The organism is Paraburkholderia unamae (genome assembly GCF_003096875.1).
GTDB lineage: Bacteria > Pseudomonadota > Gammaproteobacteria > Burkholderiales > Burkholderiaceae > Paraburkholderia > Paraburkholderia unamae.
In genome coordinates this window covers 223,709-279,116 of record NZ_QEOB01000013.1, presented here as the reverse complement: position 1 = coordinate 279,116, position 55,408 = coordinate 223,709, and the positions used below count along the sequence as shown (strand labels likewise).

General features: G+C 66.6%; 55 protein-coding genes (1 of these 55 only partly in view). 31 read left to right on the top strand and 24 right to left on the bottom strand.

Translation table 11 applies throughout. The features are described from left to right. The first annotated feature begins 146 nt into the window (after positions 1–146). Entirely contained in the window at positions 147–701 is a 555-nt protein-coding gene (locus C7402_RS26910; protein WP_112170781.1) for an NADPH-dependent FMN reductase, read from the top strand. Positions 702–759: 58 nt separating this feature from the next. On the opposite strand, the gene C7402_RS26905 is transcribed toward C7402_RS26910, so the two are convergent. From C7402_RS26905 to C7402_RS46415, 3 genes are all read right to left on the bottom strand, one after another. After that, on the bottom strand, positions 760–1,473 hold the full coding sequence (locus tag C7402_RS26905; RefSeq protein WP_112170782.1) for a hypothetical protein: 714 nt from the start codon (positions 1,471–1,473) through the stop codon (positions 760–762). A gap of 222 nt (positions 1,474–1,695) precedes the next feature. Continuing rightward, on the bottom strand, positions 1,696–3,960 hold the full coding sequence (locus tag C7402_RS26900) for a hybrid sensor histidine kinase/response regulator (RefSeq protein WP_112171104.1): 2,265 nt from the start codon (positions 3,958–3,960) through the stop codon (positions 1,696–1,698). Between the two features lie 370 nt (positions 3,961–4,330). Beyond that, positions 4,331–4,597, bottom strand: a complete 267-nt coding sequence (locus C7402_RS46415; protein WP_133254561.1) for a hypothetical protein — start codon at positions 4,595–4,597, stop codon at positions 4,331–4,333. Between C7402_RS46415 and C7402_RS26895 the strand changes: the two genes are divergently transcribed. From C7402_RS26895 to C7402_RS26850, 10 genes are all read left to right on the top strand, one after another. Continuing rightward, positions 4,584–4,952, top strand: coding sequence for a response regulator (locus C7402_RS26895; RefSeq protein ID WP_112170783.1), 369 nt, complete (start codon positions 4,584–4,586; stop codon positions 4,950–4,952). The genes C7402_RS46415 and C7402_RS26895 overlap by 14 nt on opposite strands. Next, a complete protein-coding gene (locus C7402_RS26890; RefSeq protein ID WP_112170784.1) occupies positions 4,945–5,580 on the top strand; it encodes a chemotaxis protein CheC in 636 nt (211 codons plus the stop codon). Before C7402_RS26895 ends, C7402_RS26890 begins: the two co-directional genes overlap by 8 nt. Beyond that, on the top strand, positions 5,577–6,521 hold the full coding sequence (locus C7402_RS26885) for a sensor domain-containing diguanylate cyclase (RefSeq protein WP_112170785.1): 945 nt from the start codon (positions 5,577–5,579) through the stop codon (positions 6,519–6,521). The genes C7402_RS26890 and C7402_RS26885 overlap by 4 nt, the downstream gene beginning before the upstream one ends. A gap of 247 nt (positions 6,522–6,768) precedes the next feature. Further along, the gene (gene hpnD / locus C7402_RS26880; RefSeq protein WP_112170786.1) at positions 6,769–7,620 is read left to right on the top strand and encodes a presqualene diphosphate synthase HpnD; all 852 of its coding nucleotides are present in this window, start codon (positions 6,769–6,771) and stop codon (positions 7,618–7,620) included. After that, entirely contained in the window at positions 7,620–8,885 is a 1,266-nt protein-coding gene (gene hpnE, locus C7402_RS26875; RefSeq protein ID WP_116612797.1) for a hydroxysqualene dehydroxylase HpnE, read from the top strand. The genes hpnD and hpnE overlap by 1 nt, the downstream gene beginning before the upstream one ends. Continuing rightward, positions 8,885–10,951 carry a squalene--hopene cyclase gene (gene shc / locus C7402_RS26870; protein ID WP_165842003.1) on the top strand — a complete coding sequence of 689 codons (2,067 nt, stop codon included), beginning with the start codon at positions 8,885–8,887 and terminating at the stop codon, positions 10,949–10,951. The genes hpnE and shc overlap by 1 nt, the downstream gene beginning before the upstream one ends. A 53-nt stretch (positions 10,952–11,004) precedes the next feature. Next, on the top strand, positions 11,005–11,670 hold the full coding sequence (locus tag C7402_RS26865) for a phosphorylase (protein WP_116612829.1): 666 nt from the start codon (positions 11,005–11,007) through the stop codon (positions 11,668–11,670). 119 nt (positions 11,671–11,789) lie between these two features. After that, positions 11,790–12,275, top strand: a complete 486-nt coding sequence (locus C7402_RS26860) for an acyl-CoA thioesterase (RefSeq protein ID WP_112170788.1) — start codon at positions 11,790–11,792, stop codon at positions 12,273–12,275. A 135-nt stretch (positions 12,276–12,410) separates the two neighbouring features. Continuing rightward, positions 12,411–12,659 (top strand): type II toxin-antitoxin system Phd/YefM family antitoxin, encoded by a 249-nt coding sequence (locus tag C7402_RS26855; protein ID WP_116612796.1) that lies wholly within the window; start codon positions 12,411–12,413, stop codon positions 12,657–12,659. Then, complete coding sequence (locus C7402_RS26850; RefSeq protein ID WP_181565525.1) at positions 12,656–13,042, top strand: type II toxin-antitoxin system VapC family toxin; 387 nt, start codon at positions 12,656–12,658, stop codon at positions 13,040–13,042. The genes C7402_RS26855 and C7402_RS26850 overlap by 4 nt, the downstream gene beginning before the upstream one ends. A gap of 59 nt (positions 13,043–13,101) precedes the next feature. Here the strand turns inward: C7402_RS26850 and C7402_RS26845 are convergent, their stop codons facing one another. Both C7402_RS26845 and hpnN read right to left on the bottom strand, forming a co-directional pair. Next, positions 13,102–14,202 carry an MlaA family lipoprotein gene (locus tag C7402_RS26845; RefSeq protein ID WP_116612795.1) on the bottom strand — a complete coding sequence of 367 codons (1,101 nt, stop codon included), beginning with the start codon at positions 14,200–14,202 and terminating at the stop codon, positions 13,102–13,104. Further along, positions 14,199–16,826, bottom strand: coding sequence for a hopanoid transporter HpnN (gene hpnN / locus C7402_RS26840; protein WP_116612794.1), 2,628 nt, complete (start codon positions 16,824–16,826; stop codon positions 14,199–14,201). Before hpnN ends, C7402_RS26845 begins: the two co-directional genes overlap by 4 nt. Positions 16,827–17,034: 208 nt before the next feature. On the opposite strand from hpnN, the gene C7402_RS26835 reads away from it, so the two are divergent. Beyond that, the gene (locus C7402_RS26835) at positions 17,035–17,643 is read left to right on the top strand and encodes an MlaC/ttg2D family ABC transporter substrate-binding protein (RefSeq protein ID WP_112170792.1); all 609 of its coding nucleotides are present in this window, start codon (positions 17,035–17,037) and stop codon (positions 17,641–17,643) included. 69 nt (positions 17,644–17,712) lie between these two features. Here C7402_RS26835 and C7402_RS26830 read toward each other — a convergent pair whose 3' ends face one another. Further along, positions 17,713–18,375: a response regulator gene (locus tag C7402_RS26830; RefSeq protein ID WP_165842006.1), complete on the bottom strand. Its 663-nt coding sequence runs from the start codon at positions 18,373–18,375 to the stop codon at positions 17,713–17,715. After that, positions 18,375–19,865, bottom strand: coding sequence for a cache domain-containing protein (locus C7402_RS26825; RefSeq protein ID WP_116612826.1), 1,491 nt, complete (start codon positions 19,863–19,865; stop codon positions 18,375–18,377). Before C7402_RS26825 ends, C7402_RS26830 begins: the two co-directional genes overlap by 1 nt. Positions 19,866–19,984: 119 nt before the next feature. Between C7402_RS26825 and C7402_RS26820 the strand changes: the two genes are divergently transcribed. From C7402_RS26820 to C7402_RS26810, 3 genes are all read left to right on the top strand, one after another. Continuing rightward, positions 19,985–20,950, top strand: coding sequence for a glycerophosphodiester phosphodiesterase family protein (locus C7402_RS26820; protein ID WP_208949007.1), 966 nt, complete (start codon positions 19,985–19,987; stop codon positions 20,948–20,950). Positions 20,951–21,140: 190 nt separating this feature from the next. Then, a complete protein-coding gene (locus C7402_RS26815; RefSeq protein ID WP_116612793.1) occupies positions 21,141–23,225 on the top strand; it encodes a carbon starvation CstA family protein in 2,085 nt (694 codons plus the stop codon). A gap of 29 nt (positions 23,226–23,254) precedes the next feature. Beyond that, on the top strand, positions 23,255–23,461 hold the full coding sequence (locus C7402_RS26810; RefSeq protein WP_112170794.1) for a YbdD/YjiX family protein: 207 nt from the start codon (positions 23,255–23,257) through the stop codon (positions 23,459–23,461). Positions 23,462–23,535: 74 nt separating this feature from the next. Here the strand turns inward: C7402_RS26810 and C7402_RS26805 are convergent, their stop codons facing one another. After that, on the bottom strand, positions 23,536–24,456 hold the full coding sequence (locus tag C7402_RS26805; RefSeq protein WP_116612792.1) for a LysR family transcriptional regulator: 921 nt from the start codon (positions 24,454–24,456) through the stop codon (positions 23,536–23,538). A gap of 150 nt (positions 24,457–24,606) precedes the next feature. On the opposite strand from C7402_RS26805, the gene speB reads away from it, so the two are divergent. Together speB and C7402_RS26795 are read left to right on the top strand one after the other, a co-directional pair. After that, on the top strand, positions 24,607–25,560 hold the full coding sequence (gene speB / locus C7402_RS26800) for an agmatinase (protein ID WP_112170799.1): 954 nt from the start codon (positions 24,607–24,609) through the stop codon (positions 25,558–25,560). Positions 25,561–25,618: 58 nt separating this feature from the next. Then, on the top strand, positions 25,619–27,133 hold the full coding sequence (locus C7402_RS26795; RefSeq protein WP_116612791.1) for a purine-cytosine permease family protein: 1,515 nt from the start codon (positions 25,619–25,621) through the stop codon (positions 27,131–27,133). A 110-nt stretch (positions 27,134–27,243) separates the two neighbouring features. Here C7402_RS26795 and hpnH read toward each other — a convergent pair whose 3' ends face one another. Further along, on the bottom strand, positions 27,244–28,395 hold the full coding sequence (gene hpnH, locus C7402_RS26790; protein WP_112170801.1) for an adenosyl-hopene transferase HpnH: 1,152 nt from the start codon (positions 28,393–28,395) through the stop codon (positions 27,244–27,246). A 12-nt stretch (positions 28,396–28,407) separates the two neighbouring features. Then, positions 28,408–29,352, bottom strand: coding sequence for a 4-hydroxy-3-methylbut-2-enyl diphosphate reductase (ispH, locus tag C7402_RS26785; RefSeq protein ID WP_112170802.1), 945 nt, complete (start codon positions 29,350–29,352; stop codon positions 28,408–28,410). A gap of 421 nt (positions 29,353–29,773) precedes the next feature. On the opposite strand from ispH, the gene hpnC reads away from it, so the two are divergent. Next, positions 29,774–30,643, top strand: coding sequence for a squalene synthase HpnC (hpnC, locus tag C7402_RS26780; protein WP_116612790.1), 870 nt, complete (start codon positions 29,774–29,776; stop codon positions 30,641–30,643). After that, entirely contained in the window at positions 30,640–31,818 is a 1,179-nt protein-coding gene (locus tag C7402_RS26775) for a glycosyltransferase (protein ID WP_116612789.1), read from the top strand. The genes hpnC and C7402_RS26775 overlap by 4 nt, the downstream gene beginning before the upstream one ends. 80 nt (positions 31,819–31,898) lie before the next feature. Here C7402_RS26775 and C7402_RS26770 read toward each other — a convergent pair whose 3' ends face one another. Both C7402_RS26770 and hpnA read right to left on the bottom strand, forming a co-directional pair. After that, positions 31,899–32,597 carry a hypothetical protein gene (locus tag C7402_RS26770; protein ID WP_116612788.1) on the bottom strand — a complete coding sequence of 233 codons (699 nt, stop codon included), beginning with the start codon at positions 32,595–32,597 and terminating at the stop codon, positions 31,899–31,901. 112 nt (positions 32,598–32,709) lie between these two features. After that, on the bottom strand, positions 32,710–33,747 hold the full coding sequence (gene hpnA / locus C7402_RS26765; protein ID WP_116612787.1) for a hopanoid-associated sugar epimerase: 1,038 nt from the start codon (positions 33,745–33,747) through the stop codon (positions 32,710–32,712). 188 nt (positions 33,748–33,935) lie between these two features. On the opposite strand from hpnA, the gene C7402_RS26760 reads away from it, so the two are divergent. Further along, positions 33,936–34,232: an acylphosphatase gene (locus C7402_RS26760; RefSeq protein WP_116612786.1), complete on the top strand. Its 297-nt coding sequence runs from the start codon at positions 33,936–33,938 to the stop codon at positions 34,230–34,232. A gap of 81 nt (positions 34,233–34,313) precedes the next feature. Here the strand turns inward: C7402_RS26760 and egtD are convergent, their stop codons facing one another. Beyond that, the gene (gene egtD / locus C7402_RS26755) at positions 34,314–35,315 is read right to left on the bottom strand and encodes an L-histidine N(alpha)-methyltransferase (RefSeq protein ID WP_116612785.1); all 1,002 of its coding nucleotides are present in this window, start codon (positions 35,313–35,315) and stop codon (positions 34,314–34,316) included. A gap of 334 nt (positions 35,316–35,649) precedes the next feature. On the opposite strand from egtD, the gene rarD reads away from it, so the two are divergent. Then, positions 35,650–36,543: an EamA family transporter RarD gene (rarD, locus tag C7402_RS26750; RefSeq protein ID WP_116612784.1), complete on the top strand. Its 894-nt coding sequence runs from the start codon at positions 35,650–35,652 to the stop codon at positions 36,541–36,543. 15 nt (positions 36,544–36,558) lie between these two features. Here rarD and C7402_RS26745 read toward each other — a convergent pair whose 3' ends face one another. Further along, positions 36,559–37,125 (bottom strand): Mpo1 family 2-hydroxy fatty acid dioxygenase, encoded by a 567-nt coding sequence (locus C7402_RS26745; protein WP_116612783.1) that lies wholly within the window; start codon positions 37,123–37,125, stop codon positions 36,559–36,561. A 104-nt stretch (positions 37,126–37,229) separates the two neighbouring features. Between C7402_RS26745 and C7402_RS26740 the strand changes: the two genes are divergently transcribed. From C7402_RS26740 to C7402_RS26730, 3 genes are all read left to right on the top strand, one after another. After that, positions 37,230–37,973, top strand: coding sequence for a Crp/Fnr family transcriptional regulator (locus C7402_RS26740; RefSeq protein WP_116612782.1), 744 nt, complete (start codon positions 37,230–37,232; stop codon positions 37,971–37,973). A 162-nt stretch (positions 37,974–38,135) separates the two neighbouring features. Beyond that, positions 38,136–38,777 (top strand): HAD family hydrolase, encoded by a 642-nt coding sequence (locus tag C7402_RS26735; RefSeq protein WP_112171110.1) that lies wholly within the window; start codon positions 38,136–38,138, stop codon positions 38,775–38,777. Between the two features lie 65 nt (positions 38,778–38,842). Next, positions 38,843–40,084 (top strand): dienelactone hydrolase family protein, encoded by a 1,242-nt coding sequence (locus C7402_RS26730; protein ID WP_112170812.1) that lies wholly within the window; start codon positions 38,843–38,845, stop codon positions 40,082–40,084. Between the two features lie 27 nt (positions 40,085–40,111). On the opposite strand, the gene C7402_RS26725 is transcribed toward C7402_RS26730, so the two are convergent. Next, positions 40,112–40,372 carry a hypothetical protein gene (locus C7402_RS26725; protein WP_112170813.1) on the bottom strand — a complete coding sequence of 87 codons (261 nt, stop codon included), beginning with the start codon at positions 40,370–40,372 and terminating at the stop codon, positions 40,112–40,114. A gap of 272 nt (positions 40,373–40,644) precedes the next feature. Between C7402_RS26725 and C7402_RS26720 the strand changes: the two genes are divergently transcribed. Genes C7402_RS26720 through C7402_RS26710 form a run of 3 tightly spaced genes read left to right on the top strand, consistent with a single transcriptional unit; the run spans position 40,645 to position 42,480 of the window. Beyond that, positions 40,645–40,911 carry a hypothetical protein gene (locus C7402_RS26720; RefSeq protein ID WP_224044945.1) on the top strand — a complete coding sequence of 89 codons (267 nt, stop codon included), beginning with the start codon at positions 40,645–40,647 and terminating at the stop codon, positions 40,909–40,911. 2 nt (positions 40,912–40,913) lie between these two features. Further along, a complete protein-coding gene (locus C7402_RS26715; protein ID WP_116612780.1) occupies positions 40,914–41,864 on the top strand; it encodes a M23 family metallopeptidase in 951 nt (316 codons plus the stop codon). Between the two features lie 22 nt (positions 41,865–41,886). Then, the gene (locus C7402_RS26710; protein WP_116612779.1) at positions 41,887–42,480 is read left to right on the top strand and encodes a BPSL1445 family SYLF domain-containing lipoprotein; all 594 of its coding nucleotides are present in this window, start codon (positions 41,887–41,889) and stop codon (positions 42,478–42,480) included. 67 nt (positions 42,481–42,547) lie between these two features. Here the strand turns inward: C7402_RS26710 and C7402_RS26705 are convergent, their stop codons facing one another. Next, positions 42,548–43,336, bottom strand: a complete 789-nt coding sequence (locus tag C7402_RS26705; RefSeq protein ID WP_112170817.1) for a DNA/RNA non-specific endonuclease — start codon at positions 43,334–43,336, stop codon at positions 42,548–42,550. Between the two features lie 233 nt (positions 43,337–43,569). Then, complete coding sequence (locus tag C7402_RS26700) at positions 43,570–43,929, bottom strand: DUF3564 domain-containing protein (protein ID WP_112170818.1); 360 nt, start codon at positions 43,927–43,929, stop codon at positions 43,570–43,572. Between the two features lie 308 nt (positions 43,930–44,237). Here C7402_RS26700 and C7402_RS26695 point away from each other — a divergent pair, with 308 nt between their 5' ends. From C7402_RS26695 to C7402_RS26685, 3 genes are all read left to right on the top strand, one after another. Continuing rightward, positions 44,238–44,660: a rubrerythrin family protein gene (locus C7402_RS26695; protein WP_112170819.1), complete on the top strand. Its 423-nt coding sequence runs from the start codon at positions 44,238–44,240 to the stop codon at positions 44,658–44,660. 200 nt (positions 44,661–44,860) lie between these two features. Then, positions 44,861–46,198 (top strand): heterodisulfide reductase-related iron-sulfur binding cluster, encoded by a 1,338-nt coding sequence (locus C7402_RS26690; protein WP_116612778.1) that lies wholly within the window; start codon positions 44,861–44,863, stop codon positions 46,196–46,198. Between the two features lie 39 nt (positions 46,199–46,237). Next, a complete protein-coding gene (locus C7402_RS26685; RefSeq protein ID WP_112170821.1) occupies positions 46,238–46,819 on the top strand; it encodes a DUF3501 family protein in 582 nt (193 codons plus the stop codon). Positions 46,820–46,840: 21 nt separating this feature from the next. Here the strand turns inward: C7402_RS26685 and C7402_RS26680 are convergent, their stop codons facing one another. Beyond that, positions 46,841–47,305 carry a GNAT family N-acetyltransferase gene (locus tag C7402_RS26680; RefSeq protein WP_112170822.1) on the bottom strand — a complete coding sequence of 155 codons (465 nt, stop codon included), beginning with the start codon at positions 47,303–47,305 and terminating at the stop codon, positions 46,841–46,843. Positions 47,306–47,413: 108 nt separating this feature from the next. Here C7402_RS26680 and pdxR point away from each other — a divergent pair, with 108 nt between their 5' ends. Further along, a complete protein-coding gene (gene pdxR, locus C7402_RS26675) occupies positions 47,414–48,892 on the top strand; it encodes a MocR-like pyridoxine biosynthesis transcription factor PdxR (RefSeq protein ID WP_116612777.1) in 1,479 nt (492 codons plus the stop codon). Here the strand turns inward: pdxR and C7402_RS26670 are convergent. The 6 genes from C7402_RS26670 to C7402_RS26645 form a co-directional block, all read right to left on the bottom strand. Beyond that, on the bottom strand, positions 48,886–49,860 hold the full coding sequence (locus tag C7402_RS26670; protein ID WP_116612776.1) for an aldo/keto reductase: 975 nt from the start codon (positions 49,858–49,860) through the stop codon (positions 48,886–48,888). The genes pdxR and C7402_RS26670 overlap by 7 nt on opposite strands. A 116-nt stretch (positions 49,861–49,976) precedes the next feature. Further along, a complete protein-coding gene (locus C7402_RS26665; RefSeq protein ID WP_116612775.1) occupies positions 49,977–51,281 on the bottom strand; it encodes an NAD(P)/FAD-dependent oxidoreductase in 1,305 nt (434 codons plus the stop codon). Continuing rightward, positions 51,281–52,573 (bottom strand): NAD(P)/FAD-dependent oxidoreductase, encoded by a 1,293-nt coding sequence (locus C7402_RS26660; protein WP_116612774.1) that lies wholly within the window; start codon positions 52,571–52,573, stop codon positions 51,281–51,283. Before C7402_RS26660 ends, C7402_RS26665 begins: the two co-directional genes overlap by 1 nt. Before the next feature lie 70 nt (positions 52,574–52,643). Further along, positions 52,644–54,239: a DUF3138 family protein gene (locus tag C7402_RS26655; RefSeq protein ID WP_112170827.1), complete on the bottom strand. Its 1,596-nt coding sequence runs from the start codon at positions 54,237–54,239 to the stop codon at positions 52,644–52,646. 95 nt (positions 54,240–54,334) lie between these two features. Continuing rightward, positions 54,335–55,246 carry an ABC transporter permease subunit gene (locus tag C7402_RS26650; RefSeq protein WP_112170828.1) on the bottom strand — a complete coding sequence of 304 codons (912 nt, stop codon included), beginning with the start codon at positions 55,244–55,246 and terminating at the stop codon, positions 54,335–54,337. Then, positions 55,243–55,408 carry the end of an ABC transporter permease subunit gene (locus C7402_RS26645; protein WP_112170829.1) on the bottom strand. Its footprint extends 806 nt past the window's final position, so the window shows 166 of its 972 coding nt (coding positions 807–972); its start codon lies beyond the right edge, outside the window — the gene reads right to left on this strand; its stop codon occupies positions 55,243–55,245. The genes C7402_RS26650 and C7402_RS26645 overlap by 4 nt, the downstream gene beginning before the upstream one ends.

Here is a 55,408-nt window from a genome sequence, read left to right as displayed (position 1 = left end):
AAAATGTGGATAAATTCGCGCAATGCCAGGTTATCCACAGCGCGGTCTCATCACCTTCCGCACGCCTCGCCATCATTGGAATCCGCTCACGCCTATGATGGCGTTTCCTTCTACTGCGCTTCATGCGCGCCTCCAGGGACACAGCAATGGCCTACAAAATCGCGGTTGTGGTCGGCAGTCTGCGCAAGGATTCCTTCAACCGGCAACTCGCGCACGCCGTGACGTCGCTGGCGCCGGCCGATTTCACGTTCGACTATCTCGACATCGGCGTGCTGCCGCTCTACAGCCAGGAGTACGACGCCGACTACCCTGAGGCGGCCCGCCGGTTCAAGCAGCAGATCGAAGCCGCCGACGCATTGCTCTTCGTCACGCCCGAATACAACCGCTCGATTCCGGGCGTGCTGAAGAACGCGATCGACTGGGGTTCGCGGCCGTGGGGTACGAATTCGTGGGGCGGTAAGCCGGGCGCCGTGCTTGGCACCTCGCCCGGCGCGATCGGCACGGCGCTTTCGCAGCAGCATCTGCGCAATGTGCTCGCGTATCTCGATGTTGCCCTGCTCGGCCAGCCCGAGATGTTCATCAAGCACGACGTGAGTCGCATCAACGAGAAGGGTGAGATCGTCAGCGACGACACGCGCAAGTTCCTGCAAACCTTCGTCGATGCCTACGCAGCCTGGGTCAAGCGCCAGCTCGGACGCTGAGGTCCGGGCCGCGCGCGTGACGCCTTGAGGACGCCTTGAGGCGCCTTAAGGCCGGCGCTCAATGTAGCGTGCGCGATTGTCCCGGCATGTCTTTGTGGTGCTCGGGCGTGTCCTCTTCGTATTCGAGGAATTCGTCGGGAATCTGCGGCGCGGCGCCGGCAGCGGGTCGCGTCGCCTCGGGGGCGGCGGGCACGTCCACGTCTACGTGATGAGCGCCCATCACCGCACCCGCGCCCGGCGCGCTTGCCGAGGTGAGCACGGTGGCCTCGGCTTCGTTCGCCGGCCGCATGGGCGCATCGGCTGCACTCCCCTGCGTGCCTTGATGTCCTTCGTCGGCCTGCGCCGTGCGGCGGCGCATGGCGTCGGCGAAGTCGCTCAGGCCCAGCTCGTCGAGCGCCGAGTGCTCGCGTGCAACCGGGCGGTCCGTTGCGGGCCACGCCCACGGCGAGCCGCGCAAGGCGACGTCCGTCGCATGTTCTTCACGTAGTGTCGTGCACGCGAGGTCGGCGTGCGCTTCGTCGCTCACATGTACGCCAATGCGCACGGCTTCTTGCGGTGGCGGCGTCGTGCCGGGCGGCTCGTTCGCGCTGCGGCGCACGTCGCCCGTGCTTGAGAAAAAGCTCGTCACGAGACGCTCGATGCCCGCCAGCACGCCTTCGGTGTGTGCCGGCAGGTCGATGTCGCTCGCCGCGAAGCCGCGTTGTAGCAGCGCGTCCTGCGCGTGCCGCGCTTCGTCGTAGGTCTTGAAAAGGCCGGTCACGGTCTGCTTCATGGCACCCTCCTTCGTCAGGTGTCTACGCCTCATTGCATGATGCGCCGAATGGCGCGCGTTGTGCGCCGCGCTTGACCGCGTGCGTGCGCGGATTATCGTGCGCGCCGCAATCCGCGTGCCTCGTCTGCGTGCCTCGTCTGCGAAACGGGCATCGAACGATCGCACGCGGTTCGCCAAGAGAAGAAGCCGCACAGCAACAGCGCACCACCCACAACGCACTAGCTACAGCGTCGCATCACGCTCGCGCTTCGCGCGCGACTGGCGTTCCTCGCGGATTGCCTCGAGTGTCTTTTCCAGCAGTGCGATATCGAACGGCTTGGAGAGTACCCGCACATCCACATGGCGCGCGCGGTCCAGTTCCTCCGCATAGCCGGTCACGAGGATCACGGGCATCGCCGGTTCCAGTCCCTGCAACGCCTCGGCGAGGTCGATGCCGTTCATCGTTCCGGGCATGTGGATGTCCGACAGCACGAGGTCGAAGCGCGGCGTGCGCTCGCCGTCGGCGTGCGGGGCCTCGACGAGTTCCAGCGCGCTCGCCGCGTCGCTCGCGCAGGTCACGCGGTGCCCCATCATTTGCAGGAGCGCTTCGGTGCCCGCGGCGACTTCGTCGTTGTCTTCGACGAGCAGCACGTTCAGCCCTTGCTGCACCTCGGCGCTTTCCTCGCGCATCTCGCTCGGGCGTGGCGCGGGCGGCTCGGCCAGCGAGCGCGGCAAATACAGATGCGCCGTCGTGCCCGCGCCGATCGCGCTGTCGATCGCGGCGAGGCCGCCCGAGCGCTCGCAGAACGCGAACACCTGCGGCAGCCCGAGGCCGGTGCCCGTGCCCTTGGGCTTGGTCGTGTAGAGCGGCTCGAACGCACGGGCGAGCACGTCAGGCGGCATGCCGGTGCCGGTGTCCTCGAGCGTGATGTGCACGAAGTCGCCGTCGAGCGGGAAGCCTTCGTCGGGCCGGAAGCTGATGTTGCGCGCGCGCACGGTGAAGCGGCCGCCGTTGGGCATCGCGTCGCGCGCGTTGACGGCGAGGTTGATGAGCGCGAGCTCCAGCTCGGCCACATCGACGAGCACCGGCCACACGCCTTCGCCCTCGTCGACGACGAGCGACACCTTCGCGCCGAGCGAGGCGCGCAACAGCTCGCGGCACGCGGGCAGCCAGCGCCCGACGTGAATCGTTTCGTTGCGCAGCGGCTGCTTGCGCGCGACGCCGAGCAACTGGCGCGTGAGCGACTGGCCGCTCTTGAGCGCGCGCTCGACGGCGGAAAGCTCGCGCTCGAAGCCCGCCACGCCGCGCCGCCGCGCGATCTGCACGTTGGCCGAGACGATCATCAGCAGGTTGTTGAAATCGTGCGCGACGCTGCCCACGAGGTTGCCGAGCGCTTCCATCTTGCGCGACTGCCGGTAGGCGGACTCGATCGAGCGTCGCATCGACGCCTCGGCTTGCCAGCGCTCCCAGGCCTCCTCCTCGGCGGCGAGGCGTCGCAGCGAGAGCCAGATCACGCACCAGAGCGCGATCGAGGGCGTGAACATCGAGATGATGAGCACGCTCAGGTGCTTGTACCAGGCGGTCCAGATCGCGGGCGTGCGATACGCGCAGGTCACGTACACGGGGTACGCGCCCACGCGCCGGTACGCGAGGATCACGTTGCTGTTGAGGAGCCCCGAATGCATGCGCACGACGCCGCCCTCGCTGCCGCGCGCGAGCGCGCTGCTGAGCGGCGAGTGCGGTGTGATGGCGGAGGCGAGCGCGCGCGGCGGCGGATCGAAGGCGAGGATCGAGCCGTCGCTGCGCACGAGGCCGAGCGCCATCGGCGAGTCGGGCCCGAGCAGGTCGCGGTAGAACGAGCTGAAATAGCCGGGACGCAGCGCGACCGAGACGATGCCCGCGAACGCGTCGCTCGGGTCGCGCCGTGCCACGCCCATGTTGAAGACGGTTTCGCCGCTCACCTGGCCGTGCATCACGCGCGAGACGTGCTCGATCACGCGGCCGTCGCGAATGCCGGCGAAGTCGTCGCGCGCGACGATCGAAACCGGCGGCGGCGGCGAGAAACGGCTGCTCGCGAGCAGGTCGCCGTCGCGCCCGAAGATCGACACCGCAGCCACCTGCGGATAGCCGCCGCCAATGGCGTCGAGCTGCTGGTGGATCTGCGATTCGTTCGCGCGCACGCCGTCGTCGTCCAGCCCGCGCACGAGCTCGACGACGCGCGCATCGAGCGCCTCGTTCATGTCGAACACCTTGAGCGCGTGCTCCTCGGCCACGCGCACGGTGCGCAGCGTGGTGTCGGTCGCGTCGGACTCGCGCGCGCGCAGGTCGTTGTATGCCATGGCGGCCACGTACACGCACGGCAGCACGATCGCCGCGATGAGCAGCGCCAGCAGCGTGCGCCGGCGCACCGTGAAGTCATGGCCTGGCGCAGCCGGAAACGGCGCGTCGTCGGAAAGGGGCGGCAGGGGCGTGCGTTCGTCTGGCCGCTCGGGCCGGTCAGCAATCATCGTACGGAAAAGCAGGGAAAAGGCGGCGGGGCTTTCGACATCATAAACGACCGCGATGACGCGCCGACGGCGGGCCGGTGACGCGCGCGCGGCAAGATTGTGCGTTCGGGCTTTCCATTCAGGGTTTATCCGCTTGCCGTGCGCCGAATTCGCGAAAATCGGTGAAGCGCAAACGTACCACAAAGGGATAATCGACGTTCTTTATTTAAGGGATGGATCATTTGTTGCGAGAAACTCGCTGGAATGAGTCGAATTTGTTCGTCGAATGATTATGGACGAGTTGCATTTGATTCAATTTGATTCGAGAATCGCGAACACGATAAATAACGCATTCGCATGAAATGCCGCGCCGTCAGAAAATGGGGCACGGTCATGCTACGGGGTGGCTGCGAAGATGCAGACGAGGGCCTTCACGACCGGCGCCCGGGTTGCCGGTATCCATCGCGCGACACCACTGCCGCCCGCCGTGCGTGGGCGCGCCGCAGCGGCGGCCCGTCCATGCGTTGTTATCCATGCGCCATGCATTTTCCGGCTTACGCGTATTTTTCCCTAAAGTAATGGCGCGCGCCGCCGTTAATACGCCAAAACGCACTCCGCCCAACGCACACTCATTCTGCATATCCATGTCCTTGCCCATCGTGATCGCCGATGATTCGCTGTTAGCCCGCAAGGTGCTCACGAAGGCGCTGCCCGAGGACTGGGACGTCGAGATTTCGTACGCGTCGAACGGAAACGAAGCCCTTGCACATTACCGCGCCGGTCGCGCGGCAGTCATGTTTCTCGACCTCACGATGCCCGACCTGACGGGTTTTCAGGTGCTCGAAGCCTTGCAGCACGAGGACCTGAACACGTTCGTGATCGTCGTTTCAGCGGACGTTCAGCCGCGCGCACGCGAGCGCGTGCAGGCGCTGGGCGCGGCGGCGTTCGTCGCAAAGCCGGTAACCCAGGAGGCGCTGCTACCCATCCTGAAGGAGTACGGGTTGTATGCCTGATCGAGTGTTCACGGAACTCCAGCGCGACGCGCTCCAGGAGATCGCCAATCTCGGCATGGGGCAGGCGGCGACGCGACTGTCTGGGTTGCTCAATGCCTTTATCGAGCTTTCGGTGCCGCGCGTGCGCGTGGTCGCCGTGTCCGAGGCCGCGGCGGCGCTGCGGGAGATGACCGGCATCGACGGTCCGGTCGCGGCCGTGCGCCAGGGCTTTCGCTCGGAGATCAAGGGCGAGGCGCTGGTGATCTGCCGCAGCGGCGAGATCGCCGAGCTCGGCAGCCTGGTCGGCGGGCGAGGCGGCGTGATCTACGCGCCGGACGCCGACGACACGCTCACCGAGGAAGAACTGATGTTCGACGTCGCCAACGCGCTCACGGGCGCATGCGTGTCGTCGATGCTCGACCAGCTCGGGCGCATGCCGGTGTTTTCGCAGCCGGGCCTGCTCGGCGAGGCGATCATGCTCGACGAGGTGTTCCAGCCGGGGTTGCTCGCCTGGGACGTCGCGCTCCTCGTCGAGGTCAATTTCGCGCTCGAAGACCAGCGCTTTCGCGCCCACCTTGTCATGCTGATGGCCGAGGAGTCGATCCACGTCGTGAGCCGGGCCATCGACGCGCTCTTGCACAGCCTATGAGCACGCCAACCGGATTGCCGTCGCTGTCTGACCTCGTCGTCGAACGGGTGGGGTTCGGCATTTTCGTGGTCGACCGCGAGATGAACGTGCTGATGTGGAACCGTTTCATGCAGGACCACAGCGGCGTGGCGGCGGACGACGTGATCGGCCGCTCTATCTTTGAACGCTTTCCGGATCTGCCGCGCGCGTGGCTCACGCGCAAGGTGGAAAGCGTGTTCCAGCTCGGCAGCTTCGCGTTCAGCTCGTGGGAGCAGCGGCCCTACCTGTTCCAGTTCGACCATGACCGGCCCATCACGGGCGGCGTGGACTACATGCAGCAGGACTGCACCTTCATGCCGCTCATGCGCGATCGCGACGTGATCGCCGTGTGCGTGACCCTCTCGGACGTCACGCACGTGAGCGTCATGCAGCGCGAGCGCGAGGAGGCCGTGGCCAAGCTGCGCGAATACGCCGACCGCGACGGCCTCACCGGCATCGCCAACCGGCGCTTTTTCGAATCCCGTCTCGCCGACGAGTTCTCGCGCTGGCAGCGCTATGGCGGCGAGCTTTCGATGCTGCTGTTCGACCTCGACCACTTCAAGCGCATCAACGACGAGTTCGGCCACGTGGCCGGCGACACCGTACTGCGCTCGATGGCACAGCGCGTTTCGGACGTGGTGCGCAAGCAGGACGTGTTCGGCCGCTTCGGCGGCGAGGAATTCGCGCTGCTGCTGCCGTGCACGCCGCTCGACGACGCGCTGTACGTGGCGGAGAAAATTCGCCGCACGATCGGCGACGAACCGATCGAAGTGCAGGGCGTAATCGTGCCGGTCACGGCCAGCGTGGGCGCCGCCGCGGCCCGCGCGGGCGCGCCCGATTACGAGGGCATGATCAACGAGGCGGACGCCGCGCTTTACACGGCGAAGCGCCAGGGCCGCAACCGCTCGATCGCGCTCGCCTGAGCGCGGGCGCGGCAAGGCCGGGCCGCATGGCCCGCGCCGTTGCGCCTCGCCCCGGCCGCACGCCCCTGCCGACTGCGGGCCACCCCAAAGGTTGATATACTTTGGCCCGTTTCCGGCCTTGCGCGCCTATTGACAGGCGGTTTTGAGGGCCGGTGCCTCGCGCGTGTCCGCGCGCGCGGGCGACCCGCGGCAATGCGGGCCCGAATAGTCGAAAGCCCCGTTGAGGGCGCCCCCAGCGGAGATCGTCTTGGCTGTTTCCAACCTCGTCGTGGACGATACACAACAAACCGACGCCGCCGCCGCTTCGTCGGGCAGCTCGTTTTATCTGGCGATGCGGATTCTGCCTCCCGCGCAGCGCGACGCCATGTATCAGGTCTACGCTTTTTGCCGCGCTGTCGACGACATCGCGGACAGCGACCTGCCGCGCGCCGAGCGTGCGGCGGGGCTCGACCAATGGCGCGCCGACATCGACGCGTGCTATGCCGGCACGCCGCGCGCCTCGCTCGCGGCGCTCACGCGTCACATCCATACCTTCGGGCTCAAGCGCGAGGACTTCCACGCGATGATCGACGGCATGGCCATGGACGCCGCCGAGGACATCTGCGCCCCCGACGAGGCCACGCTCGACCTGTACTGCGACCGCGTCGCGAGCGCGGCGGGCCGGCTGTCGGTGAGGATATTCGGGATGGAGGAGGAGCCGGGCCGCGCGCTGTCGCACCATCTGGGGCGCGCGCTGCAACTCACCAACATCCTGCGCGACATCGACGAAGACGCGGACATCAACCGCTGCTACCTGCCGCGCGAATTGCTCGCGCGCGACGGGATCGCGCCGGGCAATCCGCACACGATCGCCGCCGACCCGTCGCTGCCGCGCGTGTGCGAGACGCTCGTGCAGCGCGCGCTCGCGCACTTCGCGCAAGCCGACGCGATCATGGACGCCTCGCCGCGCGCGCAGGTGAAGGCGCCGCGCATCATGTCGGGCGTCTACCGCGTGCTGCTCGAGCGCACCGTGGATCGCGGCTTCGACCTGCCGCGCACGAAAGTCAGCAAGCCGCGCGCGCGGCTGATGTGGATCGTCGCGCGTTACGCGCTGTTCTGATGCCTCGGCTAGTCCACGTCATCGGCGCTGGGCTTGCGGGCCTTGCGACGGCCGTGCGGCTTCAGCGGCGCGGCGTGCAGGTGGCGCTGTACGAGGCCGCCGGCCAGGCAGGGGGACGCTGCCGCTCGTACTACGACCACACGCTCTCGGCGACGCTCGACACGGGCAACCATCTGGTGCTGGCCGGGCATGCGCGCACGCTCGAATACGTGCGCACGATCGGCGCCGGCGACGCGCTTGGCGGCCCCATCGAACCGGGTTTCGCGTTCATGGACCTCGCCGCGCGCTCGCGCTGGACCATGCGCTTCTCGCGCTCGCGCATGCCGTTCTGGATCGGCGACGCGCGTGCCCGCGTGCCGGGCACCCGGGCCGCCGACTATCTCGCGCTGCTGCCGCTGCTGTTCGCCAAGCCCGGCCGCACGATGGCGCAGACCATGCGTTGCGACGGTGTGCTGTGGGACCGGCTGCTGCGGCCGTTTTTCCTCTCGGCGCTCAACGTCGAGCCGCGTGAAGGAAGCGCGGAGCTGGCGGGTTCGATGCTGCGCGAGACGCTCGCCTCGGGCGGCGAGGCGTTCCGGCCGCTGGCGGCGCGCGGCGGCCTGTCGAGCGCCTTCGTCGATCCGGCGCTGCGCATGCTTCAGCACGGCGGCGCGGCCATCCGGCTCGACGCGCCGCTCAGGGAGATCGCGTACGACGACGCGGCGCGCCGCGTCGTCGCCCTCGATTTTTCGGACGGGCGTATCGTGCTCGGCCAGGACGACGCCGTCGTGCTGGCCGTGCCCGCCGCCGCCGCCGCGGCGCTCGTGCCGTCGTTGCAGGCGCCGCGGCGCTACACCGCGATCGTCACGGTGCACTACGCGGTGCAGCCGCCGCCCGGCCTCGCCTCGCCGATGGCGCTCGTGAACGGCACGGCCCACTGGCTGAGCGCCGCCGAGGGGCGCCTCAGCGCGACGATTCACGACGCGCACCACGCGCTCGACCTCGACCCCGAGGAGGTCGCGCGCCGGGTCTGGGCCGACGTGGCCGCTGCCGCGTCGCTGCCGCTCGAGCCGCTGCCCGCCTGGCGGGTCGCCGCCGACGCGCACGCGACCTTCGCGGCCGTGCCCGAAGAGGAATGGCGTCGCCCCGCGACGCGCACCCGCTGGAACAATTTGATGCTTGCAGGCGACTGGACGGCTACCGGTCTGCCCGCAACGATCGAAGGGGCGATCCGCTCCGGCCGCAAGGCTGCGGAACTGCTCCTGACAGAAAATCTGGAACGCTGATGAACGATTTATCCCACGCCATGCCGACTGAAGACCTCGGCAGCCGCCCCGCGCGCGCTGACGTCGCCGATGCGACGGGCGTCCTGCTGTCCGCGAGCGCGTTTGCTGACGAAACGAGCCCGCGCCACGCTGGCGTGGCCACGCCGCTCGACGCCGCCGTTGTGCGCGCGACCGACGCGATCCTCGCCGACCAGCGCGCCGACGGCCACTGGGTCTACGAACTCGAAGCGGACGCCACGATTCCGGCCGAATACGTGCTGCTCGTGCATTACCTCGGCGAGGAAGCGAACCTCGAGCTCGAACAGAAGATCGCGCGCTACCTGCGCCGCATCCAGCTGCCGGGCGGCGGCTGGCCGCTCTTCACCGACGGCGCCATGGACGTGAGCGCGAGCGTGAAGGCTTACTTCGCGCTCAAGATGATCGGCGACGCCGAAGACGCCGAGCACATGGTGTGCGCGCGCGAAGCGATTCACGCGGCGGGTGGCGCTGAGCAGGTCAACGTGTTCACGCGCATCCTGCTCGCGCTCTTTGGCGTGGTGACGTGGTACGCCGTTCCGATGATGCCGGTCGAGATCACGCTGCTGCCGCAGTGGTTCCCGTTCCATCTTTCGAAGGTGTCGTACTGGGCGCGCACCGTGATCGTGCCGCTGCTCGTGCTGGGCGCGAAGCGCCCGGTGGCCCGCAACCCGCGCGGCGTGCGCATCGACGAGCTGTTCCTCGGCGCGCCGGTGAGCGTGGGCCTGAACGCCCGCTCGCCGCACCAGAGCAAGGGCTGGTTCGGCTTCTTCCGTGCCGCCGACGGTGTGCTGCGGGTGGCCGATCCGCTGTTCCCCAACTACCTGCGCCAGCGCGCCATCGACGCGGCCGTGGCGTTCGTGGACGAGCGCCTGAACGGCGAAGACGGCCTGGGCGCGATTTTCCCGGCCATGGCCAACGCCGTGATGATGTACGACGTGCTGGGCTATCCCGCCGATCATCCGCACCGCGCCATTGCGCGCCAGTCGCTCGAAAAGCTGGTCACGGTCCATACCGACGAAGCGTACGTCCAGCCTTGCCTTTCGCCGGTGTGGGATACGTCGCTGGCCGCGCACGCGTTGCTGGAAACGGGCGACGCGCGCGCCGAGGATGCCGCGCGCCGCGGCCTGGAATGGCTGCGCCCGCTCCAGATTCTCGATGTGCGCGGCGACTGGATCTCGCGCCGGCCCGAGGTGCGTCCGGGCGGCTGGGCGTTCCAGTACGCGAACCCGCACTACCCCGACGTCGACGATACAGCCGTGGTCGTGGCCGCGATGGATCGCATGGACAAGCTCGACAAGACGAACGCCTACGACGCGCCGATCGCGCGTGCGCGCGAATGGGTGGTCGGCATGCAGAGCAGCAACGGCGGCTGGGGCGCGTTCGAGCCGGAGAACACGCAGTACTACCTCAACAACATCCCGTTCTCGGACCACGGCGCGCTGCTCGATCCGCCGACCGCCGACGTCTCGGGCCGCTGCCTCTCGATGCTCGCGCAGCTTGGCGAGTTGCCGGCGGCGAGCGAACACGCACGCCGCGCATACCACTACCTGCTGGAAGAACAGGAAGCCGACGGTAGCTGGTACGGCCGCTGGGGCATGAACTACATCTACGGCACGTGGACGGCGCTGTGCGCGCTCAACGCGGCCGGCCTCGGGCACGACGACCCCCGCATGCAGCGCGCAGTGCAATGGCTCGTGCAGATCCAGAACGACGACGGCGGCTGGGGCGAAGACGGCACGAGCTACAAGCTCGAATACCGTGGCTACGAGCGCGCCACGAGCACCGCTTCGCAAACGGCCTGGGCATTGCTCGGGCTGATGGCTGCCGGTGCGGTGGATCATCCGGCGGTTGCGCGCGGCATCGAGTATCTGCGCACGACACAGCAGGAACACGGCCTCTGGGACGAAACACGCTTCACGGCGACGGGCTTTCCGCGCGTGTTCTATCTGCGCTACCACGGCTATCGCAAGTTCTTCCCGCTGTGGGCGCTCGCGCGTTATCGCAATCTCAGGCGCACGGGCGAAACGCGCGTCGCGGTCGGTCTGTGAGCGCGGCGTCCGGCGCAAGGGCGCGCGCGCTGCCTGTGATCGCGGTGACGGGCATGGCCTTCGAGGCGAGCATCGCGGCGGGCAAGGGCCATGACGGCGTGCGCGCCGTCTACGCCGCGCGTGCAGACCTGCTGCAAAGCGCGCTCGCGGCGGCGCTCAAGGAGGGCGTGGCGGGCATCGTCAGCTTCGGTACGGCGGGCGGACTCGCGCCCGACCTCGAACCGGGCACCGTGGTGATCGCGGAGGCGATCGACGGGCCGTTCGGGCGCGTCGCCACGCATGCCGCCTGGAGCGCGCGCATGGCCGAAGCACTCATGAACTCGCCGCTGGCCGCGCAAACCCGGCGCGGCGTGGAGGCGGCCGTGGCCGCCCCGCTCACCGGCGCGGCCGACAAGGCGGCGCTGTTCCGCTCGTGCGGCGCGCTCGCCGTGGATATGGAATCGCATCTCGCCGCCGCCGCCGCGGCTGCGCATGGCGTGCCGTTCGCGGTGTGCCGCGCGATCGTCGATCCGGCCTGGCGTAGCCTGCCGAAGGCGGCGATGGCCGGCCTGCGCGACGACGGCACCACCGCCGTGCTCCCCATCCTGCGCGAACTGGCGCGCGATCCCGCGCAACTGGGTGGCCTGCTGCGCGTGGCCGCCGACGCGAAGGCGGCGCGCCGGTCGCTCAGCGCCGCGCGACAGGTCCTGACGGCCACCGGTGCTTTTTTTCCCTCATGACGCGACGGCATTATTGAAATACCTAGGGAAAACCCCTATCTCTGGTAGCATCTCAGTGTTAACCCTAGATTCGTCTCATCGAATTGGGGGCGAATCACAGTTCACGGGGAGTACCAGACATGAATTTTCATACTCGCAAGTGGGTCAAGCCTGAAGACCTGAACCCGAACGGCACGCTTTTCGGCGGCAGCCTGCTGCGCTGGATCGACGAAGAAGCGGCCATCTACGCGATCTGCCAGCTCGACAACCAGCGCGTCGTGACCAAGTTCATCTCGGAGATCAACTTCGTCAGCTCGGCGCGTCAGGGCGACATCATCGAACTCGGCATGAAGGCCACGCACTTTGGCCGCACGTCGATCACGCTGCGCGCCGAGGTGCGCAACAAGATCACGCGCAAGAGCATCCTGACGATCGAAAAGATGGTGTTCGTGAATCTCGGCGCGGACGGCACGCCGGCCCCGCACGGTCGCGAACAGATTCGCTACGCCGACGAGGCCTATGAGCGCTATCGCCAGACCGTGCAGACAGCGGCGGACGCCACCGCGCTCGCCGCAGCGAGAGAAGCGGAGCGCGAGGCCGAGAGCGAGGACGCTTCGGTGCGGTGACGCATGCGTAGGGCTTGAACAAAAAACCCGCCAGCCTGTGAAGGCTGGCGGGTTTTTTTACGTCTATGCGGCGTCAAGCGTCCTTGATTCGATGACTTAGCCAGACTAGACTAACCAAGCAATACAGGAGGTGCCATGCCCTACGTGAACATGCTGGAAGCCAAGTCATCCCTCTCGCGCCTTGTCGAGGATGTCGAGTTGGGGCGGGAAAAGGAAATCATCATTGCTCGCGGCGGCCGGCCGGTCGCCCGGCTCGTGCCGCTTGCGCCGGAGGCGCCCGTCGAGCGCCGCATCGGCATAGCCAAGGGCGCATTTGAGGTCCCCGACGACATCGACGCCCACAACGACGAAGTCGCGGCGCTGTTCAACGGAGGCAGCGCTTGAACATTCTGCTCGACACGCATATTGCGCTTTGGGCCATCGCCGATAGCCCCCGGTTGCCAAAGGTGGCGCGGGAAATGATTCTGGCGCCGACGAGCACGATCTACGTCAGCACCGCGAGCATCTGGGAAATCGGCATCAAGTATTCGCTGCATCGCGGCGACATGCCTGTGTCCGGTGAAGCGGCGCTGCATTACTTCAGGCAAGCGGGCTATCGCATTCTGCCGATCGAGGCCGAGCACGCCGTTGCCGTCGAGTCGCTGCCGCCACACCATCAGGATCCTTTTGACCGGCTGCTCGTGGCGCAAGCCTTGACCGAGCCGCTTCGGCTGATCTCGCACGACCGTCAGGTCGCGCAATACAGCGACACCGTGGTTCTGGTCTAGACCGCAAGCATGCCGGTTGTGCGGATTGTGCCGCCCGCGTGCCTGCGGGCGGCCAGGCTTCAGGGCGCCGAAGCCGGCTTTGCCGGTTCGGCCGTGACGCCCGACGCCGGCGCGGCAGCCGAAGCCGCGACGGGCGCCGATGCCGTAGCCGGTGCGGAAGCCGCCACCGCCGCTGCTTCCGCTCCCGCCGTGCCCGCGGCGGCGGCCGCTCCGGCACCCGCGCCAGCAGCGCCAGCCGCGGTCGCTGCCGCGCCACTTGCCGCCGGCGCCGCTCCCGCCGCGCTCACATCGCCCGGATCGTCGTAATTCGGCAGACCATTGGTCGACGCACCCGAGCCCGCCACGCCACCCGTGGTGCCCGCCCCACCCGGCGCGTCCGGATCGTCGTAATTGGGCAGGCCGTTGTCGTTCGGCTTGGCCGCGCCGCCCGATTCTCCCGGTTCGCCGTAATCGGGCAGCGGCGCGTTGTTGCCCTGCGAGCCGCGAATCAGCGATTCGCGCTGCTGGCGGTACGCGTCGCGCACGAACGAATACGGGTCGAGCGCCGCCTGCTTGAGCAGATCGGTTGCGCCGAGCAGGTCCGAACGCGCGCTGACGAACTGCGCGAGATACATCGGATTGCGAACGGCCGGCTCGAAGTAGTTGATGACGTTGAATTTCACGTCCACGCCCATGCCGATGCCGTCACGCACCGAGCTCGGCCCGAACAGCGGCAGCACGAGATACGGGCCCGCCGGTATGCCGTAGTGCCCCATCGTGAGGCCGAAGTCCTGGTGGTGCTTGGGCAGTCCCGCCGCGGTTGCGAAGTCGATCAGGCCGCCCAGACCGAAGGTCGTGTTCATGGCGATGCGCATGAGATCCTGAACGGCGTCGGTGATCTTCAGTTGCAGCAGGTTGTTGGCGAAGTTGTCGGCGTCGCCGAGGTTCGAGAAGAAGTTCGTGATCGCCTGGCGCAGCGGCTGCGGCGTTACCTTCTGGTAGCCCTTCGCGATGGGTTGTGCGATGTAGGTGTCGAGTTTGTCGTTGAACTGGAAGATCACGCGATTCGTGGGCTCGAACGGGTCGCCCGGCTTGCGCTCGGGCCCCGTGGCGCAACCCGACGTCACGAGGAGCGCCAGGCTCGCCGCCGCCATGGTCAGCGCGGCTTGATTCTTTTTCATTGATCGATCCCCTGAATTTCCGATCGTGCGCGCTTCGCGCGCGGCTTGCCCATCAGCACCGGCTGGAATACCACGGCGCCGATGAGCGTACAGAACAAGGACAGCGCGAGCAGTTCGCCCATGCTCGACGTGCCCGGATGATGCGAAAGCCACAGGCTGCCGAACGCCGTGGCCGTGGTCGCGGCGGAAAACAGCACCGCATGGGTAAGGCTGGAATGCAGCAGGCCAGTTTGCCCTGCGCGCCAGGCCATCACGAAATAGATTTTGAACGCGACGCCAACGCCGAGCATCAGGGGAAGCGCGATGATGTTGGCGAAATTGAGCTGGATGCCGAACACAACGCACAACTCCAGCGTCACGAGCGCCGATACCAGCAGAGGAATCAGCGTGCGCAGCACGTCGCCGAAATTGCGCAGCGTGATCCACAGCAGCGCGGTGATGAGCACCACCGACCACGCCGCCGCCTGAAGGAACGCGAGGATGATGACGTTGGCCGAGTGCAGGATCGAGATCGGCCCGCCGATGGCGCCGGGCTCGGCCGCCTTCACGGCGTGCGCGAAGCGCGCGAGCATCACGTCGTCGTTGGGATCGACGCCCGGCGGCACGCGCGGCGCGATGTCCACGATCGCCTGGCCGGTCGGCGCGACCCAGTCGCGCGCCATCTCGGGCGGCAGGTTCTCGCGGGTGATCTCGGTGGGCTGCAAGAGGCGCGAGAGCTGCGCGAAGGCGAGCTTGAGCGGCAGGCTGAAAGCGGTTTCCGCGCGATCGCGCACGGCCGGGCTCGCGTTGGCGAGCTTCGCGAGCGCGTCGGACAGATGCTTCGCCTCGGCAGCACCCGGCCCCGGATGATCGCCTGCGGCGAGCGCGAGCTGGTTGGCCGCGCGCTTGAGCGTCTGCACGCGCACCTCGTCGGTCACGGGCGAGGACGGCTGCTGCGTGAGCGCGGGCAGAAGCTGCTGCGCGGCGCTCGAGATCAGCATGAGCTTTTGCTGCTGGTCGTCGGGAATCAGCGAGCTGAGCGTGGTGGCGCGCGCCACTTCAGGCAGCTTCGAAAGCCGCGCGGCGATCTTGTCGGCCTCTTCGAGCGACGGCGCGAGCACGCTCACGTCGTTGATCGAGATGACGGGCGAGTTCTTGAGCGCGAGCAGCGTCGCCATCGACTCGGTATGCGGATCCTTAAGATGCAGCGGATTGAAGTCGAAGCGCAGATGCAGCAGCAAAGGCGTCGCGCCCACCACGATGATGAGCGTGGTGATCAGCACGGGCTTGCGATGCTCGGCGAGCCATTTGTCCACCGGCGCGAGAAACGCGAAGCCGGGCGAGGCGCGCTCGCCCTTGGGGTTGAACACGCGGATGAGCGCCGGGAGCACCGTCATGTTGCAGAGGTACGCCACGAACATGCCCACGCCCGCGATCTGCCCGAGTTCCGAGAGGCCCTTGTAGGCGGTCGGCAGGAAGGAAAAGAAACTTTCGGCCACGGCAATCGCCGCGAGCGTGAGCGGCACGCCGATCGTGCGCGCGGTCTTGAGCAGCGCCGCGTCGAGCCGTTCGTCCTGAAAGCGCTCCTCTCGGTACTTCACGCCGAACTGCACGCCGAAATCGACGCCCAGCCCCACGAACAGCACCATGAACGCGACCGAGAGCATGTTGAACGAGCCGATCATCATGAGGCCGAGCGCGGCCGTGATGACGAGGCCGATCAGGAGCGTGACGAGCGTCGCGCCGATCAGCTTGCCCGAGCGCAGGGCGAGCCAGAGGATCAGCAGCACGACGACGACCGTGATCGCGCCATTGAGCGCCGCGCCGTCCTGGACCGAGGCGAATTCCTCGTCGGCGAGCGGCTGTTCGCCGGTCAGGCGCACGCGCGCGCCGAACTCCGTGTCGAGATGGAGCGAGGCGGCGGTCGCGCGGATCGCCTCCGAGGCGCTCGCGCCCGCCCGCAGCGCCGCGAAGTTAAGCACCGGCTGGACGGTGATGAACGCGAACGCGGGCTTCGTGGCCGCGTCCTTGTCGACCAGTCCGCGCCACGAGAACGCGGCAGGCTTGCCCGCCAGCACCTGATCGACGACGTCGGCGGCGCTGCCGAGCAGGTGCGCCATTTGCGGCAGCTTTACCTGGCCGATCGTGAGCGGCAGTTGCAGCGTGGTGGTGAGCGTGCCCGCGAGGCCCGCAAGGCTCGGGTCCTTGGCGAGCTGGTTCACGAGCGGGCGCGCCTGGACGAGCTGGCCCGTGGTCGAGAGGACGGTGTTCGTGGACGGAAAGAGCAGGCCGTTGTGCTGGAAGAACGGGCCGCCCGCGGGCTGCGACACCGCGCTGAATTCGCGCGAGTCGGCCTGGAGCGCGTGGGCGAGCTTGTCGGCGGCCGCGTCGGCCATTTCCGGCGCGTCGGCTTCGACCACCACGAGCAGCGAGCTTGAGCGCTGCGGGAAGGCCTTGTCCTTGGCGTCACTGAGCGCGGCCCATTCCGCCTTGTTCTCGACGAGGCCGCTGACGTCCGTATTGATCTTGAAATGCTTCGCGACGTACACGCCGGAGAGCACGGCGAGCACGATGGCGATTGCGATGACCCACGCCGCGCGGCGTACCGACCAGGCGACGAGGTGGATGATGAATGGCTTCAGCATACAGGCGAGGGGGCCCTGTCAATTAGGTTCTTTGACGCGAAGCGCTCAAGTATACCGGCCCTGCCCGTCCCGGCGCGCCTCATGCACACGCCGGATTGAGGCGACGCCTGGGCAGCATCAGCGCCAAAGCCGTTATACTGGGCCAGCCGGAGGCACGGACCGTTCCGTACTTTACCGGCACCTGAATTTCACTGTTCCAGAAGAGCGTATGAAACGTTACTTGACCGCATTTCTTGCCGCCGCCTGTTTCATGGGCATTTCGGGTGCCGCGTACGCACAGGCTTCGCCGGACGCGACCGTCAAGGCCGCCGTGGAAGGCACCGTGAAGGCGATGCAAGCCGACCCGCAGGCGCGCGGCGGCGACATGAACAAGATCACCCAGGTGGTCGAAACCCATTTCGTCCCCGCTACCGACTTCAAGCGCACCACGCGCATCGCGGTGGGCAAGCCTTGGGCGACGGCTACGCCGGAGCAGCAGCAAAAGCTCTATGAGCAATTTCAACTCCTGCTCGTGAAGACCTACGCTTCGTCGCTCTCGCAACTGCGCGATACGCAGGTCAACTTCAAGTTCGCGCCGTCGAGCACGGGTGCGGGTGCAAAGGACACCGTGGTGCAGTCGCACGTCATCAGCAACGGCGGCGACGACGCCATCGACTACCGCCTCACGCAAACGCCCAACGGCTGGAAGATCTACGACATCAACATGATGGGCGCGTGGCTGATCCAGGTCTACCAGACGCAGTTCGCCGACCAGATCGCCAAGGGCGGCATCGACGGGCTCATCAAGTTCCTCGTCGACCACAACGCGCGCAGCTGATCGCCGATCGCTGTTTGCACATGCATTGTGCCTTGTCGGGCGCGCTGGCTGCTGGCCAGTGCGCCCGTTTCATTTCCGGCGGTGCTCCACAGCGAACTTGATCAGTTCCGCCTGCCCTTCGATCTCCAGTTTGCGCTTGATATTGAGCCGGTGCGTTTCGACCGTGCGCACCGACAGCCCTTCGCGCTGCGCGATCTGCTTGCTCGACAGCCCTTCGGCCAGCGCATCGAGAATGTCGCGCTCGCGCGGCGTGAGGCGTTCCACGGGCGTGCTGCGCGCGGACGCCTGGATCATGCGTGCGCTCAGTCCCGCACTGAAGTACGTGCGCCCCGCCAGCACCGCCTCGATCGCGCGGATGATCTCGGTGGCCGGCGAGTCCTTGAGCACATAGCCGCTCGCGCCCGCGCGCACGGCTTCCGTCACATACTCGATGTTGTCGTGCATGGAGAGCATCAGCACGCGGATGCCCGGAAAGCGCTCGTGGAAGATGCCCGCGAGCGCGATGCCGTTCACGCCGGCCATGCCCACGTCCATGAGCACGAGGTCGGGTTCGAGCGACGCTGCGAGCGCGATGGCCTCGTCGGCGTTGCCGGCCTCGCCCGCCACCTCGAAGCCCGGCACGGCTTCGAGACGCGCGCGCAGGCCGTCGCGCACGAGCGGGTGGTCGTCGACCAGCACGAGGCGCGCAGGCCGGGCCGGGGCGTTCGTATCGTTGATTTCGTTCACATTCATCATGTCGGCGTTCCGGATACGGCGGCGGCATGCGGCGCCGCGTGGGATGCAATCGGCACCCAGGCGGTGACGAGCGTGTGGCCAGGCTGCGAGGCGATGTCGAGGCGGCCGCCGAGCGACTCCAGCCGCTCGCGCATGTTGCGCAGGCCGAGTCCCGCGCGCGGGTCGGCCAGCGCGTGCGCCACGTCGAAGCCGCGGCCATTATCAGCAATGCTGAGCGTCACGCCGTTCGCCGCCACTTCGAGCGTGAGCGCGGCGCGCGCCGCGTGGGCGTGCCGCACGATATTGGTCAGCGCTTCCTGGGCAATGCGAAAGAGCGTCGTGTTGACGGCGTCGGGCAGCGCGGGCGCGTGCGCTCGCGCCCGCGTGGCGCGCGAAGGCTTGGACTGCGCCTGCGTGAAGCCGATCTCGATGCCCGATTGATCGGCAAGCTCGCGCGTGAGTTGTTCGAGCGCGGCGGCGAGGCCGAGGTCGTCGAGCATCGCGGGGCGCAGCGCGTGCGAGATGCGGCGCACTTCGCGCAGCGTGTCGGAAAGGCGCGTGAGGCCGGTGGCGAGCGACGCCTCGGCTGGAGGCACGCGCGTTTCGCCGCGCTCGAAGCGCGCGAGCGCCGATTCGAGCAGCAGCTTCACCGAAACAAGCATCTGGCTGATGCCGTCATGCAGTTCGCGCGAAAGCCGCGCGCGCTCCTGCTCCTGCGACTCCACCACTTGTTGCGCGAGGCGCTTGAGCTTGGCGTCGGAGCTGCGATGCTCGCTCACGTTGAGCACGAGCGCGCCGAGCGCGATCACCAGCACGCCCGCGAGCGCGATTACCCCGAGCCACTTCATGGTGCGCTCGATGTTGGCGGAGGCGCGTTCGTCGATGTGCGCGAGCGTTGAATCGACATCGTCGAGATAGATGCCGGTGCCGACCATCCAGCCCCAGCGCGGCAGCGGCACGACATAGCCGAGCTTGGGCGCGAGCTTGCCCGTGGAAGGCCGGTGCCACATGTAGCGCACGAAGCCGCCGCCGCGTTGCGCCGCGGCGATGAGTTGCTGGATCGTGAGCGAGCCTTGCGGATCGCGCAGGTTCCACAAGTCCTGGCCAACGAGGCCTGGCTCGCGCGGATGCATGAGCGAACGCCCGTGCATGTCGTAGACGAAAAAGTAGCCGTCGGGGCCGAAGTCCATGTTCTGTAGCACCGCGAGCGCGGCGCGCTGGCGTGCGGCTTCGTCGGCGGGCGTGCTCAAGGCGCCGCTCCTGTTCGCCTCGGGCGCGTAGAGCGGCGCGATGGCGCTCGTCGCCAGCTCCACGTAGTGGCGCAGCTCGATCTCCTTGCTCGTGAGATACGCGCTTTGCATGGTGGCGTGCTGCGTTTGCGCGAGGCGCGTCGCCTGCTGGCGCACGCCGATCCCGATCCCGGCAATGGCGACGAGAAACGGCACGACCGCGAGCAGGAAGATCTTCGTCTTCAGGCGGCGGTCGGTGAGAAAAAATGGGGCGTGCATGGCGATGTCGGGTGCTGAGTCTGCAAGCATAACCGCGCGCCTTCACTTTATTGAGACGCACGAGCGGCGATGATAGCGATTCCTCAGCCCGTTGCAGCGAGCCTTCCATGATCCCGCCGATGCCGCCCCGCCCCCTGCTTGCCTGCGCCATGCTTTTCTCGCTGCTGTTCGTGAGCGCATGCACGACCGATACGGCTGGGCGCGCAGTGGCCCATTCAGGGCAAACCGTGCCGCGCGTGATCGCCCATCGCGGCGGCACCGGCGACGCGCCCGAGAACACGCTGAGCGCCATACGCGAAGCGCTCGCGAATCGCGCGGACGCGATCTGGCTCACCGTGCAATTGAGCCGCGACGGCGTGCCGGTGCTCTACCGTCCCGCCGATCTCGCTGCGCTGACCGACGCGAGCGGCGCGGTCGCGGCGAAAACCGCGAATGAGCTGGCGCACGTCAATGCGGGCTGGCGGTTCAAGACGCAAGACGCCGCCGGGCGCGACATCTACGCCTACCGCACCGCGCCGGTTGGTATTCCCACGCTTGCCGAAGCGCTGGCCGTCATTCCCCGCGACGTGCCCGTGGTGCTCGACATGAAGGCGCTGCCCGCCGCGCCGCAGGCGGCGGCCGTGGCGCGTGTGCTGGACGCGGCCGGCGCATGGAACCGCGTGCTGATCTACTCGACCGAAGCCGACTATCAGCAGGCGTTCGCGGCCTGGCCACAGGCGCGCCTGTTCGAGTCGCGCGACGCGACGCGCGGCCGCCTCGCCGCCGTTGCGCTCGCACACACCTGCCCTGCGCCGCCGCCCACGGGCGCATGGACCGCGTTCGAATGGCGACGCCAGGTGGAGCTCGTCGAACGCTACACGCTGGGCGAAGCGCGCTCCACGGTGGCCGCCGCCCAACTCTGGTCGCCGCAGGCGATGCAGTGCTTTCGCACGAACCCGGGCGTGCATGTCGTGGCGATCGCGGTGAACGACGAGGCCGATTACAAAGCGGCCGCCTGCGCAGGCGTGGACGCGGTGCTGGCCGACTCGCCGCGCAAGATGGCGCCGCTGCACGACGCGTTGCAGCACGGCTATCGCTGCCCCTGAGTTCCAGGCACCTACGTAGTCACACGTAGAGCACTTACGTAGTTGTCCGGTTGTGGCTGACGGTTTGAAAGCGAATACTACCGCCCACAGCACGGCGCAATGCGTCGTGCATGCGCCGCCTGGAAACGGCGCGACGGAGCCCGGTCCCGATGCCGGGTGCACAAGTAAAACCATAAACAGGAGACGCCGCATGAGTCGGACATCCAGTTTTGTCGTCTGGACGCTGGTCGCGCTGCTTGGCGCATTCGCGTTCGGCACCATCGCACTCGCGCACGGCGAGCGTATCAGCGCACTGTGGATCGTGATCTGCGCCGTGTGCGTGTATCTGATCGCGTATCGCTTCTATAGCCGCTTCATCGCGAGCACGGTCCTCCAACTGGACGGCCTGCGCATGACGCCGGCGGTGCGTCACAACGACGGGCTCGACTACGTGCCCACCAACAAGTTCGTGCTGTTCGGCCACCACTTCGCGGCGATCGCGGGCGCGGGCCCGCTGGTCGGCCCGGTGCTGGCCGCGCAGATGGGCTACATGCCCGGCATGCTGTGGATTCTCGCGGGCGTGGTGTTCGCGGGCGCGGTGCAGGACTTCGTGGTGCTGTTCCTCTCCACGCGCCGCGACGGCCGCTCGCTCGGCGACCTCGTGAAGATGGAACTGGGTCCGGTGCCGGGCGTGATCGCCCTCTTCGGCACCTTCCTCATCATGATCATCATTCTCGCGGTGCTCGCGCTGATCGTGGTGAAGGCGCTCACGAACTCGCCGTGGGGCACGTTTACCGTGGCCGCGACGATTCCCATCGCGATCTTCATGGGCCTTTACGTTCGCTACATTCGCCCCGGCAAGATCGGCGAGATTTCGGTGATCGGCTTCGTGCTGCTGATGGCGTCCATCGCGTTCGGCCAGCACGTGCACGACTCGCCCACGCTCGCGGCCTGGTTCACGTTCACGGGCACGCAGCTCACGTGGATCCTGATCGGCTACGGCTTCGTCGCTTCGGTGCTGCCGGTGTGGCTGCTGCTCGCGCCGCGCGACTACCTCTCGACGTTCCTGAAGATCGGCACCATTCTCGCGCTCGCGATCGGCATTCTGATCGTCGCGCCGGAACTCAAGATGCCGGCCTTCACGAAGTTCATCGACGGCACGGGTCCGGTGTGGTCGGGCAACCTGTTCCCGTTCCTCTTCATCACCATCGCGTGCGGTTCGGTCTCGGGCTTCCATGCGCTGATCTCGTCGGGCACCACGCCCAAGCTGCTCGATAACGAAACCAACGCGCGCTTCATCGGTTACGGCGCGATGCTGATGGAATCGTTCGTCGCAATCATGGCGCTCGTGGCCGCTTCGGTCATCGAGCCGGGCGTGTACTTCGCGATGAACGCGCCGCTCGCCGTGCTCGGCACGACGCCGGACGCCGTGGCGCACACCGTGGGCCAGTGGGGCTTCATGCTGACGCCGGACATGCTTACGCACACCGCGCAAGCCGTGGGCGAAACGACCATCGTCGCGCGCGCAGGCGGCGCGCCGACGCTGGCCGTGGGCATGGCGCAGATCCTGCACCAGGTGATTGGCGGCGAAGCGATGATGGCGTTCTGGTATCACTTCGCCATCCTCTTCGAAGCGCTCTTCATCCTGACCGCCGTCGACGCGGGTACGCGCGCGGGCCGCTTCATGCTGCAAGACCTGCTCGGCACGTTCCACCCGTCGCTCAAGCGCACGGAGTCGCTGCCGGCCAACCTGATCGCGACCGCCCTGTGCGTGGCGGCGTGGGGCTACTTCCTCTACCAGGGCGTGGTCGATCCGCTTGGCGGCATCAACACGCTGTGGCCGCTCTTCGGCATCTCGAACCAGATGCTCGCCGGTATCGCGCTGATGCTCGCAACCGTCGTGCTCTTCAAGATGAAGCGCGAGAAGTTCGCATGGGTCACGGCGGCGCCGACGCTCTGGCTGCTCATCTGCACGCTCACGGCGGGCTGGCAGAAGATTTTCGACAGCAACCCGAAGGTCAGCTTCGTTGCGCACGCACAGAAGTTGTCGGCGGCCATTGCCGAAGGCAAGATCGTCGCGCCCGCGAAGTCGCTCGAGCAGATGCAGCGCATGGTCTTCAACGACTACGTGGATGCCGCGCTTTCGGGCCTCTTCATCTTCGTGGTGGTGAGCATCGTGGTGTACGGCCTGATCGCGATTTCGCGCGCACGCCGGATCGCTCATCCGACCGTGCAGGAAACGCCGTACGAAGCGATGCCCGCTGGCGGCGCCGCCGTGGCGCAGCGCGTGCACTGAACGGCGTCATCAACTGAACGGAGCACATCATGTTCTCGGGACTTCGCGACAACGTGCAGACGGCCGGGCGCTATCTCGGCCAGGCCATGCGGCTGATGGTCGGTCTGCCTGATTACGAGGGCTACGTCACGCACATGCGCGCGACGCATCCCGACCGCCCGGTGATGACGTACGAGGAGTTTTTCCGCGAGCGGCAGAACGCGCGGTATGGGTCGGGTGCGGGGAAGTGCTGCTGAGGCTTCCTCATCGCGCCGACATTGAGCGTGCCTGAACGAAAGGCGCTACGGGTCTCAAGCCCGTAGCGCCTTTTTCATTGCGTATCGTCCTCGGCCTCATGCAGATGCGCGTTCTTCAAATCCTCCAGAAACGCGCGCACGATCGGGCTATGCCGGTTGCGCTTTTGCGTGACCACATGAAACGTGACCTCGTAGCAGAGCTGTTTCGGATTGAGCGCGGCGAGCAAGCCGCGACGCACGTGAGGCGCGGCAAACTGCTGGGGCAGATAGCCGAGATGATGGCCGGAAAGAATCAGTAACGAAACGGCCTCCATGTTGTCGGCCTGCGCGGTGACCTTGCTTTGCGTCGTGGAGTGCTGCGCTTCCGGCGTCGGATACGTGCGCCACACCCATTCGTATTCCGCGGCCTCCAGCGGATCGAGTTGCCCCGCTTTCCCGAACAGCGGATGCCCGCGCCCGCAGTACGCGATCTGCCGCTCGATGAAAAGCGGCGTGTATTCGAGCGTCGGCACGCGGTGCCAGAAGTAGCCCACCGCGATCTGGATCTCGCCGTTGAGCAACTGCTCCTCAAGTTCGCCGGGCGACTTCACCGAAAGCGAGAAGCGCACCGCTTCGTCGCGCTGCCGGAACGAAGCGATCGCCTCGCTGATGCGCGCGTTCTGGCTGGTCGGCGTGTGACCGATCAGGCCGATGCTGAGCGTGCCCACCAGCTTCCTGTCCAGATGCCGCGCCTTGAGCGTGAAGTCCTCGGCGGCGGCGAGCAGCGTGGTCGCCAGTTCGTAGAAGCGCTCGCCTTTTTCGGTCAGCTTGAAACCGCTGCGCCCGCGCTCGCACAACCGGTAGCCGAGCCGGGTTTCGAGCGTGGACAGTTGCGCGCTGATGGTGGGCTGGCTCACGTTGAGCGTGGTCTGCGCGATGCTCACGCCGCCGGCGTCGGCCACGGCGACGAACACGCGGATGAGGCGCAGGTCGAGATCGGTCAGGCTGCCGAGCATGGGTTCTCCGGGGACAAACATCGATACATAGATAAAAATCTATGTGAACAACGACCAGATCGTTATTCATCTTTGGCCGATGGGCGCTTACAACTGCGGCTATGGCCGTTTCGAATGATACGGCACGGTAAATGAAAGTGGAGCGCCGTAATGTCTGACCAATATTTCCAGCCGCTCGGCGGCAATGTCATGCCGCGTAGCGGCGGTATCGCAACGATGATGCGCCTGCCGCAGGTCGAAAACGCCTCGGGCCTCGATGCCTGCTTCGTGGGCGTGCCGTTCGACCTCGGCACCTCGAACCGCACCGGTGCGCGCTTCGGCCCGCGCCAGGTGCGCTCGGAGTCCGTGCTGCTGCGTCCGTACAACATGGCCACGCGCGCGGCGCCGTTCGATTCGCTGCGCGTGGCCGATATCGGCGACGTCGCGACGAACCCCTACAACCTCGCCGATTCGATCACGCGCATCGAAGCCGCCTACGACGCGATTCTCGAACACGACTGCCGCCCCATCTCGCTTGGCGGCGATCACACGATCACGCTGCCGATCCTGCGCGCGATCCACCGCAAGCATGGCCGCGTCGGCCTGATTCACGTCGATGCGCACGCCGACGTGAACGACACGATGTTCGGCGAAAAGATCGCGCACGGCACGCCCTTTCGCCGCGCCGTGGAGGAAGGCTTGCTCGACTGCGATCGCGTCGTGCAGATCGGCCTGCGCGGCACCGGCTATGAAGCCGAAGACTTCGACTGGTGCCGTCAGCAGGGCTTCAAGGTCGTGCAGGCCGAGGAATGCTGGAACCGGTCGCTCGAGCCGCTGATGGAAGAAGTGCGCGCGCGCGTGCAAGGCGGCCCGGTCTACCTGAGCTTCGATATCGACGGCATCGATCCCGCCTACGCGCCGGGCACCGGCACGCCGGAAATCGCCGGGCTGACCGTGCCGCAGGCGCTCGAAATCATCCGTGGCACCTGGGGGCTCGACATCGTCGGCGCGGACCTCGTGGAAGTGGCGCCGCCGTACGATCCGTTCGGCACCACGGCGCTGCTCGGAGCCAATCTCGCGTTCGAAATGCTGTGCGTGCTGCCGGGCGTGAAGCGGCGCGACTGAGCGGTGGCGGGCGCGCATCGGCGCCCGCGCAAACTACGAAAATCAGGAGACTCGTTGCATGAATGCCCATGAAAACGCCGCCCTCGCGGGCGAGGCGGCCGGCCTCGAAATCGAGAGCCACTCGATCGACTACATCCCCGAGCGCGAGCGTCACGCGAAGCTCAGTAGCCAGGGCCCGTTCTGGTTCCTCGGCAACTTCCACTTCTTCACGATCTCGATCGGCTTCGTGGGCCCGAGCATCGGCCTCTCCGCCGGCTGGACCACGCTGGCGGGGGCGCTCGGCATCATGTTCGGCACGATCTTCATGGCGTTCCACGGCTCGCAGGGCCCGGAAATGGGCTTGCCGCAGATGATCCAGTCACGCGCGCAGTTCGGCTATCGTGGCGTCGCGCTCGCGCTGCTCGCCACGCTGTTCGTGTTCGTCGGCTTCAACGTCGTGAACATCTCGCTCATCATGGACGGGCTGAAGAATGTGTTCGGCGTGAATCCCGCGGTGGTGGCGATCGCGGCGTCGATCGTGGGCGGCGCGCTCGCGATCTTCGGGCACGATCTCATGCACAAGGCGTTCAAGTGGGCACTGATCGCGACGCTGCCGCTCTACGCGCTCGTGACGGTTGCTCTCGCGTTTGGTGCAGGCAAGGGCGCTGCGTCTATTCCCGCCATTCCCGCCGTGGCGTCGGGCGCGCACCTCGGCTTCAACTGGGTCGCGTTCCTCACGCAATTCGCCATTGGCGCGAGCTACAACATCTCGTACGCGCCCTATGTTTCGGACTACTCGCGCTATTTGCCGAAGCACACCAGCCGCGCGAAGCTGATTTCGGCCATTTTCCTCGGCGCCTCGCTTTCGGGTGCGTGGATGATCGGTCTCGGCGCATGGCTCGCGCAGCAACTGAAGGCCTCCGATGCGCTCGTCGCGCTCAACCAGGTTGGCGCGTCGCTGTTTCCGGGCTGCGGCAGCCTGCTGGTCGTCGTTTCGGTGGCGGGTTTCCTGCCGATCATCGCACTCAATACGTACAGCGCCATGCTCACGTTGCTCACGGGCGTGGACTCGTTTCGCAAGATCAAGCCCACGCGTGGCGCGCGCATTGGCGCGGTCATGGCGATCAGCGCAATCGTGATGGCGTGCACGCTCTCGATCAGAGGCAATGGCGTGGCGTTGCTCAACACCTTCCTCGTGCTGATGCTGTACTTCCTCGTGCCGTGGACTTCCGTGAATCTCGTGGACTACTTTTTCGTGCGCAAGGGCCGTTACGCGATCTCGCACTTCTTCACGCCGCAGGGGATTTACGGCGCGTGGCAGGCGCGCGGGATCGTTGCGTACCTGATCGGTTTTGCCGCGATGATTCCGTTCTTCGCCATCGTCGACAACGAATCGGGCAAGGAGATCTTCGTCGGTTACTTCGCACATCTGATGGATGGCATCGATCTCGCCTGGCTGGTCGGGCTGGTCGTTGCGGGTGCGAGCTACTACGCGTTGAGCCGCTCGCTCGATCTGCGCGCGGAAGAGAAGGTGATTCGCACCATCAAGGAAAGCGATATTGTCGCTATGGCGCGGCAGTCGGCAGGGCATTGACGTACGGGTGACGTCTCGCCTGAAAAGACAAAGGGCGCAACGGCAAAAACCGTTGCGCCCTTTTTGCAGGCTTTCCGCGCGAGGCGGAAAGCGAAGCGAATCAAAGCGTATTAGCTAGCCGCGACCGTCACCGGCTTCTTCGTCTTGGCCGCGCTCTTGATTTCTTCGAGCTTGATCTCGACGTGACGCGAGAACACGTATTCAGCCGGACGCGCGCCTTCGAGCGGGATGTCCTTCGCGAACGCGCCGGTGGTGCGCGCGCCCGTAAGGGCAATGCGCGCGGCCTTGAGCGGGTGCGCCACCGTGTCCATCACGGCCGTCGCTTCGAAGCCGCAGTGGACCATGCAGTCCGCGCACTTCTCATACTTGCCCGTGCCGTACTTGTCCCAGTCCGTCGTTTCCATCAGTTCCTTGAAGGTCTTCACGTAACCTTCGCCGACCAGATAGCACGGCTTTTGCCAGCCGAACACCGTGCGCGCCGGGTTGCCCCAGGGCGTGCACTGGTAGGTCTGGTTGCCCGCGAGGAAGTCGAGGAACAGGCTCGACTGGCTGAACGACCACTTCTTGCCGTTGTTGCCGCGCTTGAAGATCTCGCGGAACAGGTTCTTGGTCTTGTCGCGGTTCAGGAAGTGCTGCTGGTCCGGCGCGCGCTCATAGGCATAGCCCGGCGACACCGTGATGCCGTCCACGCCGATCTCGCCGACCGTGTCGAAGAACTTCGCCACGCGCTCGGGCACGGCGTCGTTGAACAGCGTGCAGTTGATGTTCACGCGGAAGCCGCGACGCTTGGCTTCCTTGATGGCCGCGACGGCCTTGTCGTACACGCCGTCCTGCGAGACCGAATGGTCGTGCGCTTCGCGGTCGCCGTCCAGGTGCACCGACCAGACGAAATACGGATTCGGCTGGTAGTCGTCCATCTTCTTTTCCATGAGCAGCGCGTTCGTGCACAGGTACACGAACTTCTTGCGCGCCATGATGCCCTTCACGATCTGCGGCATTTCCTTGTGCAGCAGCGGCTCGCCGCCTGCGATGGAAACGACCGGCGCGCCGCACTCATCGACGGCTTCCAGGCACTCTTGCAGCGACAGACGCTGGTTCAGGATGGGATCCGGATAGTCGATCTTGCCGCAGCCATTGCAGGCGAGATTACAGCGGAACAGCGGCTCGAGCATGAGCGCGAGCGGATAGCGTTTGTTGCCGCTGAAATGCTGGCGGAAGATGTACGAGCCAACGCGGACTTTTTGTAGCAGCGGAATAGACAAAGTGTGTCCTCCTTAAACTTCGCGCGCGACGAGCGGTTGCAACAGCTTCGACGGCAGCTTGAATTCGACTTTTTCTTCACGGCCCGCCATCGTCGAGACCTCGACAGGCCCTAACGCGCGCAGCGCGTCAATCACGTTCTCAACCATTTCCTCGGGCGCCGATGCGCCGGCCGTGATGCCGACCGTCTGCACATTGGCGAACCACTCCGACTTCACTTCCGAGCCGTCGGCCACAAGATAGCTCGGCACACCCGTTTCGCTGCCGATTTCGCGCAGGCGATTCGAGTTCGAGCTGTTCGTCGCGCCCACGACCAGCAGCACTTCCACCAGATCCGACAGTTCGCGCACCGCGGCCTGCCGGTTCTGCGTCGCGTAGCAGATGTCGCGCGTGTCCGGACCGACGATGTCGGAGAACCGTGCGAGCAGCGCGTCGATGATGCCGCGCGTGTCGTCCACCGAAAGCGTGGTTTGCGTCACGTAAGCGAGCGGCGCATCGAGCGGTAGATCGAGCTTCGAAACATCGGCTTCGCTCTGCACGAGCAGCACGGTGCCGGGGATCTGGCCAATCGTGCCTTCCACTTCGGGGTGACCGGCATGGCCGATCAGGATCAGCGTGCGGCCCGCTGCAACGTACTGGCGGCCCTGCACATGAACCTTCGTGACGAGCGGGCAGGTGGCGTCGAGCACGTCGAGGTCGCGTTCCTCGGCGGCGCGTTCCACGGTCTTCGCTACGCCGTGCGCGCTGAAGATCGCGACGGCGCCTTCGGGCACTTCGTCGAGCTCTTCCACGAAACGCGCGCCCTTGTTGCGCAGGTTTTCGACCACGTGCCGGTTGTGGACGATCTCATGGCGCACGTAGACGGGCGCGCCGTGCTTCTGCAAAGCGCGATCGACAATTTCGATAGCGCGGACAACCCCCGCACAAAAGCCGCGGGGTTGGGCAAGGATCACTCGCATAAGGTGGCGAACTCCGACTGCCGCAGAAGGCGAGCGAGTCGGTAAAAATGACCTGATCGCTGCGGCTGTCTATTTAATATGAATACCAATAATTCCGTCTGAGGGGGACGGAGTAAAAACCAGACGCGCATTTTAACCCCTTCGCCGCCGGTTTGCTGCGTGGCGCGCGACGAGGTGCGGCGCGCACGCGACGGTCGCACTCGCGCTCGCGCCGGATGCGCCCGAAAAGCCCGCCGTATGGCCCTTGCGCCGTACCGGCAACGTCGCGCCCGCAGCGCCCGCGGCATGGGGTTCAGCGCGATTTCGAACGCGGTCGGTTCGCCCTTGCGCGGTGCAACATGGCGCGGGAACCCTTAAACTATCGCGTCCTGCGGCCGCCGGGAGGGCGCCCGCAGGATACGACCCCATTCTGGACGCCTTGATGGAACCCGACCACTACGACGATTTTCCGGTAGCGCGCGTGTTGCTGCCGAAGGCGCTGCGCGCGCCTGTCGGCGTGATCTACCACGTCGCGCGCACGCTCGACGACATCGCGGATGAAGGCGACTGGAGCCCCGAGGAGCGTCACACGCGCCTCGCCGATTTTCGCGAAGGGCTGAACGCCGTGGCCGAAGGCCGCCCGGCGACGGTGCACCCCATGCTGTTCGCGAAGCTCGCGAACGTGGTGCGCCAGAACCGGCTGCCGCTCGCGCCTTTCTACGATCTCGTCACGGCGTTCGATCAGGACATCGACACGACGCGCTATGCCGACCGCTTCGAGCTGATGGACTTCTGCCGGCGCTCGGCGAACCCGATCGGCCACTTGATGCTGCATCTGATCCATGAAGCGACGCCCGACAATCTCGCCGATTCCGACGCAATCTGCACCGCGTTGCAGCTCATCACCTTCTTGCAGGACGTGAGCGCCGACTGGGCGCGCGGCCGCATCTACCTGCCGCTGGCCGAGCGCGAGCGCTTTGGCGTGAGCGAAGCGCAGATCGCCGCGGGCCGGGTCGACGACGCCTGGCGCGCGCTGATGGCGCACGAGGTGGCGCGTGCGCGCTCGCTGATGGTGAGCGGCGCGCCGCTCGCGCTGCGCGTGCCGGGGCGCTTCGGCCTCGAACTGTGCAGCGTCGTGCATGGCGGCCTGCGCATGCTCGATTGCATCGAGCGCGCCGGCTACGATGTATTGCGCGCGCGGCCCGTGCTGCGCGCACCCGACTGGACCGTCGTGCTCCTGCGCACGGCGGCTATGTGGCTGTCGCGCCGCGTGGGCGTGCGCGCGCCTTCGATCGAGAGTAACAACGCATGACTACGACCATCCTGTTTGCCGTTTCTTGCCTCTCGCTGGTGATCTGGCTCGTCCTGCTGTTCGGCCGCGGCGGCTTCTGGCGCGCGCGCCCGGCCCAGGCGCTGCCGCTCGTCGAACCCGCGGCCGGCTGGCCCGCCGCCTGCGCCGTGGTGCCCGCGCGCAACGAGGCCGATGCGATCGGCGAGGCCGTGAGCTCGCTGCTCCAGCAGAACTATGGCGGCGAATTCCACGTGATCGTGATCGACGACCACAGCACCGACGGCACGGCCGAAGCCGCCCGCGCCGCCGCGCTCGCGCTGCAATGCCCGGAAAAGCTCAGCGTGATCACCGCGAAGCCGCTGCCCGCAGGCTGGTCGGGCAAGGTGTGGGCGCAGTCGCAGGGCATCGAGGCCGTGCGCACGCTCAAGCTGCCCGCCGACTACCTGCTGCTCACCGACGCCGACATCGGCCACCCGCCCGAGGCGCTCGCGCAACTCGTGGTGCGCGCGCAGGCAGAAGGCCGCGATCTCGTCTCGCTGATGGTGCGTCTGCGCTGCGACTCGTTCTGGGAGAAGGCGCTGATCCCGGCGTTCGTGTTCTTCTTCGCGAAGCTCTACCCGTTCTCGTGGGTGAACAACCCGAAGAACCGCACGGCGGCCGCGGCCGGCGGCTGCATGCTGGTGCGCCGCCAGGCGCTCGAAGAGGCGGGCGGCATCGAGTCGATCCGCGCCGAACTGATCGACGATTGCAGCCTGGCCGCGCGCATCAAGCACCGTGGCGAGGGGCATCACCCGATCCGGCTCGACGTTGCCGCGAAGAGCGTGTCGCTGCGCCCGTACGATTCGTGGAAGGACATCTGGAACATGATCGCGCGCACGGCGTTCACGCAACTGCACTACTCGGCGTGGCAGCTCGCGGGCACGCTCCTCGGCATGACGGTGATCTATCTCGCGCCGCCCGTCGTTGCGCTCGTGCTCGGCCCGAAAGGCTGGCCCGCGTGGCTCGCGTGGGCGCTGATGTGCTGCGCCTACTCGCCGATGCTCGCCTATTACCGTCGCTCGCCGTTGTGGGCGCCGTTCCTGCCGCTCGTCGCGCTGTTCTACGTGGGCGCGACGTTCGCTTCGGCATGGCGCTTCTGGCGCGGCAAGGGCGGACAGTGGAAGGCGCGCGTGCAGGCGCCGGCGCAAGGACGTTGATCGTCTGCGAAATCCGGCAACGGATGAAGTAAAAAAGGGCGCCTCGGCGCCCTTTCTGCTTTTCGATGTCCGCTCGCGCGTTAGCGCTGCGTGAGCATCATATACATCTGCACGACGATATCGGGCGAAAACGTGAACGGCACCCAGCCGTGACCCGTGTGGCGCATCACGAGCAGGCGGTCGCCGTTGGACTGCTTCTGCACGGCCATCACCGGGTTTTTCGTCGAGGCGAAACGCCAGCCGGGCGGAATGCCGGGCGGCGGCTCGGGTTGCATCGAGGCGCGCGCGTTCGCCAGCTCCTCGATCATCTGGCCGATCTGCACCGCGTTGAGCGTGACCGTCTGGCCGCCGATCGTCAGCGTGATCTCGTTTTGCGTCGGGCGCGCCACGAGCAGCTCGGGCGGCGCCCCGGCGGCGGCCGGTTCGGCGGTCTCGACTGCGCTCACGGCTTCGACGGTTTCAGCGGCTTCGACAGGTTCAGCAGGCACGACGGATTCAACGGGCACGACAGGTTCAATGGGTTCGACGTGTTCACGTGCTTCGGCAACCGCCACGGCTTCGGTGGAGGCAGCGGCTTCGGCTTCCGGCGTCGCGGCGAGCGCCGTCGCCACAGCGTCGGCTGCGCTCACGGCTTCCACTTCGCTGCTTGCAACGGGAGACGTCTGGAGGGGTTCGGCGGCTGCGCGTTCATCGGCGCGCGTGCCCTGTACAGCGGCGGCGGCCTGAATGAGCTGATCGACGCCAGCTGCGAGCACGCCAATCTGTTCTTGAAGATTCATGCGAGGCTTCTCAGGTAAGACCTGCGATTTTACCCATAGCGCGCCTGCATTGCCTTCCGGGAGTTGTACGCATGTCGCAACAAAAGTTGTAACAATTTGCTGGGCTTGCTTGTTATTTGGCGTTCAGATAGCCCGCTTCGCGGAACCACGCAAGCGCATCCTTCAGCCCTTCGCGATACGGCCGCGCGCGATAACCGAGCTCGCGCTCCGCTTTCGCCGAGGTGAAATACATCTTGTTTTTCGACATCTTGAGCGCGTCGACGGTCACGAACGGCTCGCGCTTCGTGAAGCGCGCCACGGCTTCCGCGCCCATCGCGAGCGGGTAGAGCGGCCAGCGCGGCAGCGCGATGGTGGGCGGCTTGCGGCCCACCATGCCGGCGATGTCGGCGAGCATTTGCTGGAGCGGCAGGTTCTCGCCGCCGAGGATATAGCGCTCGCCGATGCGCCCGCGCTCCAGCGCGAGGAAGTGGCCGTTCGCGACGTCGTCGACGTGCACGAGGTTCAGGCCCGTGTCGACGAACGCGGGAATCTTGCCGGTGGCGGCTTCCACGATGATGCGCCCCGTGGGCGTGGGCTTCACGTCGCGCGGGCCGATCGGCGTGGACGGATTGACGATCACGGCGGGCAGGCCGTCGCGCTCGATCATGCGCTCCACGGCGCGCTCCGAGAGCACCTTGCTGCGCTTGTACACGCCGATTGCCTGCCCGGCCGTGAGCGGCGAGGTTTCGTCGGCGGAGTTGCCCGAGCTCGTCACCTTGAGCGTCGCCACGCTGCTCGTGTAGACGATGCGCTCCACACCCGCTTCGAGCGCCGCGCGCATCGTGGCCTCGGCGCCTTCGAGATTGGCGCGCTCGATTTCGTGCGGATCGGGCGCCCACAGGCGATAGTCGGCGGCCACGTGGAAGAGGTAGCGCACGCCGGCAAGCGCCTGGCGCATCGAAGCGGCGTCGCGCATGTCGCCGGTGACGATCTCGGCGTCGAGCGCTTCGAGGTTCTTGCGCGGACTCGTCGCGCGCACCAGCACGCGCACGGCAAAGCCCTTTTCCTGCGCGATGCGGGCGACGGCCGAGCCGACGAAGCCGGACGCTCCGGTGATCAGCACGAGGTCCCGGTTGGCGCGGGACGTAGTGGCGCGGGCGGTGTCGGTCATTGCAGGGTGGCTTCCATGTTCGGGTGACGGCTTCGGGCGACGTCGCGGCGTACGCGGCGCGACGTGGCACGGATTGTACGCGGCGCGGGCCTGGCTGTGCCTCGGCTCGCGCCCGGCGCGCTCGCGCGATGGCGTCTACAATGCCGACCGTATCGGCAGCGCAAGCATCAAATCATGGAGATTGAACAATGAGCGAACCGGATCTGGATACGCGCCTGGAAACGTACTATGTGCGCGTGCGCGGGACGGTGCAGGGCGTGGGCTTTCGTCACGCGACGGTGCGCCAGGCGCACGCGCTGCGCATTCGCGGCTATGTCGCGAACATGGAGGACGGTTCGGTGGAAGCCGTGATCCAGGGCACGGCCAACCAGGTGGACCGCATGCTGTCGTGGCTGCGCCACGGGCCGCCCGCCGCGCGCGTGAGTTCGGTGGAAAGCGAGGAGCGCACGAGCGAAAAGCGTTACGAGCGCTTCGAACAGCACTGACATCGCCCGCGAACCCAGTGCAAAAAAAGCGGTGCGCCATGCAAAAGGCGCACCGCTTTTTCGTTGCAGTTCAGATACCCCTCACTTCACCTCGAGCAGGCTCTCCGCGAATCCCCACTCTTTCTCGACCCACTGGCGCACGCAGCGAAATCCCGCGTCGGCGGCGATCGCCGGAATTTCGTCGGCGTGGTACTTGTGGCTGCTCTCGGTCCAGATCGTTTCACCCGCGCCGATCTCGACGCTCAAGCCCGCCGCGTTCACTTCGGCGCGCACGTCGCGCTTCGCGCGCAGATGCATTTCGATGCTGCGCACGTCGGGGTTGAAGCGCGCGACGTGCTCGAAGTCGTGCAGGTCGAAGTTGGCGTCGAGTTCGCGGTTGATGCGCGCGAGCAGGTTCAGGTTGAACGCGGCCGTGGCGCCGATGGCGTCGTCGTAGGCGGCGATCAGCGTGTCCACGGGCTTCACGAGATCGGTGCCGAGCAGCAGGGTGTCGCCGGGACGCAGCATCGCGCGGATGTCGCGCAAGAAGCGCGTGGCCGCGAGCCGCGCGAAGTTGCCGATCGTGCTGCCGAGAAAGAGCACGAACAGTTGCTCGCCGGGCTTGCGCTGGCGGCTCACTTCCGAAAGACCGGCGAGATAGTCGCGCTCGTAGCCGACGATCGAGATGCGTTCGATGTCGGCCAGCTCGCGCCGGCACAGTTGCAGCGCGCTGCGTGAAATCTCGATCGGACAGTATGAAGTGGGGCGCTTGCGGCACAGCGCTTCGAGAATGCGGCGCGTCTTGCGGCCGCTGCCGCTGCCGAGCTCCGCGACCTTGACGTCGGAGGGCAGCGCCTCGACGATCTCGGCCGCGTAGCGCGTGAGCAGGCGCTCCTCGGAACGCGTGACGCCGTATTCCGGCAGCACGGTGATCACTTCGAAGAGGGCCGAGCCCACTTCGTCATACAGATACTTCGAGGGCAGTTCTTTCTGCGGCGCGCGCGTGAGGCCCGCGCGCACGTCGGCGGCGAATTCGCTGGCGGCGCGAAGGGCCTGTGAGCGGGCGGGATCCGCAACGGCGGGGCGGGGCGCAGGAAGTGTCATGCGGGCTCCAGTGGGCGTTGGACGTTGGTGACGGCGGGCTGGCGCGGCAAGACTTACGTTCTAGTCCATCGTTGCGCAGTCTGCACAGACTTAATTGCGCCGCCGCGGCGAACCGCAATGGGAGCATCGCACATGCCCGCCTTGCGCGGCGCGGGTTTGCGGCGCCTCAGGCCGCCAAAACACGACTAGAATGCGGTCTCGCCGCGGGCTTTGCGAGTTCGCGTCTTATTCAATAGCCAATTCAAATGACAACGTTTTTACCCGCGCGCGCGAAATTTACGCGCCGCGCCGCTCGCCCCCTCTGCGGTTCCGTTTTGCGCCGCCGACCATCCCGATGAACCAGCACGAAACCGGGCGCGGTCTCGCATTTTCCGTGGGCGCTTCGGCGCTGTTCGCGCTGATGTCGGCCTATACGCTGCTGCTTGCGCCGCTGGGCGGCCTCGATATCTTCGCCTGGCGCGTCATCTGGACCGCGCCGGGCGCGCTGGCCTTGCTGCTGCTGCGCAAGCGCGCGCCGCAACTGGGCGCGCTCCTCATGCGCATGGTGCGCGAGCCACGCACCGCGCTGGCACTCGTGGCGAGCGCCGCGCTGCTCGGCTCGCAGCTATGGGTGTTCCTGTGGGCGCCGCTGCACGGGCGCATGCTGGAGGTGTCGCTCGGTTACTTCCTGCTGCCGCTCATCATGGTGCTGGTGGGCCGCTACTACTACCACGAGCGGCTCGAACGGCTGCAATGGCTTGCCGTCGCGTGCGCGGCCGTGGGCGTGGCGCACGAGTTGTGGGCCACGCACGCGTTCTCGTGGCCCACGTTGCTCGTGGCGCTCGGCTATCCGCCGTATTTCGTGTTGCGCCGCAAGATTCACGCGGACTCGCTCGTCACCTTCGCCGTGGAGATGCTGCTGCTCGTGCCGGTAGCCGTGATCGAAGTGCGCGCGGGCGGCTCGCTCGCGCTCCTCGACGCGCACAAGTTCCTCGCTTTCGTGCTGTTGCCGGGCCTCGGCGTGCTCAGCACGGTGGCGCTCGCGTCGTACCTGAAGGCGAGCCGCATGCTGCCGATGGCCCTTTTCGGCATCCTCGGCTATGTGGAGCCGGTGCTGCTCGTGATCGTTTCGGTGACGCTGCTCGGCGAACATCTGGGCATGCGCCAGCTCGCGACCTACGTGCCGATCTGGGTGGCCGTCGCGCTCACGGCGCTGCACGCGGCGCGGCTCGTGCGGTTCGAACGCTGACGGCCCACACGCCGTTCAAGGCCGCGCTTGCTGCCCGCGCGGCGCATTGATGCGCGTGGGGCCGACCTTGGCCTCGATCGCCGCGCGCAACGCGGGGCGCCAGCCGATGCTGAACAGCGCCTCGGCGAGCACGAACAGCGGCCCGATCATGAGGCCGATGAGATCGTCGACGAACGCCGGCTTGCGATGCTCCCACGCAATATGCCCGACGAACTGAAAGATCCAGCCGATCACGAAGAGCGCCACGCCGCCGCCCAGCCACGCGGCGGTGCCTTGCTGCGCGATCCACGCGCCGAACGCCACGCACGCCACGGAGACGACCGCCATCATCAGCCCGAGCGGCACGTCCAGCACGAGGTAATAGATCGTGGCGGCGCCGAACAGGAGCCATGCGGGCGACACCGCAACGGGCACAAAGGACGCAAAGGACACAAAGGGCAGCCCCGGCGCGACGGCCGGACGCGAAAGCAGCACGGCGAGCGCGAGCACGATGAGCGGAATGCCGATGAAATGGGTACCGATGTTACGCGTGTCGCGATGATAGGCGGCGTACTGGGTGAGCTGCTCGGTCAGGTTTCTCATGGGTGCCCCTTTGTCTCGAAAATCATTATGATCGTCGGGCTCACGCGCGCAAACCTTCGGCTAGCCGACAATTGCGCCGCCCAATGCCAACGCGCACCCCGCCGATGACTTCACGCGCCGCCTCGTCGCCCGCCCCCCGATCCGTGCCGACTGCCGCCGCGCTCGAACGCAGCGCATGGTTTCGCGCCGCGCCCGAACCGCTGCGCGAGGCCCTGCGCGCAGCGGGGCGCGTGCGCACGCTCGCGGCGGGCGAGCGCCTCTTCATGCGCGGCGACACCGACGACGGCCTCTATTGCGTACTGGAAGGCGCGGTGCGCGTGGGGGCGGCGAGCATGGCCGGGCGCGAGGCGCTGCTGGCCGTGGTCGGGCCCGCGCGCTGGTTCGGCGAGATCGCGCTGTTCGACGGCGGCGCGCGCACGCACGACGCCTACGCCGAGCGCGACTCCACGCTCTTTCACGTGCCGCGCGCCGCGCTCGTGGCGCTGCTCGACGCCACGCCTGCATACTGGCGCGTGTTCGGCCTGCTGCTCGCGCAAAAGCTGCGCCTCGCGTTCGACGCCATCGAGGAAACCGCGCTCCTGCCCGCCCCCGCACGCGTGGCGCGCCGCCTGCTGCTGCTTGCGCACGACTATGGCGAGGCCGCCGTCACGCCCACGCCTGCCCCCGCCGCGTTGCGCGCGCGATGCGTGATTCCCGTGCCGCAGGAGGATCTCGCGCTCATGCTGGCGCTGTCGCGGCAAACCGTGAACCAGATCCTGCGCCAGCTGGAGCGCGACGGTGTGCTCGCGCTGCGCTACGGTGAGATCGAGATCGTCGACGCCGCACGCCTGGCGGCGCAGGCGCAGTGAGCGCGCGCATTGATCCGCACGGCGTATCCGTATCGATTCACATCGACCGATGGCATCAATGTCGGACCGCGCGTTGCCGCCGCTTCGGGTTTGCGCCGACAATGACGCCGGCCCCGCCGCCTTCTTCCTTCACGCTTGCCCATTTTGCCCAATACGCTCTACATGAACGACCGCGTCATCGCCGCATTCGACTTTGATGGCACCATCACCACGTCCGACAGCTTTCGCGCTTTCATGCTCGACGCCGCCGGCCCCGCCCGTTTCGTCACCGCCGCGCTGCGCTGCCTGCCCTGGCTGATTGGCATCGCGCCCGGCTGGTCGCAGCGCGGGCCGACCAAGGCGCGCTTTCTCTACGCCGCGCTGGGACCGGTGCGGCGCGAGGCGCTCGAAGCCGCCGCGCAGCGTTTCGTCGAGCGCCGTTTGCCCGCGTTGTTGCGCCCCGAGATGCTCGCGCGCGTGGCCGAGCACCAGGCGCTTGGCCACGACGTGGTGCTGGTGAGCGCCTCGCCGTCGATCTATCTGCGCAAGTGGGCGCAGACGGTCGGCATCGGCACCGTGCTCGCGAGCGAACTCGAATGGCGCGACGGGGCGTACACGGGCCGCCTCGCGGGCAAGAACTGCTGGGGGCCGGAGAAGGTCGCGCGGCTGCGCGCATGGTGGGGCGAGCACGCGCCCGCCACGCTCTACGCCTATGGCGACAGCCGCGGCGACCGCGAAATGGCCGAGCTTGCGCAGCACGCGTGGATACGCGGCGAGTCGGCGCTGCCGCCGCTCGCGCCGGCGGGCGGTTTCGGCGCGGCGTGACTCGCTGCATCGGCGCGGGATCGACGCTAACCTACGGCAACCCACGACTACACGGAGACACCTCGATGAACGGACAATGGACCCAGATCACGTCGCGTGACGGCGGCGCATTCCGCGCCTACACGGCGCTGCCGCCCGAGGGCAGCGGCCCCGGCCTCGTGCTGCTCCAGGAGATATTCGGCGTGAACGGCTATATGCGCGCGCTTGCCGACCGCTACGCCGAGGAAGGCTACGTCGTGATGGTGCCGGACCTGTTCTGGCGTCTGGAGCCGAACGTCGATCTCGGCTACGACGGCGCCGACGCGCAAAAGGCGTTCTCGCTCTATGAGCGCTTCGACGTCGATCTCGCGATGGAAGACGTGGCGCAAACGCTCGCCGCGCTGCGCGCCCATCCGCAGCATCGCGGCAAGGCGGGCGTGGTGGGCTTCTGCCTGGGCGGCAAGCTCGCGTACCTGAGTGCGACGCGCACCGATGTGGATTGCGCGATCGGCTATTACGCCGTGGGCCTCGAAAACAATCTGGACGAAGCCGCGCGCATTCACTGCCCGCTGATGCTGCACTTCGGCGCCGACGACGCCCACTGTGACGCCGCCACGCGCGAGCGCATCGCGCAGGCGCTGGCGGACAAACCGGGCGTCGAGCTGTACACCTACCCCGGCTGCGACCACGCGTTCGCGTCGTCCTCGCGCCCGCAGTACGACAAGCCCGCCACGATGATGGCGTACTCGCGCACGCTCGCCATGCTGCGCCGCGTGCTCGGCCCGATCTACGACTTCAACGCGCTGTGGGAAGAACACTGCTACCACGAGTTCGTCGCGCGCAACCCGAGCGACGTGATGCCGACCATGGTCGCGCAACCCTACGTCAACCACATTCCGACGATGACGGGCGGCGTGGGCCACGACGAGCTCAAGCGCTTCTACACGCACCACTTCGTGCATTCGAACCCCGAGGACACGCGCCTGATCCCGATCTCGCGTACCATCGGCTCGGACCGCGTGGTGGACGAGTTCATCTTCTGCTGCACGCACGATCGCGAGATCGACTGGCTGCTGCCGGGCCTCGCGCCCACGGGCAAATACTTCGAAGTGCCGATGCTCGCCGTGATCTGCTTTCGCGGCAACAAGCTCTATAACGAGCACATCTACTGGGATCAGGCCTCGGTGCTCGCGCAGATCGGCGCGATCGACCCCACCGGCCTGCCGATCGCGGGCGCGCAGAGCGCGAAGAAGCTGCTCGACGAAACGCTGCCTTCGAACACGCTCATGGCGCGCGCCTGGCGCGAGAGCGAAGGCAAGCCGTTCTGAATCTCGCGCCGTCGCCCGCGTTGGCGTTCAGTTGAACGGGTTGTTGACGACGCCGGGCTTCTGGTCCGGCTCGTCGGCGACCTTGGCGGGCAGGTGCGGGTCGGCCTGAAGTTTTGCCACGACGTCGTCGAGCGCCGCCTTGAGCGCCAGCGCGGCGGCGAGCCCGCGCTTGTCGCGCGTGATTTCGAGCGTGCCCGCGAGCGTCACGCGCGTCGAACCGTTCGTGAGCGTGAGCGCGTCGCCTTGTACGTTCAGGACATCGTCGTCGTTTGCGTATGCGTCGAACATCTTGTGATCCTCTCCTTGTGTCAGCGGGGCCGCGTGGCGTCAGCGTCGCGCGGCTTGGGGTGCGGCCCGCATTATAGAAAGCCGCGCGGGAAATTCAGCACTTCGTGAACAATATGTGAGCCATATTCGCGGCTCATTCTCCTTGCGGATCTCTGCCGCATCGTGCGGCAGTTCTGTCATGCCACTGTCAGAGGCGCGCGTCGGCTTCGTGCGCGCGCTGATACAGGTCAACCCGCTCGCGCTAAACCGCGGCGTCCGCAGGCAAACCAACGATGATGACGCACCTGCGCCCTCCGGCGCAGACGGTATTTCAGAGTGTGGGCAAGGAGTCATCGATGGGAATTCTGGATAAGGTAGCTGAAATCGCCGGCGCGGTCGCGGCGGTGGAAGCCGAGAAAAAAATGCACCCCGAGGCGTCGCTGCTGGCCGAGAGCGTGGCTGCCGTGATGGGTTACAAGGGCGGCGGCGCGCTCGCGGAACTGGCCGAGGAAAAGCTTGGCGGGACCCAGGCGGCGGACAACGCCGATCCGCAGGCTTGACCATGCGCGGCCTGCATCAGGAGGCCGCGCGCCTCGCGCGCGGCGCGGCGCTGGCGCTTGCGTTTGCCGTGGCATTGAGCGCCTGCACGATCACGCCGTGGCGCAGCGCGGAAACCGGCGAGACGGACCAGGCGGAAGACGGCGCCGTGACGGCCAGGGCGGTGCAGCCGCCCGCGGTCGCCGCTGCGGCGCTGCCCGCGTCCGGGAGCGCGGCCGAAGCCGCGCCGGGCTTCTACCGCGTGAAGCCCGGCGACACGCTCACGCGCATTGCGAAAGCCAACGGCCAGAAGCCCGCCACCCTCATCAACTGGAACAAGCTGCCCGCCGACGGGAAGATCCAGATCGGCCAGCTATTGCGCGTCGCGCCGTCCGCAGCGGTGGCGGCCGCGAGTTCGCCGGGCGCGCCTCTGCCGCCCATCCTGCCCCTTTCGTCCGGGTCGTCCGGTTCATCCGTACCGCCCGTGGCGGGCGCAGCCACCGCTCCTGCCGCCACTCCTGCAACTGTCGTAAGCCCAGGCGCACCGAAGGCGGTTGCGGCAAAACCGGCCGCCAAGCCCGCCGCGGCCACCGCCGCCGAGCGTCCCAGCGCCCGCTTCATCTGGCCGATCGAAGGCAGCGTGGCGCAACCCTTCAAGGGCAAGTCCAAAGGCGTGGTGATCGCGGGTCCGGCGGGGCAGCAGGTGAAAGCGGCGGCGGCCGGCCGCGTGGTCTACGCGGGAAGCGGCATGAAGGCGTACGGGAAGCTGGTCATCGTGCGGCACGACGCGCATCTGCTCACCGCCTACGGCCGCAACGGCAAGCTGCTCGTGAAGGAAGGCGAGACGGTGAAGCAGGGCCAGGCAATCGCCACGAGCGGCACGGATGGCGCGGGCATCTCCACGTTGATGTTCGAGGTGCGCGAGAACGGCAAGCCGGTCGACCCGCTGGCGTCGTTGCCGAAAGCGCAGCAGTAATCAATACGGATCACGAATCGAAATGAAGAGACGGGAATTCCTCGCGGGCGGCTCGGTCGCCGCGGCGACATGGCTGGCCGCAATGGCGGGCTGCACGACCACCGGTCCCGCCGCCGCCGCCGACCCCGCGGCCGCGAACGCGGTGGCGCGCCGCGAGATCGACGAGGACGTGGACGAGGTGCTCGCGCGCCTCTATCGCTCCGTCAAGGGCTCGCGCGAACTGCTTGCCAAGGCGCGCGGCGTGCTCGTGTTTCCGGACGTGAAGGGCGCGGGCTTCGTGATCGGCGCCGAGTACGGGCGCGGCGCGCTGCGCGTGGAGGGCCGCACGCTCGGCTACTTCTCGACGATGGGCGGCTCGTTCGGCGCCCAGGTCGGCGCGCAGTCGCGCGCCATCGTCTACGCATTCATGACGCGCTCGTCGCTCGATCGCTTCAAGCGCAGCAGCGGCTGGAGCGTGGGCGCGGACGCCACCGTCGCGCTCGTGAAGATGGGCGCCAACGGCAAGATCGACAGCGCCACGGCGGTCAACCCCATCGAAGCCTTCGTGCTGACGAACGCCGGCCTCATGGCCGGCGTTTCGCTGGAGGGCTCGAAGGTCTCCCGGCTCGACATCTAGCGAGCGGGACGCGCGTCAGGCATGAGTCGCGCATAAGTCACGCATAGGTCACGCATGAGTCGCGCGCTCACCAGCCCCATTGGCTCACGGCAAAGTTGCGGCCGTTGAACGATACCTTTTCCTTCGCCGCCACGTTCGCCGGAATGCCAGGGAACGCAATGCCGCTCTGCGCTTCGAGATCGCGCACCGAGCGTATGTCGTAGCGGTCGGCCGACGCGTTGTCGGCGACGATGGCGAACGCGAGCTGCTGCGAAGGCACGTACACGACCTTGAAGATCTGCGTGGGCACGAGCACGCGCGTGGCGCCGATCGTCTGCAACTGCGCGCCCGTGAAGAGCGGCCCGGTCACGACATAGGCTTCGCCGTATTTCGTCGCGAGCTTGCGCACGGCCGTTTCGATATGCGCCCACAGGCGCTGGTTGTTGTCCCGGTTCTGCGGAACGATATTGGCCAGCGAAAACGATTCGGCCATGGCCTGCGCGTTCCAGCGGTTGCCCGCCGGGCTCATGTGGCCGCGATCGAAACCGCTGCGCTTGTAGTCGGCGAGCGTCGCGCCTTCGCCCGCGGGCAAACGGTCGTCCTCGAAAAAGCGGTTCGTGCGCGTCATGTCCTTCGCGGCTTCCAGGTGATCGCGCGTGAGATGCTCGGCGGACCACAGCGGCCCATGCGTGACGCCCGAGTGCAGGACGACGAAGTCCGAGTAGCAGAGCATGCGCGTCTTCGGCGCCATGCGTGCGTTCGTGAGCGTGGGGAACTGGCCGCCGGGAACGAACTGCGAACAGGCCGGCGCGGCTTGGGCATGGCTCGCGGCGGCGAGCAGCAGGGAGGAAATCAGCGAGGCAAACAGCTTCTTCATCGAGAGGACTGACTGGACTGGGGTGGGATCAAGCGGGCTGAAAGTATAGCGGGCGCGCCACGCAAGGAGAAAAGCGCCGGCAAAAAAACGCGCGCCCGCTCAGTGAGCGGGCGCAGGCGCGATGTGATGCTGAACACATGAGCGCGGCAGCGTTGCGTTGCGGCGCGAGAGGCGAGGCGGCAAACGGGCCGCCTTCAGGCAAACGGGAAAATCAGAACTCGTTCAAAGCCGGATCAGCCGGCGAACAACGCATGCTCGGCGCGGACCATCTGGCGGTCCACGGCCTGAAGGCGCCACTGGCCTTCCATCGGCGAGTGCGATGTTTCGCATGACCATGTTGCGTCGCCGTGTGCGGAACTGATTTCCTGACGGCGATTCACATGCAAACCGCGTAGCGTGCACAGCGGCTCGTTTTCGAGCGGCGCGCAAAGCGACGTGACACCATTCACGTCGCGCATTTCACCCCATTCCGGCAGGTCGATCCCTTCGTGAGACTCGCGGGACCAGCGTTGCTGGTCGGTGTCGAGCCAGAGCACTGCATAGTCGTGATTGACGGTCGGATCGGAACCGTTGATCAAGATCGTAAGTCGCATGGCATCTCCACAAAAATGGATCGGGCGCGTCGGCAATTCCAAAGTCTAGGACGTCTGGCGGCGCGCGCAAGCAGATCGTGCAGGACAGATCGTCGCGTGCAGGACGCGTAACGGAACTGACCCTGCCGACGGCCGCGTAAACCCGGCCATCGGCGCGTCGCTATCGGGGAGATTGAAAATCACAATTGGGAACGCAAACACCACAACCTAGATTGATAGTGCGGCGAAGTCGCCCGTCCATGGTGCACCGCACGAAGGCGAATGGCGTCGCGTCCCCACATATCAGATCGAATCGGATGGAGGCACAGATGGCACAGCTAAAGGGCTCGAAGACGGAACAGAACCTCAAGGATGCATTCGCAGGCGAATCGCAGGCCAACCGCCGTTACCTGTATTTCGCAGCCAAGGCCGACGTTGAAGGGCAGAACGACGTAGCGGCGCTGTTTCGCTCGACCGCCGAAGGCGAAACCGGCCACGCGCATGGCCACCTCGAATATCTGGAAGCGGTGGGCGACCCGGCGACCGGTTTGCCGTTCGGCACGTCGCGCCTGAATTTGCAGGCGGCGATCGCGGGCGAAACGCACGAATACACCGATATGTATCCCGGCATGGCCAAGGCCGCGCGCGACGAAGGCTTTGACGAAATCGCGAACTGGTTCGAGACGCTCGCCAAGGCGGAGCGCAGCCACGCCAACCGCTATTCGAAAGCGCTGGACGTGCTGGCGGACTGAGGACCGCCGCGTGCCGGGCGCGCCGCACGCGTGGCGCCGCTATGTACGGCACGCACACATCGCGCGAATGCTTTGCGCGCGCCGGACGCGAACCGGCGCGCGCACGCGCGCATGTTCAGCCGCGGCTTGAGTGGCGGCTTGAGTCGCGCATTCAGCCGCGCATATTGCCGACCAGGCGATAACTAAAAGAAGGAGACGTCATGCCCCACAAGGAAGGCAGTCTCGAAGCACCTACGCGCCATCCGCTCGACTGGCGCTCCGAAGCGTTCTACGACCAGGCCCAGCTCGACACAGAACTCGCTCGCGTGTTCGACATCTGCGCGGGCTGCCGGCGCTGCGTGTCGCTGTGCGGCGCGTTTCCGGCGCTTTTCGATCTCGTCGACGAAACCGACACCGGCGAGGCGCACGACGTCGACAAGTCGCAGTACGGCAAGGTCGTCGACCAGTGCTATTTGTGCGACCTCTGCTACATGACGAAGTGTCCTTACGTGCCGCCGCATCCGTGGAACGTGGATTTCCCGCATCTCATGTTGCGCGCGAAAGCCATCCAATATCGCAAAGGCGAAGTGAAGCTGCGCGACCGCGTGCTCTCCAACACCGACGCGCTCGGCCAACTCGCCGGCATTCCCGTGGTCACGCAAACGGTCAACGCCGTCAATCACACGAAGGTGATGCGCGGCGCGATGGAAGACATGCTGGGTGTCGATCGCAAGGCGTGGCTCCCCGACTTCGCCACCCGCAAATTCCGTAACGTTGCAAAACGTGCGTCGACGAGCGAGGCGCGCGAAGGCGAGCGCACGCCGGGCAAGGTCGCGATCTACGCCACCTGTTACGTGAATTTCAACGAGCCCGGCATTGGCCACGACTTGCTCGCGGTGCTCGACCACAACGAGATTCCCTATGAACTCGTGAAGAGCGAGTGGTGCTGCGGCATGCCGCTGCTGGAGCAGGGCAATCTGGAGGGCGTGGCGCACAAGCAGGCGCAAAACATGCCGATGCTCGCGCGTTACGCGCGCGAAGGCTATGCGCTGATCGGCGCGGTGCCGAGCTGCGTGCTCATGTACAAGCACGAATTGCCGCTGATGTTCCCCGACGACGCCAACACCAAAGCCGTGAGCGACGCATTCTGGGACCCGTTCGAGTACCTCGTGGCGCGCCATCGCGACGGCCTGCTCAAAACCGACTTCCGCGCGCCGCTGGGCAACGTGTCCTACCACGTGCCGTGCCACGCACGCGTGCAGAACATCGGCCGCAAGACCTTCGACCTGCTCTCGCTCGTGCCCGACACCAAGGTGACCGTGGTCGAGCGCTGCTCGGGCCATGCGGGCACGTTCGGCGTGAAGAAGGAGTTTCACGCGATGTCGATGAAGATCGGTACGCCCGTATTCAAGCAGATGGGCCAGGCCGCGCCTAACTTCATCTCGTCGGACTGCCAGCTTGCGGGCCACCACATCGCCCAGGGCATCGAGGAGAACAATCTGGGCGAGCCGCCGCTCGCGCACCCCATCACCTTGCTGCGCCGCGCTTATGGCATTTGAGCGACGCCGCCATCACGATACCGACACGAGGCACGACTCATGACGATCGCGAGAAATTCGCTGTTGACGCTGGAAGCCTACGCGAAGGCGCGGGGCGACATGCGCAAGCGCATCATCGAACACAAGAAGCAGCGTGTCGTTGCGCTCGGCAATCACCTCACGTTCCTGTTCGAAGACGAGGCGACGATCCGCTATCAGATCCAGGAGATGCTGCACATCGAAAAGATCTTCGACGAAGACGGCATTCAGGGCGAACTCGCGGCCTACCTGCCGCTCGTGCCCGACGGCAGCAACCTCAAGGCGACGATGCAGCTCGAATACGAAAGCGAGGTCGAGCGTCGCGCGGCGCTGGCGCGCCTGATCGGCATCGAGGACAAGGTGTTCGTTCAGGTGGAAGGCGAGCCGCCCGTCTACGCGATCGCCGACGAAGACCTCGAACGCGAGAACGCCGAAAAAACCTCGGCCGTGCATTTCGTGCGTTTCGAACTCACGCCGCAAATGAAAGCGCGCCTGCGAGAAGGCGCGGTGCTCACGCTGGGCTGCGATCACCCGAACTACCGCGTGCCCACGCAGACCGTGGACGGCGCGGTGCGCGCCTCGCTGCTCAAGGATCTCGCCTGAGGCGGCGCGCGCTTCGATGCGTCACACGTCCTTGCGGTACATGACAAAGCCAGGCTTGACGGCCACGTCGTCGTAAAGGCGCATGGCCGTGTGATTCGTTTCGTGCGTATGCCAGTACACGCGCGACGAATTCGAAGCCTTCGCATGCGCATACACGGCCTCGATCAGCGCGCGGCCCACGCCCTGGCCGCGCGCGTCTTCCACGGTGAAGAGATCCTGCAAATAGCAGATCGGCCCTTCCATGATCGTGTTGCGGTGATAGATGAAGTGCACGAGGCCGAGCACGCGCTCGCCGCGCACGGCGATGAAGGCGTGCATCGGCTCATAGCCGTCGAAGAAGCGCGACCACGTGGTGCGCGTGATGGCCTCCGGTAGCGCCGTTGCGCCAAAGCGCCCGTAAAAGCGGTTGTAGCCGTCCCAGAGCGGCAGCCATGCGTCGAAATCGTCGGGCGCGACGGCGCGCACCTGAATTGCCGTGTCGGTCAAGTCGTGTCTCCCAATGTGCCGGTGTGGGTTAGGTCAGACTCCCAAGCGTAAGCCACCTGTGGCACCATTGTTAGTCCCACCACAAATGACAATGATGGAGCCACGGCTTTGGACTACGCGTTGATGATGGCAGCCTATGCGAAGCGCGCCGTGCGCAAGCTCACGCAGCAGGACCTGCTTTACGAGAGCCTGCGCCGCGCGATTCTCGACGGCGACATCGGCCGCGGCACGCGCCTCGCGTCGAGCCGCGCGCTCGCGGAGCAGCTTGGCATTGCGCGCAATTCGGTGCTCTACGCGTATGAGCGGCTGGTGGAGGAGGGCTTCGTCAACGCCACGCGCCACGGCTCGGTGGTCAACGCGGTCAAAGCGGGCGGCGCGACGACGCCTGCGCAACTCGCGCCGAAAGAGGACAGCGCACCGGTGCTCTCGCGCCGCGTGCGCGACCTGCCGCCGCGCCGCCTGAGCAACGACGGCGCCAAGGCGCTGCGTCCGGGCGTGCCCGCGCTCGACCAGTTTCCGTATGCGCAATGGCGCACGGCGGTCGAGCGCGCGCTGCGCGAATTGCGCGCGCACGACCTGGGCTATGGCGACAGCGCAGGCATGCCCGCGCTGCGCCAGGCCATTGCGCAGTACGTGCGCGTGTCGCGCGGCGTGCGTTGCCGGCCGGAGCAGGTGTTCGTGACGGACGGCACGCAGTCGAGCCTGGACTTGTGCGCGCGCTTCTTCGCGGACGCGGGCGAGCGCGCGTGGATCGAGAACCCGGGCTACCTGGGCGCGCGCGTGGCCTTCGCGGGCGCGGGGCTGCAACTCGTGCCCATGAGCGTGGACGCCGCGGGCATGAACGCGCGCCCCGAGGACTGGCGCGAGCGGCCGCCGCGCCTCGTCTACCTCACGCCTTCGCATCAGTATCCGCTGGGCAGCGTGCTGAGCCTCGAGCGGCGTCTCGCGCTGATCGAGCACGCGCGCGCGTGCGGCGCGTGGATCGTGGAGGACGACTACGACAGCGAACTGCGCCACGACGGGCCGCCCTTGCCGTCGATCCAGGGCCTGGCCGACGACGCCCCCGTGCTCTATCTCGGCACCTTCAGCAAGACGCTCTTTCCGGCGTTGCGCATCGCCTTCATGATCGTGCCGCCGCGCGTGGTCGCGCCGTTCGCGCAGGCGCACCGCACGCTCATGCGCCAGGGGCGCGTGGCGGAGCAACTGGCGCTGGCGGAGTTCATCGAAAGCGGGCGCTACGCGCGCCATTTGCGGCGCATGCGCAGGCTCTACGAGGAGCGCCGCGACGGCCTGGTCGCGGCAATCGACAAGCATCTGCGTGGTTTGATGACGGTGTCGGCCGACGCCGGCGGCATGCACTTGAGCGTGCGTCTGGACGCGCCGCTCGCCGACGTGGACGTGAGCGAAGCGGCGCGTGCACACGGGCTGCATCTCTCGCCGCTGAGCTCGTATTGCCTCGAAGCGCCCGATGCGGCGCGCTACAACGGCTTCCTGCTCGGCTACGCGGAGACGCCGCCGCACGCGGCCGACGCGCACATGCAAACGCTCGCGCGGATCATGCGCGAGCGTTTGCCTACGGCTTACTGATGCCCCGCGATCGCATGCGGCAGATAAGGCGCTTCGAGCGCCTTGATCTCTTCCGCGGTGAGCTTTAGCGAGAGCGCCGCAACAGCGTCTTCGAGATGCTGCGGCTTCGAAGCGCCGATGATCGGCGAGGTGATGCCGGGCTTTTGCAGCAGCCAGGCCAGCGCGACCTGCGCGCGCGGCACATCGCGCGCACGCGAGATGGTTGCGACCGCATCGATGATGGCGTGATCCGCTTCGGCGCCGTAGAGCGTCTTGCCGAAGCTGTCGGTGGATGCGCGCTCGCTCGTGGCGTTCCAGTCGCGCGTGAGGCGGCCGCGCGCAAGCGGGCTCCACGGCATCACGGCAATGCCCTGGTCGGCGCACAGGGGCAGCATTTCGCGCTCCTCCTCGCGATAGAGCAGGTTCACGTGGTTCTGCATGCTGATGAACTCGGTCCAGCCGTGCTGGCGCGACGTGTAGAGCGCCTTGCTGAACTGCCACGCGTACATGGACGAAGCGCCGATATAGCGCGCCTTGCCGGCCTTCACGACGTCGTGCAGCGCTTCGAGCGTCTCTTCGATGGGCGTGTTGTAGTCCCAGCGGTGGATCTGGTAGAGATCGACGTAGTCGGTGCCGAGGCGCTTGAGGCTATGGTCGATTTCGGTGAGGATGGCCTTGCGCGAAAGACCCTGGCCGTTGGGGCCGGGCCGCATGCGGTTATAGACCTTGGTGGCGAGCACGATGTCGTCGCGCTTCACGAAGTCGCGCAGCGCCCGCCCGACGATCTCCTCGGACGTGCCGTCCGAGTAGGTGTTGGCCGTGTCGAAGAAGTTGATGCCGGCATCGAGTGCCTGGCGGATGAGCGGGCGGCTGGCTTCCTCGCCCAGCGTCCACGGGTGCGTGCCGCGTTCGGGCACCCCGTAGGTCATGCAACCAAGACAAAGACGCGAAACTTGCAGCCCTGTCGAGCCGAACCTGACGTAATCCATTGCTGTTGCTCCTGGCGAAAAAGCGGATCAAGCAGAAGAGGGGGCGCGCGCCGCGCGAGGGCGGCGGACTTTCGCAAGGGTATAACAGCCAGGCGGAACGTGCAGGACGTGCCGTTTCAGAACATCTCCATCACGCGGTGATAAAGCATGCCGATCTCCAGCGCGGGCCGCCGCCACGCGGGGCCGCCGGGAAAGCGCGCGTGCCGCAGTTGCGCGAACAGGTCGAACGACGCGCGCTCGCCCACGATGGCTTGTGCCACGACCCGCCCCGCGATGCCGGTGAGCGCCACGCCGTGCCCCGAGAAACCTTGCACGTAGTAATAATTCGGATCGATGGCGCCGAAGTCGGGCGCGCGGTTGCGCGTGACATCGACAAAGCCGCCCCAGGCGTATTCCACGCGCGCGTTCGCGATCTGCGGGAACACGTCGCTCATGCGCTTTTGCATGGCCGCCGTGAGTTGCGCGGGCGCGGCGCCCGTCGAATCGGCGCGGCCCCCGAACAGCATGCGGTCGTCGGCCGACACACGGAAGTAGTCGAGAAAGAAGTTGTTGTCGCACACGGCGGAACGTTGCGCGATCAACGAGTCAGCCAGCTCGCGGCCGAGCGGCTCGGTGGCGATGATGTACGAGGCAATCGGCGCGATGCGCGCGGCCACGTCGCCCGGCAACACGCCGCCGGGCGCTGCGTTGCAGCACGACACCACGAACCCGCAGCGCACTTCGCCGCGCGCGGTCTTGACCACGGGCCGCGCGCCGCGCACGACTTCGCGCGCGGGCGTATGCGCGAACAGTTGTGCGCCCTCGCGCCGCGCGGCGGCGGCAAGGCCGAGGCAGTACTTGAGTGGATGCAGATGCCCGGAAACCGGATCGTAGACGCCCGCGAGATAACGTTGCGACGCCACGTGAGCACGCGTGGCGTCGGTGTCGAGCCACTCGAGCCGGTCGTAACCCCAGCGCGTGCGCGCGGCGTCCATCCACGCGCGCAGGTCCGGCACGCGCTTGGGCCGGGTCGCGACGGTAAGATAGCCCGGCGTGAAGTCGCAGTCGATGCCGTAGCGCGCAATGCGCTCGCGCACGAGGTTCACGCCTTCGATGGAAAGCGCCCACGCCGCGCGGATGCCTTGCGCGCCGAGCTGCTTTTCGAGCACTTCGTCCTTCGCGAAGCCCACGAGCGTCTGGCCGCCGTTGCGGCCCGAAGCGCCCCAGCCGGGGCGATGCGCGTCGAGCACCACGACCGAGAGGCCGCGTGCGCGGCACTCCAGCGCGACCGAGAGCCCGGCGAAACCGGCGCCGATCACGCATACGTCGGCGTCGATCGCGCCCACGAGCGCGGGGTCGTCGTCGGTGGGGCGCGTGGCGGTGGCTTCGTAGTACGAGTGGCGGGCGAGCGCGTCCGCCAGGGCGTCGAGGTCGAGTGTCATCAGAGCAGGTCCTTCATTCGATACCACGCCATCGCGAGCACGAGGGCAGGGGTTCGCAGTGTAGCGCCGCCGGGGAAATCGCGGTGACGGATCTTGCCGAACAGGTCGAAGCGCGCGGCCTGGCCGTGGATCGCCTCGGCGATCAGCGTGCCCGCGAGCCCCGTGGTGTTCACGCCATGGCCCGAGAAGCCCTGCGCGAAATACACGGTGGGCGAGAGCCGGCCGAAGTGCGGCGCGCGGTTCATCGTGATGTCCACGTAGCCGCCCCATGCGTAATCGACCTTCACATCGGCGAGTTGCGGAAACGTCATGAGCATGTCGCGGCGCATCGCTTCGCCAAGGTTGGGCGGCGCGAACGTGGAATAGCTCACCTTGCCGCCCCAGAGCAGCCGCGTGTCGGGCGCGGGCCGGAAATAGTCGAGCACGAAGCGGCTGTCGCACACGGCGGCCTGGGCGGGCATCAGGGCATTCATGCGCGCCTTGCCCAGCGGCTCGGTGGCGATCACGTACGTGCCCACGGGCATGATCTTGCGCGCGAGCGCCGGCGCGAGATCGCCCAGATACGTATTGCATGCGAGCACGACGAATTTCGCGCGCACGTTGCCGCGAGCGGTTTCGACGACATACGTGCCACTTTTGTCGCGCAGACGCGTCACGGCGCTGTTCTCGAACACGCGCACGCCCGCCTCCACGGCCGCGCGCGCGAGGCCGAGCGTGTAGTTGAGCGGGTGCAGATGGCCGCTATCGGGGTCGTAGAGGCCGCCTGGATAGCGCGCGGATTGCACGTAACGGCCAACGCCATCGCCGTCGATGTACTGGAAACGGTCGTAGCCAAAGCGCTGCGCCGCTTCATCGCGCCAGCGCTTGAGCGCTTCCACGTCGCGCGCCTTGTTGGCGGCGGTGAAATAACCTTCCGTGAGCGCGCAGTCGATGCCGTGCTGCCTGACGCGGCGCTTCACGATATCGAGCGTTTCGAGGCCCATGTCCCAGATCTGCCGGACTTCGGCTTCCGGCATGAACTGCGCGAACGTGTCGATATCGCACGCGTAACCGCCGATCAGTTGCCCGCCATTGCGACCGCTTGCGGCCCATCCCACTCGCGAGGCTTCCAAGAGCGCGACGCGGTAGCCGCGTTCGGCGAGATTGAGGGCGGCGGAAACGCCCGTGAGGCCCGCGCCCACCACGCAGACATCGGCATCGAACGTGCCTTCCAGCGCGGGGTGCGTTGAACTGTCGTTGGCGGTGGCCGCGTACCAGGACGGGGCGTGAGGCTGACTGGCGAATTTGAGCATAGGGAAAGCGTACAAGGAAAAAACGGGCGACAGCCTGAAACCGCGAAGGCCGCCGCCCGCCACAACGTCGTCAGAACGAGTAGATGAACTGCGCGCCCAGCAAATCGTTGCTCTTGCCGTACGAACCGTCGTCGTGCAGGAACACGCGCTGCGTGGCCCAGTCGTGACGATATTCGACCTTCACGGTGATCTGCTGCGTCGGGTAGAACAGCAGGTCGAGCGCCACGTCCTGGCGCGTCGCGCCCTTGCACTCGAAGCCGAAGCCGCCGCCCGCCTGCGAATTCGCCAGGCAGTCCGCACCAATGCCGAAGCCGTTGTACGGGTCCATGCCGTTCGAGTTCTGGACGATGCCGCCGCCGCCGCCGCCGTTCTTGCTGTTGGCGAGCAGGTCGTAGCGCAGCGTGGCGCCCATGCGGCCCACCACCGGTGCGTTGAACTTGCGGTGCGCGAGCAGCGAGAAACCGTACCACTGGGCGTTGCCGCCGTTGAACGCGGCGCGTTGCTGCTGGCCGTAGTCCACTTCGGCGTTGTACTGGATGTCCGCGAGCGTGTAGGTCGCATCGACTTCGCCGAAGAAGAAGTAGCCGCCCGAGCTCGACGCCTGGCCGCCCACGCCGTACACGGCCTGGCCCGTGGTCGAATCGAATGCGCTCGGCAGCGTCTGGCGGCCGATGTTGAACGAGCCGCCGATATCGAGCGCGCTCGACCACGTGTAGTCGGCGCGCGCCGTGAACGTCGGGATCTTGTTGCTCGTGGTGATCGGGTCGCCCAGCGCGTTCTGGCCCGTCTGCACGACCGCGCCGTTGGTGCGGTACTGCTCGTTGCCGATCATGAACTTGAAGGCCCACTGGCTGCCGTCCGGCGTGTAGTTCCAGCCGATGCCCACATAGCTGCCCGGATCCGAGAAGTCGTAGAGCAGATTGTGCGTGAGCGTGAGCATCTGGTTGGACTGCTGCACCTCGTAGCCCCCGAAGCTCGGCATGAGACCGGCGACGAACGTGCCCGTGGACGTCACCGGCACGGTGATGACCGCGGTATTCAGGATGTTGTTGCCGATCTCGCCATGCTCGTTTTGCAGCAGCGTAATGCCATTGCCGCGATTGGGCATGAGCGTGATTTCGGCCGAAGGCGCCATCGGACCGACACCGAAGGTCTTCTTGATGTCGAGGTAGACGTCGCCGAACGTGCTGTTGAAGTAGTTGTACGAGCCGGTGTGGTTCGCGAACAGGAACGACGAGGTGCCCGGCGCGCGGTTGTAGATATACGTCGGGTCGATGTAGCCGGTGATCGAAAGACCCGCGAGCGGGCCGGTCGTGGCGGCGTCCGTGAGCGAGTCGACCTTGAGCTGCTGGCTCGCGATCTGCTGCTTCATGGCGTCGACTTCGTCGTTGGTCAGGTGCGCCTGTGTCTTGCCGTAGTCGGGCGAGCTGATGTCGACCACCGGCGCCGCCGCGCTCGCCGGGACGACGATCGGCGCCGCCGCCGTCTTCGCCGTGGCCTTCGTGGCACTCTTCGTTTCAGCCAGTTCGCTCTTGAGCGATTTCACCTCTTTTTGCAAGGCGTTCAACTGCGCTTGCAGGGCCTTGATCTGTTCGCTGGTCGAGTCCGCTAGCGCGAGCCCTGGCAGCGCCCCGGCCACCAGCAGACAGATTAACTTCTTCTTCATTGAAATTCTCCTTGTTGGTCGTTATTGCTGGTCATTCAACATGCCGGTAAGGCGCGGCGGGCGGTACGCCGCGCCTGGTTATCTGGCAGTCCTCATCAGGCGGCGCGCCGGCCGATGGGCGAGCCGATCGCTGCGGCGGGCGCGGCCGGCGTGATGGCTTCGGCGGGATCGGGCTGGACGAAGGCGAGCTGCATGTCGCGCATGCGCTTCTTCTCGCGCGCGCTCATCAACTGGTTCACGGCGATCACGCCGAGCGTGACGGCGGTGATGAAGAGTGTGGCAAGCGCATTCATCTCCGGATTCAGGCCGAGGCGCACGCGCGAGAACACGACGAGCGGCAGCGTGGTCGAGCCCGGCCCGGAAAGGAACGCGGAGAGCACGAGATCGTCGATCGAGAGCGTGAACGAGAGCAGCCAGCCCGAGAGCAGCGCCTGGGAAATGAGCGGCAGCGTGATGACGAAGAACACCTTGAGCGGCGTGGCGCCGAGATTGAGCGCGGCCTCTTCGAGCGACTTGTTCATCTCCTTCACGCGCGACTGCACGATGATCGCCACGTACGAGACGCACAGCATGACGTGGCCGATCCAGATGGTCACGATGCCGCGACCCTTGGGCCAGCCGAGCATCTGCTCCAGCGCGACGAAAAGCAGCAGCAGCGAAATGCCCTGGATGACCTCGGGAATCACGAGCGGCGCGTTGATCATGCCCGTGTAGAGCGTGAAGCCGCGAAAGCGCCCGAAGCGCGCGAGCACGAACCCCGCCCACGTGCCGATCACGACCGAGGCGAACGCCGTCATGAGGCCGATCTTGAGCGAGAGCCAGGCAGCGCTCAGCAACTCGTCGTCCTGCAACAGCGCCGCGTACCACTTCAGCGAGAAGCCGGACCAGACTGTGACGAGCTTCGACTCGTTGAACGAGTACACGACGAGGCTGATGATCGGGATATAGAGGAACAGAAACCCGAAAGTGAGAACGCCAGTGGAGAGCGTACGGTTGGGCTTGATCATTTGCCTTCCTCCAGTTCCTTGACCTGGTAGTACTGAAAGACCGCCATCGGCACGAGCAGAAGCAGCACCATCGCCACCGTGACGGCGGAGGCCATCGGCCAGTCCATGTTGTTGAAGAACTCGTCCCACATCACGCGGCCGATCATGAGCGTGTCGGCGCCG

Excerpts from the sequence above, each read along its gene's own strand:
- C7402_RS26770 (WP_116612788.1), bottom strand. The coding sequence starts at position 32,597 with ATGAATCTTCAAGAACAGATTGGCGTGCTCGCAGCTGGCGTCGATCAG.
- C7402_RS26860 (WP_112170788.1), top strand. The coding sequence starts at position 11,790 with ATGAATTTTCATACTCGCAAGTGGGTCAAGCCTGAAGACCTGAACCCG.
- C7402_RS26855 (WP_116612796.1), top strand. The coding sequence starts at position 12,411 with ATGCCCTACGTGAACATGCTGGAAGCCAAGTCATCCCTCTCGCGCCTT.
- C7402_RS26810 (WP_112170794.1), top strand. The coding sequence starts at position 23,255 with ATGTTCTCGGGACTTCGCGACAACGTGCAGACGGCCGGGCGCTATCTC.
- C7402_RS26835 (WP_112170792.1), top strand. The coding sequence starts at position 17,035 with ATGAAACGTTACTTGACCGCATTTCTTGCCGCCGCCTGTTTCATGGGC.
- C7402_RS26745 (WP_116612783.1), bottom strand. The coding sequence starts at position 37,125 with ATGAGAAACCTGACCGAGCAGCTCACCCAGTACGCCGCCTATCATCGC.
- C7402_RS26685 (WP_112170821.1), top strand. The coding sequence starts at position 46,238 with ATGACGATCGCGAGAAATTCGCTGTTGACGCTGGAAGCCTACGCGAAG.
- egtD (WP_116612785.1), bottom strand. The coding sequence starts at position 35,315 with ATGACACTTCCTGCGCCCCGCCCCGCCGTTGCGGATCCCGCCCGCTCA.
- C7402_RS26655 (WP_112170827.1), bottom strand. The coding sequence starts at position 54,239 with ATGAAGAAGAAGTTAATCTGTCTGCTGGTGGCCGGGGCGCTGCCAGGG.
- C7402_RS26720 (WP_224044945.1), top strand. The coding sequence starts at position 40,645 with ATGATGACGCACCTGCGCCCTCCGGCGCAGACGGTATTTCAGAGTGTG.
- C7402_RS26670 (WP_116612776.1), bottom strand. The coding sequence starts at position 49,860 with ATGGATTACGTCAGGTTCGGCTCGACAGGGCTGCAAGTTTCGCGTCTT.
- C7402_RS26795 (WP_116612791.1), top strand. The coding sequence starts at position 25,619 with ATGAATGCCCATGAAAACGCCGCCCTCGCGGGCGAGGCGGCCGGCCTC.
- hpnC (WP_116612790.1), top strand. The coding sequence starts at position 29,774 with ATGGAACCCGACCACTACGACGATTTTCCGGTAGCGCGCGTGTTGCTG.
- C7402_RS26885 (WP_112170785.1), top strand. The coding sequence starts at position 5,577 with ATGAGCACGCCAACCGGATTGCCGTCGCTGTCTGACCTCGTCGTCGAA.
- C7402_RS26905 (WP_112170782.1), bottom strand. The coding sequence starts at position 1,473 with ATGAAGCAGACCGTGACCGGCCTTTTCAAGACCTACGACGAAGCGCGG.
- C7402_RS26715 (WP_116612780.1), top strand. The coding sequence starts at position 40,914 with ATGCGCGGCCTGCATCAGGAGGCCGCGCGCCTCGCGCGCGGCGCGGCG.
- hpnA (WP_116612787.1), bottom strand. The coding sequence starts at position 33,747 with ATGACCGACACCGCCCGCGCCACTACGTCCCGCGCCAACCGGGACCTC.
- C7402_RS26890 (WP_112170784.1), top strand. The coding sequence starts at position 4,945 with ATGCCTGATCGAGTGTTCACGGAACTCCAGCGCGACGCGCTCCAGGAG.
- C7402_RS26900 (WP_112171104.1), bottom strand. The coding sequence starts at position 3,960 with ATGATTGCTGACCGGCCCGAGCGGCCAGACGAACGCACGCCCCTGCCG.
- rarD (WP_116612784.1), top strand. The coding sequence starts at position 35,650 with ATGAACCAGCACGAAACCGGGCGCGGTCTCGCATTTTCCGTGGGCGCT.
- C7402_RS26910 (WP_112170781.1), top strand. The coding sequence starts at position 147 with ATGGCCTACAAAATCGCGGTTGTGGTCGGCAGTCTGCGCAAGGATTCC.
- C7402_RS26895 (WP_112170783.1), top strand. The coding sequence starts at position 4,584 with ATGTCCTTGCCCATCGTGATCGCCGATGATTCGCTGTTAGCCCGCAAG.
- ispH (WP_112170802.1), bottom strand. The coding sequence starts at position 29,352 with ATGCGAGTGATCCTTGCCCAACCCCGCGGCTTTTGTGCGGGGGTTGTC.
- C7402_RS26695 (WP_112170819.1), top strand. The coding sequence starts at position 44,238 with ATGGCACAGCTAAAGGGCTCGAAGACGGAACAGAACCTCAAGGATGCA.
- C7402_RS26650 (WP_112170828.1), bottom strand. The coding sequence starts at position 55,246 with ATGATCAAGCCCAACCGTACGCTCTCCACTGGCGTTCTCACTTTCGGG.
- C7402_RS26820 (WP_208949007.1), top strand. The coding sequence starts at position 19,985 with ATGCCGCCCCGCCCCCTGCTTGCCTGCGCCATGCTTTTCTCGCTGCTG.
- speB (WP_112170799.1), top strand. The coding sequence starts at position 24,607 with ATGTCTGACCAATATTTCCAGCCGCTCGGCGGCAATGTCATGCCGCGT.
- C7402_RS26725 (WP_112170813.1), bottom strand. The coding sequence starts at position 40,372 with ATGTTCGACGCATACGCAAACGACGACGATGTCCTGAACGTACAAGGC.
- C7402_RS26775 (WP_116612789.1), top strand. The coding sequence starts at position 30,640 with ATGACTACGACCATCCTGTTTGCCGTTTCTTGCCTCTCGCTGGTGATC.
- C7402_RS26805 (WP_116612792.1), bottom strand. The coding sequence starts at position 24,456 with ATGCTCGGCAGCCTGACCGATCTCGACCTGCGCCTCATCCGCGTGTTC.
- C7402_RS26665 (WP_116612775.1), bottom strand. The coding sequence starts at position 51,281 with ATGACACTCGACCTCGACGCCCTGGCGGACGCGCTCGCCCGCCACTCG.
- C7402_RS46415 (WP_133254561.1), bottom strand. The coding sequence starts at position 4,597 with ATGGGCAAGGACATGGATATGCAGAATGAGTGTGCGTTGGGCGGAGTG.
- C7402_RS26825 (WP_116612826.1), bottom strand. The coding sequence starts at position 19,865 with ATGCACGCCCCATTTTTTCTCACCGACCGCCGCCTGAAGACGAAGATC.
- C7402_RS26690 (WP_116612778.1), top strand. The coding sequence starts at position 44,861 with ATGCCCCACAAGGAAGGCAGTCTCGAAGCACCTACGCGCCATCCGCTC.
- C7402_RS26760 (WP_116612786.1), top strand. The coding sequence starts at position 33,936 with ATGAGCGAACCGGATCTGGATACGCGCCTGGAAACGTACTATGTGCGC.
- C7402_RS26710 (WP_116612779.1), top strand. The coding sequence starts at position 41,887 with ATGAAGAGACGGGAATTCCTCGCGGGCGGCTCGGTCGCCGCGGCGACA.
- C7402_RS26735 (WP_112171110.1), top strand. The coding sequence starts at position 38,136 with ATGAACGACCGCGTCATCGCCGCATTCGACTTTGATGGCACCATCACC.
- hpnN (WP_116612794.1), bottom strand. The coding sequence starts at position 16,826 with ATGCTGAAGCCATTCATCATCCACCTCGTCGCCTGGTCGGTACGCCGC.
- C7402_RS26705 (WP_112170817.1), bottom strand. The coding sequence starts at position 43,336 with ATGAAGAAGCTGTTTGCCTCGCTGATTTCCTCCCTGCTGCTCGCCGCC.
- C7402_RS26730 (WP_112170812.1), top strand. The coding sequence starts at position 38,843 with ATGAACGGACAATGGACCCAGATCACGTCGCGTGACGGCGGCGCATTC.
- C7402_RS26865 (WP_116612829.1), top strand. The coding sequence starts at position 11,005 with ATGGCCTTCGAGGCGAGCATCGCGGCGGGCAAGGGCCATGACGGCGTG.
- C7402_RS26815 (WP_116612793.1), top strand. The coding sequence starts at position 21,141 with ATGAGTCGGACATCCAGTTTTGTCGTCTGGACGCTGGTCGCGCTGCTT.
- C7402_RS26660 (WP_116612774.1), bottom strand. The coding sequence starts at position 52,573 with ATGCTCAAATTCGCCAGTCAGCCTCACGCCCCGTCCTGGTACGCGGCC.
- shc (WP_165842003.1), top strand. The coding sequence starts at position 8,885 with ATGAACGATTTATCCCACGCCATGCCGACTGAAGACCTCGGCAGCCGC.
- C7402_RS26845 (WP_116612795.1), bottom strand. The coding sequence starts at position 14,202 with ATGAAAAAGAATCAAGCCGCGCTGACCATGGCGGCGGCGAGCCTGGCG.
- hpnE (WP_116612797.1), top strand. The coding sequence starts at position 7,620 with ATGCCTCGGCTAGTCCACGTCATCGGCGCTGGGCTTGCGGGCCTTGCG.
- C7402_RS26700 (WP_112170818.1), bottom strand. The coding sequence starts at position 43,929 with ATGCGACTTACGATCTTGATCAACGGTTCCGATCCGACCGTCAATCAC.
- C7402_RS26740 (WP_116612782.1), top strand. The coding sequence starts at position 37,230 with ATGACTTCACGCGCCGCCTCGTCGCCCGCCCCCCGATCCGTGCCGACT.
- C7402_RS26830 (WP_165842006.1), bottom strand. The coding sequence starts at position 18,375 with ATGAATGTGAACGAAATCAACGATACGAACGCCCCGGCCCGGCCTGCG.